Origin of the sequence: Dorea acetigenes, from assembly GCF_025567385.1 — a bacterium.
Classification (GTDB): domain Bacteria; phylum Bacillota; class Clostridia; order Lachnospirales; family Lachnospiraceae; genus Claveliimonas; species Claveliimonas acetigenes.
The window spans coordinates 1-57,671 of sequence record NZ_JAOQJU010000009.1 but is presented as its reverse complement, the minus strand read 5'-3'; the positions used below and the strand labels follow the sequence as shown (position 1 = coordinate 57,671).

61 protein-coding genes and 1 tRNA gene (1 of these 62 running past the window's edge) are annotated in these 57,671 nt (G+C 43.8%); 6 read left to right on the top strand and 56 right to left on the bottom strand.

The features are described from left to right. The 25 genes from OCV99_RS18225 to OCV99_RS09065 form a co-directional block, all read right to left on the bottom strand. Nucleotides 1-37, bottom strand: partial view of a hypothetical protein gene (locus OCV99_RS18225; protein WP_317248062.1) — the 5' portion only. The gene continues 14 nt to the left of window position 1, outside the view; the window shows 37 of its 51 coding nt (coding positions 1-37); the start codon lies at nt 35-37; its stop codon lies beyond the left edge, outside the window. Nucleotides 38-51: 14 nt separating this feature from the next. Next, nucleotides 52-237 (bottom strand): RrF2 family transcriptional regulator, encoded by a 186-nt coding sequence (locus OCV99_RS09180; protein ID WP_331490707.1) that lies wholly within the window; start codon nt 235-237, stop codon nt 52-54. A gap of 355 nt (nt 238-592) precedes the next feature. Then, nucleotides 593-1,378, bottom strand: coding sequence for an ABC transporter ATP-binding protein (locus tag OCV99_RS09175; RefSeq protein WP_158369972.1), 786 nt, complete (start codon nt 1,376-1,378; stop codon nt 593-595). Next, complete coding sequence (locus tag OCV99_RS09170) at nt 1,372-2,331, bottom strand: ABC transporter permease (protein WP_158369970.1); 960 nt, start codon at nt 2,329-2,331, stop codon at nt 1,372-1,374. Before OCV99_RS09170 ends, OCV99_RS09175 begins: the two co-directional genes overlap by 7 nt. Before the next feature lie 36 nt (nt 2,332-2,367). Next, nucleotides 2,368-3,438 (bottom strand): ABC transporter substrate-binding protein, encoded by a 1,071-nt coding sequence (locus OCV99_RS09165; protein WP_227192321.1) that lies wholly within the window; start codon nt 3,436-3,438, stop codon nt 2,368-2,370. Nucleotides 3,439-3,562: 124 nt separating this feature from the next. Beyond that, complete coding sequence (locus OCV99_RS09160; protein ID WP_158369966.1) at nt 3,563-4,012, bottom strand: NifB/NifX family molybdenum-iron cluster-binding protein; 450 nt, start codon at nt 4,010-4,012, stop codon at nt 3,563-3,565. Between the two features lie 16 nt (nt 4,013-4,028). Continuing rightward, entirely contained in the window at nt 4,029-5,327 is a 1,299-nt protein-coding gene (locus OCV99_RS09155) for a nitrogenase component 1 (protein WP_158369964.1), read from the bottom strand. A gap of 2 nt (nt 5,328-5,329) precedes the next feature. Continuing rightward, entirely contained in the window at nt 5,330-6,805 is a 1,476-nt protein-coding gene (locus OCV99_RS09150) for a nitrogenase component 1 (RefSeq protein ID WP_158369962.1), read from the bottom strand. Nucleotides 6,806-6,822: 17 nt separating this feature from the next. After that, nucleotides 6,823-7,821, bottom strand: coding sequence for a PLP-dependent cysteine synthase family protein (locus tag OCV99_RS09145; protein WP_158369960.1), 999 nt, complete (start codon nt 7,819-7,821; stop codon nt 6,823-6,825). A 17-nt stretch (nt 7,822-7,838) separates the two neighbouring features. Further along, complete coding sequence (nifH, locus tag OCV99_RS09140) at nt 7,839-8,687, bottom strand: nitrogenase iron protein (protein WP_158369958.1); 849 nt, start codon at nt 8,685-8,687, stop codon at nt 7,839-7,841. A 15-nt stretch (nt 8,688-8,702) separates the two neighbouring features. After that, complete coding sequence (locus OCV99_RS09135; RefSeq protein WP_158369956.1) at nt 8,703-9,083, bottom strand: NifB/NifX family molybdenum-iron cluster-binding protein; 381 nt, start codon at nt 9,081-9,083, stop codon at nt 8,703-8,705. Then, entirely contained in the window at nt 9,076-9,948 is an 873-nt protein-coding gene (locus tag OCV99_RS09130) for a radical SAM protein (RefSeq protein ID WP_158369952.1), read from the bottom strand. The genes OCV99_RS09135 and OCV99_RS09130 overlap by 8 nt, the downstream gene beginning before the upstream one ends. A gap of 101 nt (nt 9,949-10,049) precedes the next feature. Further along, nucleotides 10,050-10,119, bottom strand: a tRNA-Cys gene (locus tag OCV99_RS09125). A gap of 81 nt (nt 10,120-10,200) precedes the next feature. After that, entirely contained in the window at nt 10,201-10,359 is a 159-nt protein-coding gene (locus OCV99_RS09120; RefSeq protein ID WP_158369949.1) for a YezD family protein, read from the bottom strand. 36 nt (nt 10,360-10,395) lie between these two features. Continuing rightward, nucleotides 10,396-11,334, bottom strand: a complete 939-nt coding sequence (cysK, locus tag OCV99_RS09115) for a cysteine synthase A (protein ID WP_158370061.1) — start codon at nt 11,332-11,334, stop codon at nt 10,396-10,398. Between the two features lie 359 nt (nt 11,335-11,693). Further along, nucleotides 11,694-11,990, bottom strand: a complete 297-nt coding sequence (locus OCV99_RS09110; protein ID WP_227192323.1) for a PLP-dependent transferase — start codon at nt 11,988-11,990, stop codon at nt 11,694-11,696. Nucleotides 11,991-12,018: 28 nt separating this feature from the next. After that, the gene (locus OCV99_RS09105; RefSeq protein ID WP_158369947.1) at nt 12,019-12,930 is read right to left on the bottom strand and encodes a LysR family transcriptional regulator; all 912 of its coding nucleotides are present in this window, start codon (nt 12,928-12,930) and stop codon (nt 12,019-12,021) included. Between the two features lie 429 nt (nt 12,931-13,359). Further along, complete coding sequence (locus tag OCV99_RS09100; protein ID WP_158369945.1) at nt 13,360-14,523, bottom strand: phosphoglycerate dehydrogenase; 1,164 nt, start codon at nt 14,521-14,523, stop codon at nt 13,360-13,362. Between the two features lie 2 nt (nt 14,524-14,525). Beyond that, the gene (gene serC / locus OCV99_RS09095; RefSeq protein WP_158369943.1) at nt 14,526-15,608 is read right to left on the bottom strand and encodes a 3-phosphoserine/phosphohydroxythreonine transaminase; all 1,083 of its coding nucleotides are present in this window, start codon (nt 15,606-15,608) and stop codon (nt 14,526-14,528) included. Nucleotides 15,609-15,655: 47 nt separating this feature from the next. Further along, nucleotides 15,656-17,332: a biosynthetic-type acetolactate synthase large subunit gene (ilvB, locus tag OCV99_RS09090; protein ID WP_158369941.1), complete on the bottom strand. Its 1,677-nt coding sequence runs from the start codon at nt 17,330-17,332 to the stop codon at nt 15,656-15,658. Between the two features lie 20 nt (nt 17,333-17,352). Then, nucleotides 17,353-19,023 (bottom strand): dihydroxy-acid dehydratase, encoded by a 1,671-nt coding sequence (gene ilvD, locus OCV99_RS09085; RefSeq protein WP_158369938.1) that lies wholly within the window; start codon nt 19,021-19,023, stop codon nt 17,353-17,355. Between the two features lie 194 nt (nt 19,024-19,217). Beyond that, nucleotides 19,218-20,303: a 3-isopropylmalate dehydrogenase gene (gene leuB, locus OCV99_RS09080; protein ID WP_158370056.1), complete on the bottom strand. Its 1,086-nt coding sequence runs from the start codon at nt 20,301-20,303 to the stop codon at nt 19,218-19,220. 147 nt (nt 20,304-20,450) lie between these two features. Next, nucleotides 20,451-20,759, bottom strand: a complete 309-nt coding sequence (yajC, locus tag OCV99_RS09075) for a preprotein translocase subunit YajC (RefSeq protein ID WP_158369936.1) — start codon at nt 20,757-20,759, stop codon at nt 20,451-20,453. A gap of 80 nt (nt 20,760-20,839) precedes the next feature. Then, the gene (tgt, locus tag OCV99_RS09070; RefSeq protein WP_158369934.1) at nt 20,840-21,967 is read right to left on the bottom strand and encodes a tRNA guanosine(34) transglycosylase Tgt; all 1,128 of its coding nucleotides are present in this window, start codon (nt 21,965-21,967) and stop codon (nt 20,840-20,842) included. Nucleotides 21,968-21,981: 14 nt separating this feature from the next. Beyond that, nucleotides 21,982-23,646 (bottom strand): L,D-transpeptidase family protein, encoded by a 1,665-nt coding sequence (locus OCV99_RS09065; RefSeq protein ID WP_158369932.1) that lies wholly within the window; start codon nt 23,644-23,646, stop codon nt 21,982-21,984. A gap of 189 nt (nt 23,647-23,835) precedes the next feature. Here OCV99_RS09065 and aroC point away from each other — a divergent pair, with 189 nt between their 5' ends. Then, entirely contained in the window at nt 23,836-24,939 is a 1,104-nt protein-coding gene (gene aroC, locus OCV99_RS09060) for a chorismate synthase (RefSeq protein WP_158369930.1), read from the top strand. Here aroC and OCV99_RS09055 read toward each other — a convergent pair. The 7 genes from OCV99_RS09055 to OCV99_RS09025 all read right to left on the bottom strand — a co-directional run bounded on the left by OCV99_RS09055 (nt 24,920) and on the right by OCV99_RS09025 (nt 32,873). Next, a complete protein-coding gene (locus tag OCV99_RS09055; RefSeq protein ID WP_158369928.1) occupies nt 24,920-25,804 on the bottom strand; it encodes a sensor histidine kinase in 885 nt (294 codons plus the stop codon). The genes aroC and OCV99_RS09055 overlap by 20 nt on opposite strands. Nucleotides 25,805-25,813: 9 nt before the next feature. Next, a complete protein-coding gene (locus OCV99_RS09050) occupies nt 25,814-26,674 on the bottom strand; it encodes an ABC transporter permease subunit (protein ID WP_158369926.1) in 861 nt (286 codons plus the stop codon). Further along, on the bottom strand, nt 26,667-27,581 hold the full coding sequence (locus tag OCV99_RS09045; protein ID WP_158369924.1) for an ABC transporter ATP-binding protein: 915 nt from the start codon (nt 27,579-27,581) through the stop codon (nt 26,667-26,669). The genes OCV99_RS09050 and OCV99_RS09045 overlap by 8 nt, the downstream gene beginning before the upstream one ends. Before the next feature lie 76 nt (nt 27,582-27,657). Next, nucleotides 27,658-28,311 carry a response regulator transcription factor gene (locus tag OCV99_RS09040; RefSeq protein WP_227192326.1) on the bottom strand — a complete coding sequence of 218 codons (654 nt, stop codon included), beginning with the start codon at nt 28,309-28,311 and terminating at the stop codon, nt 27,658-27,660. Nucleotides 28,312-28,386: 75 nt separating this feature from the next. Further along, a complete protein-coding gene (locus tag OCV99_RS09035; RefSeq protein WP_158369920.1) occupies nt 28,387-30,492 on the bottom strand; it encodes a YhgE/Pip domain-containing protein in 2,106 nt (701 codons plus the stop codon). After that, nucleotides 30,479-32,560 (bottom strand): efflux RND transporter permease subunit, encoded by a 2,082-nt coding sequence (locus OCV99_RS09030; RefSeq protein ID WP_158369918.1) that lies wholly within the window; start codon nt 32,558-32,560, stop codon nt 30,479-30,481. The genes OCV99_RS09035 and OCV99_RS09030 overlap by 14 nt, the downstream gene beginning before the upstream one ends. 4 nt (nt 32,561-32,564) lie before the next feature. Continuing rightward, nucleotides 32,565-32,873, bottom strand: coding sequence for a hypothetical protein (locus OCV99_RS09025; protein WP_158369916.1), 309 nt, complete (start codon nt 32,871-32,873; stop codon nt 32,565-32,567). A 195-nt stretch (nt 32,874-33,068) separates the two neighbouring features. Here OCV99_RS09025 and OCV99_RS09020 point away from each other — a divergent pair, with 195 nt between their 5' ends. Further along, nucleotides 33,069-33,638: a TetR/AcrR family transcriptional regulator C-terminal domain-containing protein gene (locus OCV99_RS09020; RefSeq protein WP_158369914.1), complete on the top strand. Its 570-nt coding sequence runs from the start codon at nt 33,069-33,071 to the stop codon at nt 33,636-33,638. A 19-nt stretch (nt 33,639-33,657) separates the two neighbouring features. Here OCV99_RS09020 and OCV99_RS09015 read toward each other — a convergent pair whose 3' ends face one another. Beyond that, nucleotides 33,658-33,966, bottom strand: a complete 309-nt coding sequence (locus OCV99_RS09015; RefSeq protein WP_227192327.1) for an acylphosphatase — start codon at nt 33,964-33,966, stop codon at nt 33,658-33,660. 130 nt (nt 33,967-34,096) lie between these two features. On the opposite strand from OCV99_RS09015, the gene OCV99_RS09010 reads away from it, so the two are divergent. Continuing rightward, on the top strand, nt 34,097-34,300 hold the full coding sequence (locus tag OCV99_RS09010) for a hypothetical protein (protein WP_158369912.1): 204 nt from the start codon (nt 34,097-34,099) through the stop codon (nt 34,298-34,300). Between the two features lie 62 nt (nt 34,301-34,362). On the opposite strand, the gene OCV99_RS09005 is transcribed toward OCV99_RS09010, so the two are convergent. The 6 genes from OCV99_RS09005 to prdC all read right to left on the bottom strand — a co-directional run bounded on the left by OCV99_RS09005 (nt 34,363) and on the right by prdC (nt 40,018). Further along, complete coding sequence (locus OCV99_RS09005) at nt 34,363-35,076, bottom strand: glycine/sarcosine/betaine reductase component B subunit (protein ID WP_416810590.1); 714 nt, start codon at nt 35,074-35,076, stop codon at nt 34,363-34,365. 33 nt (nt 35,077-35,109) lie between these two features. Further along, on the bottom strand, nt 35,110-35,613 hold the full coding sequence (locus tag OCV99_RS09000; protein ID WP_262575267.1) for a glycine/sarcosine/betaine reductase component B subunit: 504 nt from the start codon (nt 35,611-35,613) through the stop codon (nt 35,110-35,112). A gap of 130 nt (nt 35,614-35,743) precedes the next feature. Further along, on the bottom strand, nt 35,744-36,469 hold the full coding sequence (gene prdB, locus OCV99_RS08995; RefSeq protein WP_158369910.1) for a D-proline reductase (dithiol) protein PrdB: 726 nt from the start codon (nt 36,467-36,469) through the stop codon (nt 35,744-35,746). Between the two features lie 12 nt (nt 36,470-36,481). Next, nucleotides 36,482-36,928: a CBO2463/CBO2479 domain-containing protein gene (locus tag OCV99_RS08990; RefSeq protein WP_158369908.1), complete on the bottom strand. Its 447-nt coding sequence runs from the start codon at nt 36,926-36,928 to the stop codon at nt 36,482-36,484. Continuing rightward, nucleotides 36,928-38,709, bottom strand: a complete 1,782-nt coding sequence (gene prdA / locus OCV99_RS08985) for a D-proline reductase (dithiol) proprotein PrdA (protein WP_158369906.1) — start codon at nt 38,707-38,709, stop codon at nt 36,928-36,930. Before prdA ends, OCV99_RS08990 begins: the two co-directional genes overlap by 1 nt. Before the next feature lie 13 nt (nt 38,710-38,722). Next, a complete protein-coding gene (gene prdC, locus OCV99_RS08980) occupies nt 38,723-40,018 on the bottom strand; it encodes a proline reductase-associated electron transfer protein PrdC (protein WP_158369904.1) in 1,296 nt (431 codons plus the stop codon). 228 nt (nt 40,019-40,246) lie between these two features. Here prdC and OCV99_RS08975 point away from each other — a divergent pair, with 228 nt between their 5' ends. Further along, a complete protein-coding gene (locus OCV99_RS08975) occupies nt 40,247-41,140 on the top strand; it encodes a LysR family transcriptional regulator (protein WP_158369902.1) in 894 nt (297 codons plus the stop codon). A 112-nt stretch (nt 41,141-41,252) separates the two neighbouring features. Here OCV99_RS08975 and OCV99_RS08970 read toward each other — a convergent pair whose 3' ends face one another. The 4 genes from OCV99_RS08970 to OCV99_RS08955 all read right to left on the bottom strand — a co-directional run bounded on the left by OCV99_RS08970 (nt 41,253) and on the right by OCV99_RS08955 (nt 46,568). Beyond that, complete coding sequence (locus OCV99_RS08970) at nt 41,253-43,022, bottom strand: glycogen synthase (protein ID WP_158369900.1); 1,770 nt, start codon at nt 43,020-43,022, stop codon at nt 41,253-41,255. 127 nt (nt 43,023-43,149) lie between these two features. Beyond that, a complete protein-coding gene (locus tag OCV99_RS08965) occupies nt 43,150-43,389 on the bottom strand; it encodes a hypothetical protein (RefSeq protein ID WP_158369898.1) in 240 nt (79 codons plus the stop codon). 135 nt (nt 43,390-43,524) lie between these two features. Further along, nucleotides 43,525-45,837: an ABC transporter permease gene (locus tag OCV99_RS08960; RefSeq protein ID WP_158369896.1), complete on the bottom strand. Its 2,313-nt coding sequence runs from the start codon at nt 45,835-45,837 to the stop codon at nt 43,525-43,527. A 14-nt stretch (nt 45,838-45,851) separates the two neighbouring features. After that, nucleotides 45,852-46,568, bottom strand: a complete 717-nt coding sequence (locus OCV99_RS08955) for an ABC transporter ATP-binding protein (RefSeq protein ID WP_158369894.1) — start codon at nt 46,566-46,568, stop codon at nt 45,852-45,854. A 203-nt stretch (nt 46,569-46,771) separates the two neighbouring features. Between OCV99_RS08955 and OCV99_RS08950 the strand changes: the two genes are divergently transcribed. Next, nucleotides 46,772-47,230 carry a DUF4430 domain-containing protein gene (locus OCV99_RS08950; RefSeq protein WP_158369892.1) on the top strand — a complete coding sequence of 153 codons (459 nt, stop codon included), beginning with the start codon at nt 46,772-46,774 and terminating at the stop codon, nt 47,228-47,230. Further along, the gene (locus OCV99_RS08945) at nt 47,230-47,751 is read left to right on the top strand and encodes a hypothetical protein (protein WP_158369890.1); all 522 of its coding nucleotides are present in this window, start codon (nt 47,230-47,232) and stop codon (nt 47,749-47,751) included. The genes OCV99_RS08950 and OCV99_RS08945 overlap by 1 nt, the downstream gene beginning before the upstream one ends. A gap of 54 nt (nt 47,752-47,805) precedes the next feature. Here OCV99_RS08945 and OCV99_RS08940 read toward each other — a convergent pair whose 3' ends face one another. The 13 genes from OCV99_RS08940 to OCV99_RS08880 form a co-directional block, all read right to left on the bottom strand. Beyond that, a complete protein-coding gene (locus OCV99_RS08940; protein WP_158369888.1) occupies nt 47,806-48,630 on the bottom strand; it encodes a MerR family transcriptional regulator in 825 nt (274 codons plus the stop codon). 73 nt (nt 48,631-48,703) lie between these two features. Further along, the gene (locus OCV99_RS08935; RefSeq protein ID WP_158369886.1) at nt 48,704-49,126 is read right to left on the bottom strand and encodes a flavodoxin; all 423 of its coding nucleotides are present in this window, start codon (nt 49,124-49,126) and stop codon (nt 48,704-48,706) included. Nucleotides 49,127-49,158: 32 nt separating this feature from the next. Then, nucleotides 49,159-49,710, bottom strand: a complete 552-nt coding sequence (locus tag OCV99_RS08930; protein ID WP_158369883.1) for a DUF3793 family protein — start codon at nt 49,708-49,710, stop codon at nt 49,159-49,161. Then, the gene (locus tag OCV99_RS08925) at nt 49,695-50,000 is read right to left on the bottom strand and encodes a DUF2325 domain-containing protein (RefSeq protein ID WP_158369881.1); all 306 of its coding nucleotides are present in this window, start codon (nt 49,998-50,000) and stop codon (nt 49,695-49,697) included. Before OCV99_RS08925 ends, OCV99_RS08930 begins: the two co-directional genes overlap by 16 nt. Before the next feature lie 173 nt (nt 50,001-50,173). After that, entirely contained in the window at nt 50,174-50,572 is a 399-nt protein-coding gene (locus OCV99_RS08920; protein WP_158369879.1) for a hypothetical protein, read from the bottom strand. A gap of 135 nt (nt 50,573-50,707) precedes the next feature. After that, a complete protein-coding gene (locus OCV99_RS08915) occupies nt 50,708-52,330 on the bottom strand; it encodes a recombinase family protein (protein ID WP_158369877.1) in 1,623 nt (540 codons plus the stop codon). 110 nt (nt 52,331-52,440) lie between these two features. Further along, the gene (locus tag OCV99_RS08910) at nt 52,441-52,626 is read right to left on the bottom strand and encodes a hypothetical protein (protein ID WP_004849804.1); all 186 of its coding nucleotides are present in this window, start codon (nt 52,624-52,626) and stop codon (nt 52,441-52,443) included. A 270-nt stretch (nt 52,627-52,896) separates the two neighbouring features. Next, entirely contained in the window at nt 52,897-54,237 is a 1,341-nt protein-coding gene (locus OCV99_RS08905; RefSeq protein WP_158370049.1) for a virulence-associated E family protein, read from the bottom strand. Next, nucleotides 54,122-54,862, bottom strand: coding sequence for a CHC2 zinc finger domain-containing protein (locus OCV99_RS08900; protein WP_025491719.1), 741 nt, complete (start codon nt 54,860-54,862; stop codon nt 54,122-54,124). Before OCV99_RS08900 ends, OCV99_RS08905 begins: the two co-directional genes overlap by 116 nt. 47 nt (nt 54,863-54,909) lie before the next feature. Beyond that, on the bottom strand, nt 54,910-56,382 hold the full coding sequence (gene mobQ, locus OCV99_RS08895; protein WP_079746603.1) for a MobQ family relaxase: 1,473 nt from the start codon (nt 56,380-56,382) through the stop codon (nt 54,910-54,912). 2 nt (nt 56,383-56,384) lie between these two features. Continuing rightward, a complete protein-coding gene (locus OCV99_RS08890) occupies nt 56,385-56,702 on the bottom strand; it encodes a DUF3847 domain-containing protein (protein ID WP_173729253.1) in 318 nt (105 codons plus the stop codon). A 286-nt stretch (nt 56,703-56,988) separates the two neighbouring features. Further along, nucleotides 56,989-57,192 carry a hypothetical protein gene (locus OCV99_RS08885; RefSeq protein ID WP_118141915.1) on the bottom strand — a complete coding sequence of 68 codons (204 nt, stop codon included), beginning with the start codon at nt 57,190-57,192 and terminating at the stop codon, nt 56,989-56,991. 139 nt (nt 57,193-57,331) lie between these two features. Continuing rightward, the gene (locus OCV99_RS08880; RefSeq protein WP_158369875.1) at nt 57,332-57,562 is read right to left on the bottom strand and encodes a helix-turn-helix domain-containing protein; all 231 of its coding nucleotides are present in this window, start codon (nt 57,560-57,562) and stop codon (nt 57,332-57,334) included. Nucleotides 57,563-57,671: the final 109 nt, after the last annotated feature.

Here is a 57,671-nt window from a genome sequence, read left to right as displayed (position 1 = left end):
CTCCTCCTGCTGCCAGACTGCCATCATATAATACCAGTGCCTGTCCCGGTATTACCGCCCTCTGATGCTTTTTACTAAGGCTGCTTTATGCAGTACTGCAACAATCTGCTCCAAATATTTCTCAAATATATTCTGCCTTTTCGCTATATCCTTGAGCCTTACCGGTTCTCCATGATTATAAGTTGCCAAATCAAGCATTAGCTTTATCGCATTTTTTCCTCTTGTTGATATCCTCATAAAAACCTCCTTGCCTGCAACCCCCTCCCGCATAGATATTATACTATTCATATAGGAATTATAAAATTATTTGTTTTCTATAGCTCGTAATAGATTTTGTCTATTTCACATGATAAATTCTATTAAAAGATTGTTCATCCTCGTATGCCACTCCCTCGACAAACACTTCAAAAATGGAAGCGGTACAATACAAACTTTGATATATTCGTTTACATGCAGACATAGGCAGGCACTTATTATCTATAATCCTATCTTCTTTAAGACTATAAGTGACTGCCAACTCAACCTCATATATTTATATAAAAGACTGTCGATAAGCACTATTTATTTTACACTGTCAATTTTGCAAAATGATTTATAGATAATACTCTACTTCTTCAATCTTTCCACCAAAATTCAAAATTTCAAGTATCTTTGACCTGTATTCCTGAAATGTATCCTGAGCTCTTGCACGAGATCTTGGCAGGTCTATATCTATAACAATCTCTACTTTTGATGGTCTCGCAGACATAACAACTACCTGATCTGACATATAAATTGCCTCATCCACATCATGCGTAACCATAATCACCGTCATATTATATTTTTTCCAAATATCTAATATCTCATCTTGTAAGTTCATTCTCGTAAACGCATCTAAAGCGCCTAAAGGTTCATCCAACAACAATACGGATGGATGTCCTACTAATGCCCTTGCTAAAGATGCTCTTTGTTGCATACCGCCTGATAGCTGATGCGGATATGATTTTTCAAATCCCCCCAGCCCGACAAGATTGATAAACTCCTCGACATCCTTTTGGGAATCCTTATAGATATGCCTTGCCTTTAACCCAAATGCGATATTTTTCTCAACTGTCAGCCACGGAAAAAGATTGGAACCCTGAAATGCAAATCCCCTGTCACTTCCTGGCTTCTCTATCTTTTTGCCATCCAGGTAAATCGCACCACTGCTTGGATTGTCTAATCCCCCTATCAGCCTCAGCAATGTTGACTTTCCACATCCTGATGGTCCAATCAGGCTTATAAAAGTTCCTGGCTCAATATCCAATGAAAATCCGTTTAACGCATGTATATTTTCTTTGGAAGCATCCGGATTCACAAACTCCTTGCTTACCTCCTGTATTGAAATCTGCCCTACCATTTAATGACTCCTTTCTGCCATACCAAAATACGATCTCTTACTCTAAATAAGAGTGTCAATATCAAAGAACATATAACTGCTATAATGATAAGACCTGCATATACGCCATCATACATCATAACCTGTTTCTGCCAATTAATATACCATCCAATGCCGCTGGAATTCCCGTTCATCTCCACAGCCATAAGCGTAGCAAAAGAAGAAACCGTTCCATAAAATATCCCTAAAAATATGCTTGGCATTGCACTTGGAATTGCAACATGTACAATCTTATATAAAGTGGATGCACCTAACGTACTTGACACCTCAAAATGAACCTGACTGGTACTTTGTATTCCGCTGCTTGTCATCAGTGTTACTGGAAACCATACAGCAAACGCAATCAAAAATACATTCGCCACATGTGTGGTTGGAAATACACTTAATGCCAATGGAATCCATGCAGTTGTGGGAATAGGTCCTATTACTTTTGTGACCGGGTTCAGCCAATAGCCTACTTTCTTATTATACCCCAATGCCAATCCAGTCAAAAATCCGATAGATGCACCCCAAATAAAACCGATAATCAGCAATTTTAACGAGGACAATACATTTTCCAGTAGAAAGATCCTTTGCTCAAATAAAAGTCCAATAATTCTATCTAAAGACGGAAAATACAAAGTTGGCAGAATGGTTGTCTTAGAAGTGGCAATATTGATTATCATGAGCAACAGCAAAACTCCGGCAATCAGAGGAGCTTTGTATATTAATATTTTTCTCCACCTCTTAATAAAAACTGCTGCCAAAACCACTATTACATACAGTCCTAAAATAAGCATGACAAAATATATGTAGTATGGATATGGAGTAGCCTTTTGTTCTCCGTTGTCTTTCAGACCATAATATGTCATAACCGAAAGAATGATTGCCAATATCGGTAGAATAAGTTTTATAATAACATGTATCTTTTTCATATTTCCTCCTGTCCTGACCGCTAATCACAGCAAGAACTATTCTCTACTTTTTTTTACTTCTGAAAACGTGCCGTCATCATTATATGTATAACTCTCCGGTACATCCTCAAATTTCGCAATATGGTCAGCGGTAAAGTCATCGATATTTCTTCCCTCCTGTAAGTTACCAATCTCCAGTAAGTCTGTACATGCATTTTTAAATGTTTCTTCCATGGCGCTTACCGATGGCTGATAATTATAGGATGACAACAGTTTCGTATTTTCCGCCAAATCACCAGAACATTGTTCGTTTTCAATTTGAAGTCTGGCAGCTTCCTCCGGATTTTGCTGCACATAAGCGGAGGCTTTCAATAATGCTCTGGTATACGCTGCTGCTGCTTCAGGATGTTCTTTTGTTATAGAAGAAGTTATGTAAGATGCACAGCAGTATTCGTTTTTAAACTTTTCATCCTCTGTCAAATCTAATATCTTAGTAAATCCATATTCTTTTTCTGCGGAAGATGCCACCGGATCATGAACGGCGATTGCATCTACCGCACCATTAGCTAATGCCAGCGGCAGATCCGTCATATTGTAGACAACCAATTCTATTTCCATATTCGTTGTACTTACACCGATGCCTAAGTCTGCCAATTTCCTTTTCAATGCCACTACCGATGAATCACTCATTCCCGGCACACCTATTTTCTTTCCCTTTAATCCGGATAAATCTTTAATATCTGAATCCTTGCTCACATAATATTTTGTACATCCGGTATGAAGTCCTGCCGTAAAAGATATATCTAATCCGCTGTCCACCTGCGGTATCAGGCTTCCCGCCAATCCCACACAGGCATCTATCTGCCCGGAAGCCGTCAAATCTGCTGCCTGCTGCATATCAATCTCTACCAGTTCATACTTAATCCCGGCGGCATTAAATTCCTCCTCGAAATATCCTAAATCCTGTGCAACATGAAGTGGTGCCAGACATAGTGAACCATTTGCCGTTCCAATTTTAAAGACATAAGATTCCTTTTTCTCTTCTTTTCCGCAACCGTTGAGAAGCAATGCTGACAACATCATCGTTGTTAAAACTAATGCAAATATTTTTTTCGTTTTCTTGTTCATCGTCTTTACCTCTTTTCTTATTATCAATTTTGGAATTTCCTCTGTAACATTTTTATAAATCCATACACAAAAGGACAACCAAAGATTCTTTAAATCAAATCTCCGGTTGTCCGGTCAACTTTTTTTATTTCTGCACCCGTAAAGATTCATGGTTATCCATATGGGTAAAATAATGCGATATCTTTTCCAATGCCTCTTTCACAGAGACACTGACATCAAAAGCTGAAATAGCTTTCCGCTCTAATTGCTTTTGTATGTGAAATCCAATTTTTTTACAGACAACGCAGCGGCAGTCCGATATCAGTTCCACCTTTTCAGATGTTTCTCCAGCGCCACCGCATCCGCCTCCTGTACCATTGCCACAACCTCCTCCTGTTTTGCAGCTACCCGATGAATTACAGCTATCCGCTGCAGATATCCCGTCATTATCTGTTCCTTCCTCACGAAAAGTTCTTTCTTCCAGCTTTCTATATATACCATCTGCCACTTCATATATGATAAAACTTTTCGCTGCGCCAAAAGTCTCATCTATTTGTAAGCCATCGGAGGATGCGACCGCTATTTTATACGACATATTTCCTGCCCTCCTGTTAATTAAACCTTTGGACGGCTACTGTATAAATATCTTCAATCAGACGGATACCACCTGTATAGCCTGCATAGAAATCATCCAATACCACTTTATCCTGTACCGCCCATGCAATATTTAAGTAATTTCCTTTCAGGCTTTCCGTAAGTTCCTTTTCATAGTAGCTGCCGAGAATAAGCGGATAACCGTGGTAGTCATGCTCTTTAATCTGCTCATGAATTTTATAGCTGTCCGTTTCAAATACAACCTCTGCCTGCAGGTTAAAATTCAGTTTTTTGAACTCTTCTGTAATTGCCTCACGGTACTGTTTTGGCGTATCATCCACGATAAACTGTTTTGCAGGCACAAGCCCCAGATCATTTGCTAAAAACTTCGTAATGCCGAGGGCATACTGTGCATCCGCAACCACAGAAAACTGCTTATTGATAACACGGTTTTCGAGAAAAAGATCCGCATATCTTTCAATCAGATAGTAATAATAATTCTCATGCCCACCTATGACACTTTCCACCTTTTCCTCATCCACCCCTGCAAACTTTCCAACTTCACGCAGAAACTTACTGGTTTCATATGCACCAATAGGAAGTGTTGGAATATGGAGCCATGGAAGCCCAAGTTTTTTCTCCATTTTCTGCATATTTTTGGCAGAAACCCATGGGGAAACCAACAGGTTAAACTCTGCCTTTGGAATCTTATTGATTTGATCGATTCCTCTGTTATAGCCAAAAATCGTGTTTGGCTTAAGCCCAATTTCCGCAAGCAGTTTCTCAAGTTCCCTGATATTTCCAAGCCAGAATAAATTCTGATAAGGAACGTCCGCCCAGATGTTGACCAACCCCTTTTCTCTTTCTTCTGACTTTTCCAAATACTGGTCTATAATGGCATCAATCACCTGCTCATGCCCGATATAGTTATTTCCCTTAAATCCTGCGGTAGATGCGTAGATAACAGGCTTATCCGCATCTTCAAACCTGCTTACCACCTCGCCTGTATCATCACCTACAATTTCCGGAATACAGCCGGTCAGCACCACATATAAATCTGCATCAATCACTTTTAATGCATTTTCAATCGTTGTTTCCAGTTTTTTTGTGCCGCCGAATACCACATCTTTTTCATTGATACTGGTACATGGGAAAATATTTGGCGAGAAATAACCGGAACTCCCTGTTCCATCTGATAATTTCTGTGCACATCCGGGACCAGAATGCAGTATCGGTATCGCCCTTGTAATTGCCTGTACTGTCTGCATTGCTCCTAAAGCACATTTATATCTCTGTTTATCTAATAATTTTGCCATTTTTAAGCCTCCTTCCGAGGCTTTGCCTCTTCTAAAAACGCGCCCACATTCTGCTCATACCACCAATCTGTATAAGGCAGCTTTACCCGTTTTGCCAGATTCTGTTCAAAACTTCTGTTACGGGTGGCGTCAAGAATCGTGCGGGCAAATTCAAGTGTATGTTTATAACCAAAGAGCATGTATTCATCCGCCACGTAAACCGCCGGAGTACCATTTTTGATTGCCCAGACGGTAGAACCCGGATGTCTGGAAAGGTATAAATCAGGCTGGTACTTATGTAAAATGTTCATAACTTCAAAGTTCTGCTGGTCGGCAACGCTTGCCTCAAAGTCTATGTTATTGTCCAACAGATATTTCATAGATGGCGGAACATCCCCATTCTCGTACTTCTTATCATAATGCCATGCCAATGCCCACACAACCTCTATGCCAAGTTCATTCAGAACCCTTGAAACCTCAAAAGTATATCCCGGTCCCATACCGATTACCGCCCGGAGTCCTTTCAGTTCTTTCTTGATTTCCTCAATCTGTGGCAGGTAGATTGCTCTCTGCTCCTCAATATATTTCTCTATTTTTTCACTTCGGTCTGTCACCTTGCCAATCTCACGCAGCCATGTTTCAAAACCCACAATACCACACTGATTGATGCTTCTCACATAAGGCACTCCATATTTTTCCTCCAGTGCATTTCCCAGGTAATTCCCCAGCGTACCACAGATACAGGTAGTCGCAAGAGATTCCGAAATGTGCGACAGTTCCTCCACTGTAGAGTTACAATATAAGAAAACCGGCTCCAAATCAAATTTCCGAAACATCTCCATAATTTCCGGTCTTGCACTCTCATAAAAATTCTTGAAATTGATGGTGTTCCTTTTTTCCTTCGGCGGCTGTACAATCGAGCTTAATACCGCATGGTCAGCAATATCAAACCCGGTCGCCCAAATGCGGGACTTAAATCCTTCACAGTGAACTGCTACAATCGGAACATCTATTTCGTCCTTGACTTCATCCACCACGCTGTCTATATCCTCACCAATAATTCCAGTCGCACAGGAACTGGTTACAAAAATTGCCTTTGGTGAATACCTTTTATTGACTTCCAGTATTATCTTACGTAAAGATTCCGTAGAACCAAAGATAGTATCCTTTTCATTCATATCTGTGCCAACATAAACCGTATCATTGGTAACACCGCGTTTCTTTGCCATAACTTTATCCAAATAATATGCTCCTGCGCTTGCCACGGAACACCCTGCCGGTCCGTGATGAATAATTGCCACATCCCGGATTGCAGATAACTGTCCCAATGCACAGCTTGAAAGGCAGGTGCTGGACTGCGAAAAGCATCGTAAACATCCTTTTAATGTCCCACACTCACTCTGTGATGCCAGATCACTCAATGAACCAATATAGCCTGTAATGGAACCAATCCGATTTTCTCTTGTCGCCACATTGGAACTTTCTAAATTTATTGACATAGTTTACCTCCATTCTTCTAGACTAAAAATTCTTCATTAAACAAATTGGTGGACAGATAGCGAAGCCCTGTATCCGGCAGCACCGCCACAATTGTTTTGCCTTCATTTTCCGGTCTCTTTGCAAGCTGTGTCGCTGCATGAATAGCGGCTCCGGAAGATGTACCTATCAAAATTCCATCTGTTTTTGCCACTTCTCTGGCAGCCCTGTATGCTTCAATCGTCTCCACTTCAAATTTTTCATCATAGATTTGTAAATCCATAGTTTGCGGAACTCTCTCCACCGGAATCCCCTCAAACGGATGCACACCTGTGATTTCTTCCGGTTCAGGATTTTCTTCACTCGGCAGAGAATTTTCTCCCGGCTGAATAGCTATGATCTGTATACCAGGATTCTTTGACTTTAAATACCTGCCGGTACCGGACACTGTTCCTCCCGTTCCGACATTTGCCACAAAAATATCCACTTTTCCTTCCGTGTCTTCCCAGATTTCCGGTCCTGTAGTTGCTTCATGAATGGCAGGATTAGCAGGATTTGAAACCTGATCCACAAAGAAGATATCCTTTTCCTTAGACAGGACTTCCTCCCGCAAGGCTTTAATTGCAGCTACAAAATCCCCACCTGTTTCTTCCAATACTTTGGCAATTGCCGGTTCCTCGGAAAGTTTGATTGTCTCCCCTCCAAAAGCATGAATAACCTGATACCTCTCCTGACTGACCTGATCCTGAATATAGACACGGAACCTATAGCCTTTTGTCGCTGCAATCGCCGCTAACCCAATTCCTGTATTTCCACTCGTAGTTTCCACAATCGTATACCCCGGCTTTAATAAGCCTTTCTTTTCTGCATTCTCTATCATCGCTAAGGCAATTCTGTCCTTTACACTCTGATTTGGATTGTAATACTCCAGTTTTACCAATATCTTTGCCTGCAATCCATGCTTTTTCTCATAATTCTTGATTTCAAGAAGTGGCGTTCTTCCAACAAGTTCCGTAATCGATTCATAAATCTTTGCCATATTTACTGACCTCCATCTTAAATGTGATAATCATCCGCTGAGTCCATCAAACCAAACTCAAGAAGGATTTCTTCCAACCTCTCCTGTGTCATCGGTGTGGGGATATCAAACTTTGTATTGTTAATCACCGCCCCTGCAAGATTGCGGTATTCCTGCGCCTGATTAGAATCCGGCTTATATTCAATCACTGTTTTTTTGTTGATTTCTGCTCTCTGTACAATATTGTCTCGGGGAACAAAATAAAGAAGCTGTGTACCAAGTTCTTTAGCAAATGCACGCAGAAGATCCAACTCCCTGTCCACATTCCTGCTGTTGCAGATAATGCCGCCAAGTCTTACGCCTCCTGTCCTTGCATACCGCTTAATTCCCTTTGCAATATTATTGGCTGCATACAATGCCATCATCTCACCGCTGGCAACAATATAGATTTCCTTTGCTTTTCCCTCTCTGATCGGCATTGCAAAGCCTCCGCAGACCACATCACCTAACACGTCATAAAATACATAATCCAAATCCTCCGTGTAAGCGCCCAAATTTTCAAGCATATTGATGGACGTAATAATACCTCGCCCTGCACAGCCTACGCCCGGTTCCGGCCCGCCGGATTCCACACATCTTGTTCCGCCATATCCCTCTCTCATAATCCTGTCAAGCTCGATATCCTCGCCCTCATCCCTAATCGTATCCAAAACTGTCTTCTGCGCCAGACCGCCAAGGAGAAGTCTTGTAGAATCTGCCTTTGGATCACAGCCTACCACCATTACCTTTTTTCCATGTTCCACCAGACCAGCTGTCAGGTTCTGTGTTGTGGTCGATTTTCCAATACCACCCTTCCCATAGATTGCAATTTGTCTTAATTCCGCCATTGTTCTTCTTTCCTTTCAAAATAAATGTTGTATTTGTTCATATGTGATTAACTTACCAATAGATTCCTCAATCATACCCGGCAATTCCATTGGTACAATGCCTGACTGTTCCATAGCATTTGCAGCCCACATTCCTATCCTGCTGACCAATATATATTTGCAGTCCTTAAATTTATTGATATTTTCACGAAGCTCCTTATCACTGTGATTTCCCCCATTACATACCGGCGTAACGGTTCTTGTTTCCAGTAATCTGTGCTTACCTGTCTCTGTTATTTCATATATATAGAAGATATCTGCCCTGCCAAAGTGCTGGTTTATGACAATTCCATCACTGGATGCAGTAGCCACTTTGTATACCTCCGCCTTTGGTTGTTCCTTTACTGATTTATCCATGCGAAAATGTTTCCTTTACATTTAATCTTCTCTGGTAAATCCGATCACCATACTCCGATTTTCCCGGAACACCCACCGCATCGGCTCTGCAGTGCTGGCAATGCCTGAATACATCTATATACTTAGATGCTTTTGTTCTTGCCTCATCAATCTGTAAGCAATTAGGAGCTTTCCTATCAGCCAGTTCATACTGTGGAATCAGGGGAATGATATTATAAATGCTTGCACCTGCCTCTTTTACAGTTTTTGCAATTTCTTCTATATGCCCACCATTAATCTCTGGAACAAGTACTGTATTTATCTTTATTGTGATACCGGAAGCCGCAACTTTTTTAATACCTTTTAGCTGATTTTCTATGAGAATTTCTGCCCCTTCTATGCCTTCATATTTTCTACCATGATAAATAATGTATTTATTCAGCTTTTCGAGGATCTCAGGTTTTACTGCATTCACTGTAACCGTCAGGGAATCAATTCCTATATCAATCACTTCATCCGCTTTTTCATACAGTAGCAGCCCATTTGTGCTCATACATTTGATGAGCTTCGGAAATTTTTCTTTCACTTTTCGGAAAGTCTGCAAGGCATAATCCGTAGCAAGTGTATCTCCCGGTCCTGCAATGCCAGCAACTGTGATTTCCGGACAGATGGACAAAGCTTTTTCCAGAACTTCCAGGCTTTCATCAGGCGTTATCACTTTTGAGGTCACTCCCGGCCGTTCTTCCACATCATTAATCACCCTGTCACAAAAACGACAGGCAATGTTACATCCCGGACTAACCGGAAGATGAATCCGTCCCACATTATTTTTATGACCGCCAAAACACGGATGGGAGTTTTGTAAGTCCTGATATGTATTGCTCATACTACACCTTCTTTCACTATAATATGTAACGATTCAGAACAGAAAATATTATGCAAAATATAGTATGTCATGGTTTACTCTGAATCCGAATCGTTACTGAATGACACTGGGCGGATTCGAACCGCCAACTTCAGTTTTGCAAACCTATGCCATTCCAACGGCTACAGCATCCTGATTTGGGAACTATAACGATTCATAAAGAAAAAACCAGAGGTCTGTTAATCTTTTTTAACAAAACCTCTGGTTTTCCAGTCAGTTTTTTATTCTGTATTTTTCAGTCTTATCTATTTGGACAATTTTACCATCCTGAATAACAAGTGTGATACTTCCATATTTCATATCACTTAACAGTTCTTCAAGAGTACCTAAATGCGAACTATCCAAAACCTGCTTACTTTCTGTTTCTTTCATTCACATCCGCCTCCACTCCGGACAAAATCTGTCTGTTTAATTATTATTGAACAATGGAGTAGACAAATATCTGTCGCCAGAGTCAGGAAGTAATGCTACAATCGTCTTTCCTTTATTTTCCGGTCTGTTCGCAAGAATCGCTGCTGCCTTAAGCGCAGCACCGGAAGATATTCCCACAAGGATTCCTTCACTTACTGCAAATGCCTTTCCTTCTGCAAATGCATCCTCATTCTCAATCGCAATAATTTCGTCATATATTTCCGTATTAAGAACTTCCGGGACAAACCCTGCACCAATTCCCTGAATCTTATGCGCCCCCGGAGTTCCCTTTGACAAAACAGGGCTTCCCGCCGGCTCAACTGCTACGATTTTTACATCCGGATTCTTTTCTTTTAAATATTCTCCAACACCCGTGATGGTTCCGCCTGTTCCTACACCAGCAACAAAAATGTCAACCTTTCCCTCTGTCTGTTCCCAAATCTCCGGTCCTGTTGTAGCCTTATGCACTGCAGGGTTCGCCGGATTCACAAACTGTCCTAAAATGACTGCTCCATCAATTTCTTTAGAAAGATCTTCTGCTTTTGCAATAGCCCCCTTCATTCCCTTGGCTCCTTCTGTGAGCACTAGCTCTGCGCCGTATGCCTTTAAAAGATTTCTCCTCTCAACGCTCATGGTATCCGGCAGGGTAAGGATTGCCCGGTATCCCTTTGCCGCTGCGACAGCAGCAAGACCGATTCCGGTATTTCCGCTGGTAGGTTCAATAATAGTTGCTCCTTCTTTCAACAGACCTTTCTTTTCCGCATCCTCAATCATTGCTAATGCAATACGGTCTTTTACTGAACCTGCCAGATTAAGATACTCCAGTTTTGCAAGAATGGTGGAATCTGTTATGCCCGCTTTCTTTGCATACCTATTCAGTTTCAGAATCGGGGTTCCTCCGATTAACTCCAGTGCACTTTCTTTGATTTGACTCATAATGATAACCTCCATATAGTTTAATATTTTTTGTTTGGCAGCTCTGCTGTCATCTTTTTTAATCAATTTCATAAAAAAACAGCTGTCATATGCTTATGACAACTGTCGGCTTTGCATTTAGTAAGCCAAATAAATCATGCATATGAAAAGCAAACCATATTCATATATACAGTTTGACAGCAACACATATCTTTTCTAACTTTATTCATCACTATATCTCTTGCTTTCATATGATCTGCTCCTTTCTAATTCCTATTTTTCTAATAGGTTTTGTAGGTTTTGTTCTATGTTTCACATTATACTTTTACAGTTCTCTCTTGTCAACAGATTTTTCTGCTGAAAGCAATAGATTATTCCTTTCACATATGATAGGAATTACCTATATTAAATCTTTCCGTATGTAATTCACCTTCTATTTCCCGAAAAACTTTATCTAACTCATCCAACAGGTCTTTTACATCCTCAATGCCGACCGAAAGCCTGAGTGTACTATCTGTAATCCCGTTTTTTTCTGATACATTATGAAAAAGTCTTATGCTTCCCCCATAAAGGTCTGCATCCACAATCAAATGATCCCCCGGATGAAACAGCTCCATCATCACCGTAATTGCTGCTGCATCCCTCTTCTTCTTCCAAATGCAGGCATTTTGTTTCAATTCCTCTTGCCATAGTTTTTCCTCCTGATTAACCTAAAGATTTATCCTTGTATTTTGCTATTTCCTCCAGATATTTCTGTCCGATCGCACTTAACGGCGCATCTTTCCTTGAAATATATCCAATCGTCATCCGTTCATCTGATTTCAGTTTTACGGCACAATAATCCTTTCCATTAAGATCTTCACATAAAATACCGGAACATAAAGTATATCCGTTCAACCCAACCATAAGATTTAACAAAGTAGCCCTGTCATTGGCACGGATAAATCTTTTGTACTGATAGGTACTTAAAACCTCTTCTGCAAAGTAGAAAGAATTGTGTTCCCCTTGTGCAAATCCAAGACATGGGTACTCATCCAGTTCCTCTAATGCTATTTCTTTCCTTTCGGCCAGTGGATGTCCTTTCCACATATATACATATACACCACATTCCAGCAATGGCTGAAACTGCAGTTCATACTCCGCAAACAACTTATTTAATACGTTCCTATTAAAATCATTCAGATATAAGATGCCAATCTCGCTTTTGCGGTTTTTGACATTATCAATGACTTCATGGGTTTTTGTCTCATGTACCTCAAATTCATACTCATCCATTCCATACTGCTTCACAAGTTCCACAAATGCATTTACTGCAAATGTGTAGTGCTGCATGGATACGCTGAATGTCTTTTTTACCTCTGTCTGTGAAATATATTTTGCGTCCAACAGCTCATACTGTTCCATTACAGATTTTGCATATCCGATAAATTCTGCCCCTTTAGTTGTCAGAGTAATCCCATTTTTAGACCGTATAAATATATCGAACCCTATCTCGTTCTCCAATGAGTGAATTGCCGAAGAAAGGCTTGGTTGGGATATAAAAAGTACCTTTGCTGCATCATTCAATGAATTCTGCCCTGCTACTGCAATCACATATTTTAACTGAACTAATGTCATCTTTGTTCTCCCATTATTCCTATCAGTATAGTATGTTAATATGCTTTATATACTATACCATCAAAGACAACTTTTGCATAATTCTTTTTTCCTTTAGATGGTTATAGCTTTTAACAATAATCTCTTATTGTTTATAGCAACATTTCAAGTTCTCTACAAAGTGTTTTCATGCTACCTATCGAATCACCGTTCCTTTCCTACATCACACTCAAAAAGTTTCAAGATTTCCCTCACCTCCTTAAAAATGGGCATAAAAATACCATTCACTCTTTGATTTGTTATCGCAAGTGAATGGCATTATTTTTGAGCTTTTACATATTCAATAATAAAATTAAGTTCCTCTGTTGAAAGAATATCAAACGGATTCTCTGCTCCATCACCAATAAGGTATCTAGGTACCGCGACATTGAGGCAAATATTAATCTTTTCCTAATTAAGCACGCGCACACGCAATACATCCTTAATTGCCCGCAAATCCTCAGCCACAGTCTCCGGAACATCAGAATCAATATCTATCATTGTGTAAGCATATCCGCCCTTACTTTTATTTACTAAATCTGCAATATTCATATTATCTCTAGCCAAAACTTTTGTAAACTGGCCAATCATATTAGGGACGTTGTGATGAAGCAATACGATTCTCTTGTTATCTCCTACCTTACCCATATTACAATTCGGATAATTCACGGAATTTGTAATATTGCCGTTCTCCAAATAATCGACCATCTCTTTTACCGCCATCTTTGCACAGTTATCTTCTGATTCTTCTGTGGAAGCGCCCAGATGTGGAATTACGATTGCGCCTTTCACCCCTGCCACGATCGGTGTCGGGAAATCCGTCACGTAATGCTTTACTTTTCCGGAAATAAGGGCGTCAACCATTGCTTCTTCATCCACTAACACATTTCTTGCAAAATTCAGTACCACAACATCTTTTTTCATAAGGCTGATTGCATTGGAATCTATCATTCCTTTTGTACTTTCCATTGCCGGAACATGTATCGTAATGTAATCACACTCTTTGTAAAGTTCATCCACGGATTTTGCATGATGGATATTCCTGGACAGCTTCCAGGCAGATTCAACAGATACATACGGATCGTAACCATATACATCCATTCCGAGATGCATAGCTGCATTGGCAACCAGCACGCCGATTGCTCCAAGACCGATTACTCCCAGCTTCTTGCCTTCCAACTCACATCCTGCAAATGCTTTCTTTGCTTTCTCTGCGTCTTTGGCAATATTGCCATCCTCTTCGTTCTCCTGAACCCAGTTAATACCGCCGAGAATATCCCGGGATGCCAGCAGCATTCCTGCGATTACCAGTTCCTTTACGCCATTCGCATTTGCTCCCGGGGTATTGAAGACCACAATTCCCTCTTCTGCACATTTCTCAAGAGGAATATTATTGACGCCGGCCCCGGCTCTTGCGATGGCTTTCAGGTTCTCCCCAAATTCCATGTCATGCATTCCCGCACTTCTTACCAGAATTGCATCCGCCGTCTTTGCATCGCTTACAGGAACATATGCTTCCGTTAATCTCTCCAAACCTACTTCCGAAATTGGATTTAAACAATGATATTTATACATGATTACAGATTCTCCTCTTCAAATTTCTTCATAAATTCTACTAAAGCTTCCACGCCTTCATATGGCATTGCATTGTAAATACTTGCGCGCATACCGCCCACCGTACGGTGACCTTTCAAGTTCTCAAAACCGGCCTCCTTCGCCTCTTTAACGAACTTGGCATCCAGTTCCTTATCGCCGGTTACGAACGGCACATTCATGAGAGAACGGTCTTTTGGCTCTACTGTTCCCTTAAACAATTTGCTCTGATCGAGAAAATCATAGAGAAGCTTTGCCTTCTTTTCATTCTTCTCCTTCATTGCGGCAAGACCTCCCTGCTTTTTCAGCCACTTAAACACTTTACCGCAGATATAAATTCCATATGCCGGCGGCGTATTGTAAAGAGAATTGGCATCAGCATGGGTTTTATACTGAAGCATCGTCGGTGTACCCGGCAGTACATCCTCTGTAATCAGATCCTCCCGGATAATTACAATTACCACGCCAGCTGGTCCTACATTCTTCTGTACACCGCCGTAAATCACGCCATATTTGCTCACATCTACCGGTTCGGACAGAAAACAAGAGGATACATCTGCCACCAGCGTTTTGCCTTTGGTATTCGGAAGTTCCTTATACTTCGTTCCATAAATGGTGTTATTTTCACAAATATAAACATAATCTGCATCTTCAGAAATCGGAAGATCAGAACAATCCGGGATATAAGAAAAGGTCTTATCTTCGGAACTTGCAATTTTATTAGCTTTCCCATATTTCTGAGCTTCCTGATATGCCTTCTTCGCCCACTGCCCGGTTACGATATAGTCCGCCACGCCATTCTTCATCAGGTTCATGGGAATCATTGCAAACTGCTGCGATGCTCCTCCCTGTAAGAACAGAACCTTATAATTATCCGGAATATTCATTAATTCTCTGATGTCAGCCTCTGCCGTCCGGATGATTTCCTCAAATGCTTTCGAGCGGTGACTCATTTCCATCACGGACATTCCGGTTCCGTTGTAATCTAACATCTCTGCTGCTGCCTCTTTAAGAACTTCCTCCGGCAATACCGCCGGTCCTGCTGAAAAATTGTACACTCTGCTCATAGTAATTCCTCCATGTCTTATTTGTTTTTTATTATACTGTATTCCTTTTATTTCTTTTCCAAATCCTCTGCATCAAACGCTTTCTCAATGGCCTCTCCCGGAGCAACCATCGGCCACACTTTATCATCCGAATCAATCTGACAGTCAATAACCACCGGTTTCCCAAGCGTAAGCGCTCTTGCAAATGCATCTGCAAACTCTTCTTTCGTTGCAGCCCGGATTCCCTCGGCACCCATCGCCTCGGCAAGCTTCACAAAATCCACTGCATCATTCAGTACGGTAGCCGAATATCTCTGTCCATAAAACAAATCCTGCCATTGACGCACCATTCCCAGCACATGATTATTAATTACCACCTGTATCACCGGAATATTGTGTCTTACTGCCGTTGCTATTTCATTCATATTCATGCGGAAGCATCCGTCGCCTGCAATATTTACCACCGTCTTATCCGGCATTCCTGTCTTAGCTCCCAGAGAAGCACCCAGGCCATATCCCATGGTTCCAAGTCCTCCTGAAGTAAGAAGCGTTCTTGGCTTTGTATATTTATAATACTGTGCCGCCCACATCTGATGCTGCCCTACTTCCGTGACAACAATTGCCTCTCCCCTGGTTTGACGATATATTTCTTCTACCACATAAGGCCCGGTAAGGCTCTCCGTGTGATAAGTTAAAGGATATTTCTTTTTATATTCCTGAATCTTTGCTATCCACTCAGAATGATCCTGCTGTTCCAGACGCTCATTCAGCTTCTTCAGCACCACCTTCAGGTCGCCGATAATCCCTTCGTCAATCAATACATTTTTATTCATCTCCGCTTCATCAATATCAAGCTGAAGGATTTTGGCATGGCTCGCAAATTTCTTTGCATTACCGGTAACACGGTCACTGAACCTTGCTCCCGCCACAACCAGAAGGTCGCATTCACTGACTCCATAATTTGAAGTCTTCGTCCCATGCATACCAAGCATTCCGGTATATAATGGATCTGTTCCCGGAAATGCCCCTTTTCCCATCAGTGAATCAGTAACCGGGGCGTCTGCCTTCTTGACAAATTCATATAATTCTTCACTGGCTCCGGCAAGTACCGCTCCGCCGCCAACAAAGATATAGGGTTTCTCGGCCTTCTGAATCATCTGAACCGCATGGTCTAAATCTTCCTCGCAGATATCTTCTGACGGCAGGACAGCCGCTGGCTTGACGGGCTGATACTCTGCTTTATTTGCCGTTACATCTTTCGGGATATCAATCAGCACCGGGCCCGGCCTGCCTTTTTTGGCAATAACAAATGCCTTTCGAATGGTATCCGCCAGCTGCTCCACATCTTTGACAATATAGTTGTGTTTGGTAATCGGCATAGTAATACCTGCAATATCAATCTCCTGAAAACTGTCTTTTCCAAGAAGAGATACGCCCACATTACACGTAATCGCCACTACAGGAATGGAATCCATATAGGCGGTAGCAATTCCTGTAACCAGATTCGTTGCTCCCGGTCCGCTGGTTGCAAAGCACACACCAACCTTACCCGTAGCACGGGCATATCCATCCGCCGCATGTGCCGCTCCCTGCTCATGGGATGTTAAAATATGCTTAATTTCATCACTATGCTTATAAAGCTCGTCATATACATTCAATATCGCTCCGCCCGGATATCCGAACACGGTATCCACACCCTGCTCTTTCAGGCATTCGATTACTATTTCTGCTCCTGTCAATTGCATAATTCAATCTCTCTCCTACTTTATTTCTTCGGTATCTCCAGAACGGCTCCCCGGTTTCCTGACGTAACCATAGAAGCATATCTTGCAAGATAACCTGTTGTCACCTTCGGCTCTCTCGGCTGCCATTTTGCCTTTCTTTCTTCCAATACAGAATCCGGTACATCCAATTCAAGCTTCAGTCCCGGAATATCAATCTTAATGATATCCCCTTCTTCTACCAGGGCAATCGGTCCGCCCACAGCAGCTTCCGGTGATACATGGCCGATAGATGCCCCTCTGGACGCTCCGCTGAAGCGTCCGTCCGTAATCAGCGCTACGCTGGAACCAAGTCCCATTCCCGCAATTGCAGATGTGGGATTTAACATCTCCCTCATACCCGGTCCGCCTTTTGGGCCTTCATAACGGATAACGACTACATCGCCAGCCACAATCTTACCACCTTTAATCGCGGCGATAGCATCCTCTTCACATTCAAATACTCTTGCCGGTCCTTCGTGAACCAACATCTCCGGTACAACTGCCGAACGCTTCACAACACTTCCGTCAGGCGCCAGATTTCCTTTTAATACGGCAAGACCGCCCGTCTCACTGTATGGGTTCTCAATCGGGCGGATGACTTCAGGATTCTTATTTACACATCCTTCAATATTCTCTCCCACCGTCTTTCCTGTTACCGTCATACATTCTGTATGTAACAGATTCTTTTTATTCAATTCATTCATCACGGCAGACACGCCGCCTGCCTCGTTCAAATCTTCCATATAAGTCGGTCCTGCCGGAGCCAGATGGCAAAGATTCGGTGTTTTCTCACTGATTCCATTTGCAAAATCAATTTCAAAATCCATACCAATCTCATGCGCGATTGCCGGAAGATGGAGCATACTGTTCGTAGAACATCCCAGAGCCATATCTACCGTCAGCGCATTCAGCACAGCCTCCTCCGTCATAATATCTCTCGGACGGATATTCTTTTTGAGCAGTTCCATCACCTGCATACCTGCATGCTTTGCCAAACGGATTCTCTCAGAATATACTGCCGGAATCGTGCCATTTCCCGGAAGTCCCATCCCCAGGACCTCTGTCAGGCAGTTCATGCTGTTTGCCGTGTACATACCGGAACAGGAACCGCAGGTTGGGCATACCTTATTTTCAAATTCGCATACGTCTTCCTCCGTCATAGTTCCTGCCGCATAAGAGCCTACTGCCTCGAACATACTGGAAAGGCTTCGTTTCTGCCCTTTTACATGACCCGCAAGCATCGGTCCTCCGCTGACAAATATCGTGGGAACATTGATTCTTGCCGCAGCCATCAAAAGTCCCGGAACATTCTTATCACAATTGGGAACCATTACCAACGCATCAAATTGGTGTGCCAACGCCATCGCTTCTGTTGAATCCGCAATCAAATCTCTTGTTACCAGAGAATACTTCATGCCGATGTGCCCCATTGCAATTCCGTCACAGACGGCAATCGCCGGAAATACGATAGGAGTCCCGCCTGCCATGGAAACTCCCATCTTAACAGCATTTACGATTTTATCCAAATTCATGTGGCCCGGAACAATCTCATTGTAAGAACTTACGATTCCTACTAACGGTCTGTCCAACTCTTCTTTCGTATAACCTAATGCATTAAAAAGCGACCGGTGCGGGGCCTGCTGTATTCCTTTTGTAACTGTATCACTTCTCATTTTCTTTCCTCCATCCGTAAATTAAATTGCAGTTCAGCCCGCGCCATTCGCAAAACGCATCTACGATGCTTCTCCGCTGCTATGCAGCTATTTTTGCTCATAAAATGGCGCTCCGCTCATAAGCCGGATCATGTGTTCATTCATGCAAGCACGATTCACCCATAATCCGACTTATGGCTGAACTGATACGTAAATTATGATATAAAACCTGCAATCAGGCTGCCCATCTCAGATGTCCCAACCTGCTTCTTTCCTTCTGACATGATATCAACCGTGCGGTATCCTTCTTTCAGAGCCTTCGCAACAGCTTCTTCTATAGCGTCCGCTTCTTTGTCAAGGTCAAAGCTGAAACGCAGCATCATTGCAGCAGAAAGAATGGTTGCAATGGGATTGGCTATTCCTTTCCCTGCAATATCCGGCGCTGATCCGCCGCTTGGCTCATAAAGCCCGAACTTCGTCTCATTCAAGCTTGCACTTGCAAGCATCCCGATAGATCCGGTTACCATACTTGCTTCATCCGATAAAATATCTCCAAACATATTTTCCGTCAGGATAACGTCAAACTGCTTTGGATCCTTCACTAACTGCATTGCACAGTTATCTACCAGCATATGCTCCAGAGTGACATCCGGATACTCCTTTGCCACCTCTTCTACTACCTTCCGCCATAATCTGGAGGAATCCAGCACATTCGCTTTATCCACACTGGTTACTTTCTTTCTGCGCTTTCTGGCAATATCAAATCCCCGTCTCGCAATCCTGCGAATCTCGTTCTCATTATATGTAAGGGAATCATATGCCGTCATCACACCATCTTCCTCTACAGTCTTTCGCTCTCCAAAATACAATCCGCCGGTCAGTTCCCTCATAATCATCATATCAAATCCGCCCTCGGTAATCTCTTCCTTCAGCGGACATGCTCCTTTTAGTTCATCGTACAACACTGCAGGACGTAAATTTGCGAAAAGATTCAACGCTTTGCGAATTTTCAGAAGCCCCGCCTCCGGGCGTTTAGACGGCTCAAGCTGATACCAGGGAGACGTCTTCGCATCGCCTCCGATAGATCCCATCAAAACAGCCTCACATGCCTTTGCCTTCTCTATCGTCTCATCCGTAAGCGGTATGCCATGCACGTCAATAGACGCACCGCCCATTAACAATTGTTCGTATGTACAGATATGCCCATATTTTTCTGCTACCCGATCCAGCACTTTCATAGCTTCCGTCACAATCTCCGGTCCGATCCCGTCACCCTTAATAACCCCAATCTTCAGGTCCATACTTCTCTTCCTTTCTCCTAAATCTTCATTATTCCCTATAATATCGCATTTTCTGATTCGTTTCAACCCTTTAACAAACAAAAGTGTAAAAAAACAGAGTGTTCTCTGTTTTTCTCAGATAACACTCTGCTTCATACCCTCCATGGATTACTCAGCCGCTCCTGCCTTCTCTACCTGCGCAATCGCCGTCTTCTGCATCGGAATACGGCAGTTCTTGTTGCTTCCAAATTCGACAATCACATCATCTTCCGTAATGTCAATAATCACGCCATAAAAGCCGCTCGTCGTAAGTACAGTATCTCCTACTTCCATCTCGGCAATCATCGCCGCAACTCTCTTCTGCTCTTTCTTCTGCGGTCTCATAAGCAAGAACCAGAAGCCTCCGATAATCACCGCGTATATAAGAATCATAGTAAACAAACTGCCTGTTGTGTTGGCTGCTGCTAATGCGAACATATTCTTTCCTCCTACTCTTTTTTCACACTATTGTTATCATACACAATAATAATCTTTTCAGCAAGTGTTTTTTAGGATTTTTATTTCCCCTGAAGACCTTCTAATGTCTTTTCTTTGTATGCTTTATAATTTCCCGCCTCGATTGCTTCTCTTATCTCTTCCATCAAATGATTATAGAAATAAAGATTATGCAGGACACAAAGCCGCATCCCCAGCATTTCTTTTGCCTTAAGCAGATGCCTGATATACGCCCTGGAGTAGGTCCTGCACGCCGGGCATCGGCAGCCTTCTTCTATCGGGCGGCCATCCAGCTCATATTTTGCATTAAACAAGTTCAGCTTTCCCTGTTTTGTATAAACATGTCCATGGCGTCCGTTCCTGCTGGGATATACACAGTCAAAGAAATCCACCCCCCGGTCTACCGCTTCCAGGATATTCGCAGGTGTCCCTACTCCCATCAGATAAACAGGCTTGTCCTCCGGAAGTTCCGGCACAACCGCATCCAAAATCCGGTACATTTCTTCATGAGATTCTCCCACCGCCAGACCGCCAACGGCATAACCATCCAAGTCCATAGCAGCAATCTCTCTTGCATGACGGACACGGATATCCTCATAGACACCGCCCTGATTAATTCCAAAGAGAAGCTGGTTTTTATTAATCGTTTCCGGAAGCTCATTCAGCCTTGCCATCTCAGCTTTGCATCTTGCCAGCCACCTTGTAGTACGATCTACAGACCGCTCAATATAATCCCTGTCAGCCACGCTGGAAGGGCATTCATCAAAAGCCATCGCTATGGTGGATGCAAGGTTCGACTGTATCTGCATACTTTCTTCCGGTCCCATGAAGATCTTTCTTCCATCTATATGAGAATGGAAATAAACCCCTTCTTCTTTAATCCTGCGCAGACCCGCAAGAGAGAACACCTGGAATCCGCCCGAATCTGTAAGAATGGGCTTATCCCATACCATAAATCGGTGAAGTCCTCCCATTTTTTTCACCACTTCATCACCCGGCCTGACATGAAGGTGATAAGTATTGGAAAGTTCTACCTGTGTGCCAATCTGCTGCAGATCCTCAGTAGAAACGGCTCCCTTAATGGCAGCCGCTGTTCCTACATTCATAAATACGGGCGTTTCTATCGTCCCATGCACCGTGTGAAGCCTGCCTCTTCTGGCAAGGCCGTCTCTTTTTATCAATTCATACATAAGCAAATTCCTTTTTAATAATGGCAGATTACCGGAGTTCCGGCATCTACATAAGTATACAATTGTGCGGCCACGTCATATGGAAGATTGACACAGCCATGGGAACCGTATGTCAGATATCTGGAACCGCCGAATGCAGACTGCCATGTTGCATCATGAAATCCAATCCCACCATTAAACGGCATCCAAAAGTCTACAGGTGACTCCCATTCATAGGTTCCATCCGGCAATTTTGGTCCCCTGAGCACAGAATCCTTCGTCTTATATGCCAAAACATAAGTTCCCTGCGGCGTCCCATTTCCTTTATTCGGATTACCCGTTACGACATCCGACTGCAGGACGCACTGTCCATTCTGGAAGAAGAACATGTGCTGATTCGTCAGATCCACTTCTGCGTAAGTATTGCCAAAATCATTGGTATCATGGGACACTGCCCTGCTGCTGTAATTCGGCTCACGGGTAACCGTCTCCACATTCCTGATATTGGCAAGCAGCGCCTCATATTCTGCATCCTTATCAATAATCCATCCATAATTGCCGCCGGCCACTTCTACCGTATTGCCATAACCAGTCGTAAAGACTCTTGTCTTCCCGTAGGTATTATACTTATTAGCAAGCTCCTGGACATAATTACGTACTCCGTCTTCATTGAAAGTCACGTTCATATTCTCATCGACTGTCAGCCATTGTGAGATGACAAATGCATCCACTACTTCTGTATAAGGATTCAGATCGTAGGTAACAGTCGCCCCGAGATAGCTATTCATTGTATCTCTCGCTGCAATAACTTCCTGGGAGTCCTTCGTATACTTGGGAAGAATATAGCATCCCTTTTCCTTCATATCCAATTCCGGCTGAAAGCCTGCAATCGCAGTATTCACAGCCTTTTTGAAGCTCTCGGTATCAATCTGTGTACCAATCACTTCCTCTTTTATCCCAAATGCACTTCCCTGGAATTCCGGCACTGCTGAAACAGAAGCTATCTGAGATTCTGTATTCATACAATTCAGGCTATTCATAACCTCCTCCAGTTTCTGCTCATCATATTCCACGCCAATCGGCGCTTCAATCTCATACTTCTCCCACAACGCCGTAATCCACAAAAACGGATTCTGATCTTTTAACAGCTTCTCCACCGTACCTTCGCTGGAATATTCCAACTCAATATCTTCCCCGGCAATCTCTTCGGTACTTCCGTCAGATTCCTTCAAAAGTAAAGTATAATCATCTACCTGTTTCTCCATATACGCTTCTACCTGTCCGGCAGTCTTCGCAGAAAAAACTGTACCATTAATCTCTGTATTGATGTAAAAGTGGTTCATAAAAAAAACTGACACGCCGAGATATGCCAATACCAGGATTCCCAGCATAGAGCCAAATACAATTGTCAGCTTTCTCTTCCAGCCGCGCTTCTTCTTTTTTGTCTCCTCCGGGCTTTTCTTCTTGTCTTTCTTCTTCTTTTTCTTCTTTTTTTCCTTCACAGGAGTTGTCTCAGTCTCTGCCTCTGCCGGTTCTTTCTCCCCGCTATCATCACCATCAGCTTCTTCGTTCTCCGCTTCCGATTCCTGCGGGCTGCTTTCCATTGCATGGATTTCACTGTAAATCTCACGCATGGTCTCTTCCACAATTTTGTCTGAGTTATCTTCCGTCTCTCCTGTTTTCTTGTCTATATCACTCATCCAAATATACTCCTCTACAAAATTCTCAACATGCAGTAATTATAATACGGCTATCATAAAAAGTACAGAAGAAAATACCATTTTCGTTTTTTTTCAACTTTTTTCAGCAACCTGCCGCAGAATCAAATTGCAGAACCATTTTCTTTCATATATAATGAAGTATGCATGATTGGAAAGGAGACTAAAATTATGGCAGGTTCAACTTATGGAACACTTTTTAAAATTACAACCTGGGGAGAATCCCACGGAGCCGCAATTGGTGTTGTCATCGACGGCTGCCCTGCAGGGCTTTCTCTTTGTGAAACAGATATACAAAGCTTTCTCGACCGCAGGAAGCCGGGACAGAGCCGTTATACTACAAAACGGAATGAAGGAGATAAAGTCGAGATTCTATCTGGTATCTTTGAGGGGAAGACCACAGGGACTCCCATTTCTCTTATCGTTCGAAATGAAGACCAGATTTCCAGGGATTACGGCAATATTAAGGATTGCTATCGTCCCGGGCACGCTGACTATACCTTCTCTGAAAAATATGGCTTCCGGGATTACAGAGGCGGCGGACGCTCTTCCGGACGTGAGACCATCGGCAGAGTAGCCGCCGGTGCTGTTGCTTCCCGGATTTTACAGCAGTTGGGTATTGAAGTCAGAGCATATACCAAGGCCATCGGCAATATCGTAATCCCAGAAAACGAATATGATTTCTCCTGTATCTCCCAGAACAGCCTTCAGATGCCAAATCAAGCTTACGCTCTCCGGGCTGCAGAATATCTAGAAGAATGCATGAAAAATCAAGACTCTTCAGGCGGCATTATTGAATGTTCGATTACAGGTCTCCCTGTAGGAATCGGCGAACCCGTTTTTGAAAAACTGGATGCAAATCTTGCCAAAGCCATCATGTCCATCGGAGCAGTTAAAGGCGTAGAAATCGGCGACGGCTTCCACGCTGCGTCTGCAAACGGAAGCAGCAATAACGACCCATTCCGCACCGCTTCCGGGGGGCATGACATACAGAAAGCCACCAACCATTCCGGCGGGACTTTGGGCGGAATGAGCGATGGCAGTACCCTTATCCTCCGGGCTGCGGTAAAACCAACTCCCTCCATCTCCAGAGTACAGCAGACTGTCAACACCTCCGGTGATGAGATAGAGCTTTCTATCCATGGCCGCCACGACCCGGTGATTGTGCCGAGAGCCGTTGTAGTTGTCGAATCCATGGCTGCACTAACCTTAATTGATATGCTACTTATTAATATGTCAGCAAAGCTTGAAAATATCATTGAATTTTATAAATAGCAGGGAAAAGAATACGGATACACAATTTACCATCTTTATATTCAGCAGATATACTGCCACCCATCTGCCCCACCAGGCGCCGGGCAATCGCAAGCCCCAGTCCTGTGGATTTCCTGGCAGTTTCCACCGTATAGAATCGGTCAAACAATCTGCCAACCTGCACTTCATTTAACGAGGATGCCTGGTTAATGAAAGTAATCTCTCCGTCCTGCGTTAATGTGATCTGCAAATCTCCATCACTGTATTTCATGGCATTATGGAGGAGGTTTGAAAATACACGGGGCAGAGTAACTGGATCCAGCATCCGGACTACCGGCTGTTTTGGAAGCCGGATGTCCGGCTGGATTCCTCTTTCACGAAAAGAAGTATAGAATGCTGCAATACTCTCTTCCAGTACATGATTCAGCACGACAGGCTCTCTTGCTCTGTCATTTTCATCAGCTAAAACAATCGAATATCGAAACAGTTCTTCTGTCAACTGCTTTAGAAGCTCTGTCCGGTTCCGAATGATCTCCGTATAACGCTCCGCTGCCTCCGACTTTTCTTCCTGCTCCAGCAGATCCAGATAACCACAGATAGCAGTCAACGGAGTCCGCAGGTCATGAGAAATATTTGTCACTGCGTCCTTAAGCTCCCTGTCACCCTGACAGAAACGGTGCCGTTCTTCTCTTAGCTGTCTAAGCTGTCCATTGATTGTATTTGCCAGATCCTTCACTGCCTTATCATGGCTGGAAATATCAATCAGCGTATTTGTGTCGGTTGTGAGCCTTTCTACAAATCCATCTTCTATTTCCCTTACACTTTTTCGCAATAAATAGATTTTCAAAACCAAAATGCCAATGACGGCGCACAACCACATTTCCATAGTAATCTCCTATTTGATATTCTTTTTCTTAAAAATCGCAATCCCCACACCTGTTGTAATTACAACAATTACAAAATCATATACTACCATCAGCTTCAAATTGTCCGGCTCATTCATTGCAATCTGGTATAATTGAGAAACCGGAAGAAAATTATACAAAAATTCATAAACCTCTCTCTTCCTTCCTGACAAATATCGGTCATTTTTCTCCCTTTCTACTTCTATAGTCTCGCCCGTTTCTTCATCAACATAAGAATAGGCTTCGTAATATTCCGGGGCTTCCAGGCGCTGATAGATGATAAGCGCTGCAAAAAGCAAAATAATGGCAGAAAGCAGGCAGACAACGGAACCCGATGCTTTACTTTGAATTGACATAGAGAACAGTAAAAGCAAAGCAGTCATTGCCAGCATGGCGGTAATACCTGCCGCCCCGAAAACAAGAATCTCTTTCACATGAAATGTCGTTCCGCCAAGCAGAATCTGCCCCAATCCCAGGACTACCAGGATATACACTACATATATCACAACGTCTGCAGCGGCACAGACGATAAGCTTTGACAGATAAATATCCCTTCGCGCGTGTCCTGCCGACAGCTTGTTGCGAATGGTTCCATCCGAATATTCCGTTCCCACAAAAAGTCCGACCACCACAGCAGCCGCAAAAATAAGATAAAGCCCTCCTACAAAAATCAAAGCGTCTGTATTGCTATATTCCACACTCAGCTGCGCATATTCATCCGCATTTTTTCTTACATCCGCCCATCGCATCAGAACCATAAATACGCCTGAGCCGGCCGAAAACAATATCCCTAATTTAAAAACAAAGCTTTTACACAATCTCACAAATTCGGCAGATAATAATTTACTCATTCTTTCCACCTCCTACCAGACTGACATAATAGCTTTCCAGGCTTTCCTCTTTCTCCTGCACAGAGAATACCTCACAGTCACGCTCTGCAAGTGCAAGCACCAGCTCCGTCACATTTACCTTTGCGTACACATATGCCTCTGTGTCCGTAAGAATCTTGTAATCCAACTTCATTTCGTCAAGCACACAGGCCAGCGTCCCGGTATTGCTTACTTCTATGCGGATACATTTCCTGCATGCCGCCTCTAACTCCTCTGCGCTTAATTCCCTGACAATACGCCCGCTGTCAATAAATCCGTAATGGGTCGCAAGCCTGGACAATTCATCCAGAATATGGCTGGAAATAAGAACCGTAATCTGCCGCTCATGATTCAGCCGTAAAATCAGCTCCCGTATCTCAATAATTCCCTGTGGATCAAGACCATTTACAGGCTCATCCAGCACAAGAAAATCCGGATCACCAACAAGTGCTATGGCAATTCCCAGTCTCTGGCGCATACCCAGGGAAAAGTGCTTCGCTTTCTTTTTTCCTGTATTTTCAAGCCCCACCAGCTTCAAGACATCTTCCAACCCGTCAAAAGACGGAAGCCCCAGAATACGGTACTGCTGCCTCAGATTATCTTCTGCCGTCATATCCAGATAAATAGACGGCGTCTCCACAACAGCCCCCATTCTTCTGCGCGACTTTCTCATCTCCCTGTCTGCATTTTCTCTTCCATACAATGTGTAACTTCCCGATGTAGGCTCCTGCAGCCCGCAGATCAGACGAATCAACGTCGTCTTTCCTGCTCCGTTCTTGCCTACAAATCCGTAAATTGCGCCCCGCGGGACATTCATAGACAACCCGTCTAACGCCTTGAAATCCCTGTAGCTTTTACTCAAATCATTCGTTCTCAAAATATAATCCATAAATATCAACCTCCTTATTGCTGATATTCTATCGGATAATCGTAAAGGAACCAGTAAAGAAAAACGTAAAGATTTCTTAAAGTTTGAATCCAATTCCCCATACAGCCTCTATGTAATCCCTGCCGCTTACTTCCCGAAGCTTTCTGCGCAGATTGCTGATATGCATTTTCAGGGAATTTTCCGTGCAATCCGGAGTATTTTCACTGATTCGCTCCAGGATCTGTGATTTCGTAATAACCTGCGAGGGATTTTGCATCAGTAGTTTTAAAATTGCAAACTCCGTTCTCGTCAGCTTAATCTCGGTTGTCTCAAACGCAACCATGTGGGTATCCATATCCAGAGTCAGACCATCAAATGTTAAAGTTGAACTAAAAAAAGGCGCCGCAGTACGAAGCTGCACCGCAATACGCGCCAGAAGCTCTTTCGTGTTAAACGGCTTCGTCACGTAATCAACGGCACCTCCAAGCAGCACCTCTACTTTATGGTCAATATCTACCTTTGCGCTCACTACAATAACAGGAATTCCTTTTATATGCGGAAGAACCTCTTCTCCATTCAGCCCCGGCAGCATCAGGTCAAGCAGTACAAGATCCGGCTTTGCCCGGGAAAGGGCAAGCAATGCTTCCGTCCCTGAATAAGCGCGGGAAACACTGTAGCCCTCCCTGGTAAGTATCTCTTCCAGCATATTGCCAATATATAAATCATCATCAATAATCAATATTTTTTTCAAACCCATTTTTCACCTGTCCGACATCTTGTTTTCTTCTATTTATTATAGTGATTTCGTCGAACAGTGTAAAGCCTCTTAAAACAGGTTCTTAATTTTGTCCCAAACACTTTCCTCTTTCTCTGCAGGCTCCTCTTCCGTCTCCTCCGGGACGCTGATTGCTTCTGTCTGCATCACAAACTGCACCAGCCCTATATTTTTATTTTTTTCAGAAACAAAGGAAACCGCTTCAAAATCACCACCCGCAATTTCTTCAACCGCTTTATCAATTTCTTCCTCTATCTTTTCGTCTATGCCGGAAACCTGCTCGGAGAATTCTCCGGTTCCATCCAGAAGTTCTCCTGTACCATCCTTTAGTTCCGACAATCCATCCACAACCTCACTCGCACCTGCCTGCAGTTTCTGCGTGCCGACGATTAATCCCGATGCTCCTGAAGAAAGGCTGACGTTTCCTGCTGCCAGATTTCCTGCCCCTTCTGCCAGTGCGTCTGCTCCTGCCGCCGCCTGGCCTAACGCAGCATTCAAGGTATCATAACTGGATTGAATGCCGGACACTCCTTCCATGTAGCTGTTAAGTCCTGTATCCAGACTTTCGTATTCTTTCGTAAGCTGATTGATTGCATCTTTTAATGGCTGCATCTCATCCGTCACCATACTTTCCAGGATAACCGGCAGACTCTGCACCTGTTCGTCAAACTGCTTATACTGGGAACTTAATGTTGCCAGCCCGGCATTTACTTCCGATGCTCCTGCCGCCGCCTGATCCACTCCACCCTGGAAATTACCAAGTGCATCGTTGTCCTGCTCTAACAGCGCCGCAATACCGGATACGGTACTGATTGTTCCATTGATATCTATACCTCCCATTGCCGCAATCTGTTCCACAGTTTCACCGGGAAGGCTTCCCAGGACAACATTCACCTGATCCACAAGCCCGTTCAGATATGCCGCCGCATTACTGTTTGCCGTTTTTAAATCATTTACATTACCATAACTGCCTTGTATCACTCCCAGTCCGCCGGCGACCTGCCCTGCCCCTGCTTCTGCCTGCTCAATACCTGCCAGAATCTGTGCGGAGCTATCCAACAATACCTGCATCTGTTCTGTCCCCGTCTCAATGCTGTTCAGACTGGACTGAATCTGCTGCAACGCTGCTTTTACTTCTGCCGATCCTTCTGTCAATTCCGGTGAATTCGCTGTCAGGGCATTTAATCCACTTTTCAGCTCACCTGCTCCCTGCTGCATCTGCTCCAGGCTGCCGGAAAGTTCTTCTGTTCCTGTTTTTAATGCTGTGCTTCCCTCTGTCAGACTTCCGAATCCCCGTTCCAATACTAAGGTTCCGCTAAAAAGTTCGTCCGTCCCCTTCTTCAATTCTGCTGCTCCGCCCAAAAGTTTTCCGGTCCCGTCATCCAGCGCCTTCGCTCCGTCATCAAACGCCTCTGCAGCATCCTTTATTTCATCTGTTTTTTCGGCAAGGCCTTCTTTATCAATAGCATCACTGTCAATAGCAAAGGACATGGGCACAGCCTGAAAAGAAATCGCCGTCATCTCAAAGTCTGTCACATCTGCCTTTATCGTAAACTCTTTTTCCTGCCCGGCCATAATATTGTAAAGGAGCTGCCTGTCTGTACCTACATTTGCCTGTGTCGCCCCATCCGCAATAATGTCACTGCAATAATCTGTATTTAAAGTCACCGTTGCCTGCATGAGATAATTGTCGAAAAATGTATCGTCAGAATCCGGATTTTCCTTTATATCCACATGAATCTCCAATTTTCCATCTGCTCCCGCCAATTCTTCTGCAGTCACTTTTTTCCCATCCAATGTATAAGAAATGCTGATAATCCACGGTAACACTGCATTTTCCAGACTTCCCTGATAAATAAATTTACCCTGATCTGCCTCGACAGTAACCTTGTCTCCTTTTTTTATGATTTCCTCCTCTGAACTTAAATTCTCTACAGAAGAATACTCTCCATAATCCACAATATCGGTGTCCGCATCCAGCATATATTCATTCACAACATATACGTCTGCCACACTTCCATCCCCGTTCAGATTCACATAAACATTTTCATCTTTAACCGCCGCTTCATCCGCATAAACCGAAAGAACCATCCCTGCTGCCAAAGCGCCGCACATTGTTACTGCCATTATCTTTTTATATTTTTTATTTTTGCTCATTTTTGACTCCTCCTTCACTCTTTTTCTTGTCTCCTACGGTTTTTTTGATAAACAGCCGGTCAAATAAGTACAGGAATCCCGGCAAAACAAATAGCACAATCAATAACGAGCAGATCGCCCCTACTCCCAGGAACTTGCCAAGCTGGGCTAACAGTTGATTCGATGACAGATATCCCAGCAAGAATCCAACTACTGTCAGTACACTTCCTGAAGTCATAACGGAAACGATTACGGAAGCCACAGTCTCCGTTACTGCCTTCTTTTTCGGATAGCTCTCCCGGAACTCCCGGTAACGATCGGAGAACAAAATCGCGTAATCCACAGTCGCCCCCAATTGAACGGAACTTATGATTAGATAGGCAATGTAAAATACTTTTGTTCCTAACATATAAGGTACCGAAAGATTCAGCCAAATTGCTGTTTCAATACTTAAAACCAAAATAATTGACAACGGAACCGACTTCAGAAGCAGCATCAATACCAGCAATACGGCAATAATCGCCACAGCGTTGACCTTCACCATATCTGCTGTTACGGTATCCATTAAATCATAAGTACTGACGCCTTCCCCCGCCAGATAATAAGTATCCGGATAATACTCCTTTGCAATCCCCCGAATCGTTTCTACTAACGCAAAGGTTTCTTCTCCTTCATAGTCTGCATCCACAGTAATTACCATACGACTGTAATGTTCTGATTCCAGCAGGGAAAGTGTATCTTCATCCAGAAAATCCCTGGGGATTTCTGCTCCTGCCATATCCACATAAGAAATAATACTGGTGACCTGTGGCACCGTGTGTAGTTCATTGGAAAGTTCTTTTTCCACAGAAGTATTTCCCTTCGGCACCAGCAATACATAGGTATCGCTTTCGCCAAATACCGCTTCTACTTTTTTAATATCTGAACCCATCTTCGTCTCTTCCCCAAACATATGGCTGGAACCATAATAATAACTATTAGAATTTGACGCCAGATAAGCCGGTACAACCAACACTGCAAAAACGCAGACAAACGAAATCATCAGCCTGCACACTCCCCGTCCAAACCTGTGAAAATCCGGCAAAAAAGGTCTATGCCGCGTTCTGTCCAATCCTTTATAAGTGGTAAGGATGAAAGCCGGCATAAAAATAAATACCGTAATCAGACTGAGGGCAACTCCTTTTGCCAAAACCAATCCCAGATCAGGTCCCAGCAAAAACTGCATCAAACACAATGCCAGAAAGCCAATTACAGTCGTCAGCCCACTGGACAGAATCGAACTTGTGGATTTGCATAAAGCCTGCACCATGGCCTCCTCTGCATTAAGATATTCTTTGTGGCATTCTTCAAATCTGTGAATCAAAAATACGGAATAATCCAGAGAAACCGCCAACTGCAAGATACTGCCCGCCGCGTTGGTAACAAAAGAAATCTCTCCAAAGATTAGATTTGTCCCGTTATTAATGAGAATCGCAATACCCAGCCCGACCATAATCAGCACCGGCTCTATCCAGGAATTTGTAGTAAGCAGTAACACAAAAAGCACAAAAAGCACGGCAATAAGAGCAATTTTTCTGATTTCTGATACTGTATTTGTAGTTGCCGTTGCAGTCGACACCGCACTTCCTGTCATGGAATTTTCATCCCCGATTAATTCCCGGATTGCGTCCACTGCCTCCACCCGCTTCTCTTCCTCTATCGTTACCGTAAATAGCGCCGTGCCATCCTTATAATATGTCTCCACCGTATCTGCATCCTGCGTTTCGATTGGTATGGAAATATCCAGCGTATCATTCAGCCAGGTAACATCCTGCACTCCGTCAATTTGCTTTAACTCTTCTTTATACTCCAGAGCCTGCGGTATCGACACGTCATTTACCATAACACGTGCATTGGGAATTCCTCCATCAAACTCTGTCTCCATCACATCCAGAGCTATTGTCGATGCAGAATCCTGAGGCAGGTAATCATTCATATCATAATTAACCTCAACAAAATCAGACAAAAACAGGCAGATGATTGCAGAAACCACAAAAAAAACCATAATTGCCCTGCGGTATTTTACAACGCCTGTATAAAATTTATGCATATTTTTACTCCTTTCCACCAGCACAGGCATCGCCAAAAATCTCATATGTATCCTGTTCTCTTTGTATCAGCAGATGTAATTGGTCTTCCCGGACAGTGCCCCGTGCAATAAACGGAATCTCGTTCATCAATGTGTGAAACCGTCCTTCAATATAGCAATTTCCTTCTGCGTCAATTACGCCGCCGAACGGCTCCGAATGGCCTAATATCTCCATTCTGCCCTCAATCTTATCTCCTACGGTATTTACCACCATACTTCCTTTTCGTTGTCCAATAGGAACGTACATGATAATTTTATACACATACTGTGACATTTGATACATCCCTCCTGGTTTTCTAATATTTTCATACACACTATATTCCTTGTCTGCAGTTCCATAAAACGGTCAAATACTATATTTTTGCGTAAAACCGGACAAAACAACAAATTTGTTGGGACAAATGTCCGGTTTTTATCTTGCACTTACCAGACATTCTTGTTTATAATGGTCTTCACCGGAGGTTTAAAAATGAGACAAACAGAAATATCACAGAACACCAAAAAAGCTCTCGCAGAATCACTGAAAAAATTTATGAAAAAAAAGCCTTTTTCAAAAATTACAGTCAGTGAACTTGTCACTGACTGTAATATAAACCGTAAAACCTTTTACTATCATTTTGAAGATATTTATGATTTATTAAAATGGATGTTCGAAGAAGAGGCTATCAATGTAATAAAACACTTCGATTTGCTGATAGATTATGAAGAAGCCATAACCTTCGTCATGGATTACGTAGAAGAAAACGATCACATTATCAGCTGCGCCTATGACTCCATTGGACATGAAGAAATGAAACGCTTCTTTTATACAGATTTTTATGGTATCACATCCTCTATTATCAGCCAGACTGAAAAGAGAAGCCATTGTACTCTCTCTGAAGATTTCCGCACCTTTATGACTAAATTCTATACGGAAGCCATTGCGGGAATTTTTATGGACTGGGTGAAGAACCACGACACGCAAGATCGTCAAAAAACTGCGGAATACCTGACAAAACTGTTAAAATCATCCATTACAAGTGTGATGCAGCAACAATAGTACCATCATCCCCACTATATTAACGTACGTGAAATCCCAGTTCTGACTGTACAGGAACTGTAAGCTCCGCCACATAGTCAATGCGGATAAAGCTCCTTTTCCTGAGCAGCTGAACCAGCCGGTCCAACTGCTCCTTCTCCCCCTGGGCTTCCATAATCACCGTTCCATTCCATTCATTTTTCACCCATCCGGTTACGCCAAGTCCCTGTGCAAGATACTGCGCGCTGTACCTGAAACCCACACCCTGCACCCGCCCGGTAAATGTATATTGTTTTCTGACAATCTCTGGTTTTCCTTCTTCCATTCTTCTTATCCCATCAAAACTCATTTTTCGTTCATCCTTCCCCATAGGATAGTATCACTTATATTATAATGATTTCTTTGAATAGTGTAAAGACTTATGAAATGCATATTTTACTAAAAACCCGCACATCCTAAGCCAGAAGGAGTTGATCTACATGAAAAACAAAACAACCGATTATACTAAGACAAAGGATGCCTATGAAGGGAACCGGGAATCTTTCGTTTACCAGGATTCCTCTCTTCCTTCACCCAAAAAACCTGTTACAGATATCTACGATGACGCCAACATTCCTGAGATTGATTTGCCCGGGAAACGGAATAAAATTTCCAACAAAACGGATAACGGACAATATTCATAATTTCTATGCAAAAAGATTGCGCAAATGCGCAATCTTTCCTTCTTTCTCATGCAGGAAGAATTCTATAACAGCGAATGTATGACCCCATCCCGACACTGATTCGGAGTAATCATATAGGGAATATTTTTAGAATCCATCATATTATGAGCGCCTAAGAAGCCTCCCGGTTCATATGGAAACATTGCAGTATCGTACATATTTCCCAGACCAGAAACAATCTTTACAAGAATGACTTTACGTCTTCCGGGTCTGGCAACATCATAGAACTCTTCCCTTGTATATTTCATATTCTCCAAACCAGCCAACTCTTTGCGAATTTCCTGCACAATTCTATCCGTTATGCGGTGAGCCGCCATAATTCCTTCTGCCGTCCTTCCTTCTCCTTCTTCAAAAAGGATGTCTACATGCAGAATGTAATCATCAGACGCAGGTGTTCCCGCCCGGTCTAATACAACCTGATTTTTGAAGATTCCTTCTGATGATCCAATATTAGACGGCTGGAAGCCGCTTCCATCTTCTACTCCGGTAAGCATAACGGTAACTCCGGTAAGCAGATGCGTTACGCCTTCTCCCAGTTCACCGCGTACTTTACATGCAATCGGTGAATAATCCAAATTAGAATTGACAAAGAAATCATTTTCACCGGGACGAAGAATGCTTACTTTTATATCCTTGATGCGTTTTTCCTGAGAAAGAAAAGCTTTTTCAATGCCTTTACGAATTCTTAAGATTCCTCGGTCAATTTCCGTTCTGTCCCCAAATTCTACTGATGTCACCGCAAAATCTTTTCTCACTAATCTTCGCAGTTTCTATTCTTCACCTGTCAGTTCTGTCTCAGATACAGGCTTTCCTGCTTTCCGCAATTTATTTTTTACAAGTGCAACAGCTTTCATAGCATCATAATCTGTCAGATTATTTTCACCTACAACACAGGATTCATACCCCGATTCACTTTTGTTGAAATCAATAACACAATCTACATACTGGTTTGTGCATACCAGGCGCCCCTGTCTTGCTATATAACTAAGCCCGACACTCGGAATTCCCCGAATTCCCAATTGTTCAATCACATTAACGAAGTCTACATGATGATTTCCCCATGCATCAATTGCTACAATTGCCGCATCGGCACGCAGCATTTGTGCCATATCTCCCACGCGCTTCGCTGTGTAAATCTTATCATCACATACTTCCGATACTCCGTCTACAATAATCCCTGTAAATTCAATGTCCTTTTCCTTAGCAAGCGCTTCTGTCAGCGGGCATCTATAATGATGCAGGGTAGTCATTTTAATACTTGGTCCTAATCCCATCTTCTTCCTCCTTTCTTAACGCAGAATAAATCCGGCTATAACTTAAGGAGACTGCCATCCCCGGCAGTCTCCCTAGGTCAATGTCCGGTAGAGTTGGTAATTCTAAATTCCATCCGCACAAGCCAGATTTTTATACATTATGACGATATTCATATGGCAGCACTTTTGTCTGGTTAAAGCTCGGGCAATCACGAACCCACTCCAGAGACTCTTTGATGATTGCTGTCTGCATTGGAATATTATTCGGCTCACCTGCATTGGAGCCAATCGGTACATGCGGCGCTGTAATTCTTGGCGCACCCTGCTGTCTTGCAATCGGAGGAAGCGCAGCGATAACTACACAGCTCATTCCCTCTGCCTCACAGCACCTTGTTACAATAGTAGCAGAACGGTGGCAGGTTCCGCATCCGCCTGTACAAAGCACAATATCAACACCCTGCGCTTTTAATTTGCGGGCAATCTCCGGTCCTGTCTCATTTGTAAATTTCTCAACATTTCCGCCGCCGCCCATAAAGGTATAAGTCTCATCTGAAAGAGAGCCGATGAACCCTTCTTCAACAAGTTCATGCAGACGGTCGATTGGGAACATCGCATTTACATCTTTATTAATATCTGAGTTATCAAATCCACCATGCGTAACCATTAACTGTTCGGACGGTGTGTTAAACTCAATGGTACGATAAGAGAAGTCACCAGATGTATTAAACGGTTTCTGGTCTTTTTTGTGAATACCACCTGCTGTAATAAATGCAACCTTGCACACATTCAATGGCTTCTTTAATTCTGTAAACACCGGTTTTGGTGTAACCGGTACAAAAATTTCGGACTGTAATCCTTCCTTAGTTGTTAATTTCATGGTCTTTCCTCCTTAAATCATTTCTGCCGGAATGTCACGCTTCCCAATCACCTTCATGCAGCTAAAATAGAACTCAACATCCTGTCCTTTTTCCAGCACAATCGGGGTAAATACCCAACGGCGCGGTACGGCAACACTTCCAAGATTATTCATGACTGCCACTTCTATGGCAGTATCATTTACCTCTGTAATTTTTCCCCCAAGCAAACATGGTTCCGGTTCATGATCCGGCGTCATATCTGACGCATCATAATCGTAGGGTTTTTCCACGACCTGAATATAACTGAAGTAAAACTCCATCTCATGTCCGGCTTCAATTGGAACCTCGCTGATAATCAGGCTTCTTGGAATCTTGATTACTCCCAGTCTTCCATGCAGATGAACCTTTATCCTTTCCCCTGATACCTCTTTCACCAGACCGCCCATCTTTACAGGGTTAATCACGTAATCCATTTTCATTAGTGTAAAGTTCCGCTTTCTACAAGTTTTGTCTCCGGGAGACCTAAAATCTTATTATTGTTATTAATGATATCATTATTCCATTTCTTTTCAGCCGGTTTGATTTCAACACCCGCCATTCTATTCTTAAGCATCTGAATAGCACGTGCAGCTACTTCCGGTGTTACGCAGGAGCATCCTGCAATATCATTTTCAAAACCGCCCTTATCCATGTTCTCTTCAACCATCGCCGTAGCATACTCATTTCCAACAACAAGCTGTCCCTGGTATGCACAGAATGAAACGCCAACAACCGGAATATCTCTCTTGCCGGCCTGACCGATATGCTGAATGAAATCAATATGGTTATTTCCAAATCCTTCTGTTGTGATGATACAGCCATCCAGATCCATAGCCTCAAGAAGAGAACCAAGTCTTTCTGATACCCAAAGCTTCTCATCATTAACCTGTGGAGAACCAATGCAGATTACTCCTACAAGATCAAGCTCTTCATCTGCCGCAAGTCCCTCTACCAGTGGTTCACGGATATAGTGGCGGGTCATCTCTTTAGTAGCAGGCCCAATACAGGTCAATGCATGAATCGAACCATCTCTTACCTGATTCGGGGTCAGAATAATCGGCACATTACCGCAGTCTACGTTCTTCTGTCCACCCTGGATACCACAAGGCTCTGTCGGGCAGATAACATTATCATGCATAGCACCCTGTCCCATAATTTCTTTTACTAATACAACACGCGGATTTCCTACACGGCGCACATCTTCACAAATCTCTTCACGAACAACTTCTCCCTCGTATCCTTTCAACTGTTCGCGGACTGCCTGAACAATATAATCCTGGCATTTGTGAGCTGCAAATGGACCCGGACGTGTCATACCGGACAATCTCTCAATTACAGCATGACAGCGGATAATAATATCGTTCTCATCAGCACAGCCGGGATGTCCAAAGAACATCTTCTCATCAAGATATCCCTCAGAAGATCCAAATTCATGAACCTGAACGCCATCTTCATCTACACCCGTCAGCATAAATACAACACCGTCAACAACCTTCGTAATGCCTTCCCCAAGTTCTCCTTCTACTTTTGTAGCGATTGGGCATACATCCATAATCGTTTCTGTATAGATATGCCTCTCATTAGGATGAATCACTTCAAGTTCAAGGCTCTTACACAGAGCATCTTCCTTTACCGCATCTTTTACAATATCCTTATTAATTGTAATAATGCCATCCTTAATAGATGTCTCATTTCCAAGCTTTACATCATTGATTTTGATGTGTTTCTTTACAAGATTGCGGATTACTGTCTTTTCTCCTGCATTAGGTGCCTGTTCCGGAGCCGGAGCTGCCGGAGCCGGAGCTGTTCCTGCAAATACCGGTACATCCAGTGTTAATCCCTCAAATTTTTCTGCTTTTCCGATTTCAATATGAATCATTCCATTACCTCCTACTGCACTTTTTGCAACCGGTGCTGCCGGAGCTTCTTTCTCTTCTTCCGGAGCCGCCGCTGTTTCCTCTTCTACTTCGTTTATTTTGTCAAGTACGTCTCTTGTAATAGGTGTGAGCGCCTCGACATCTGTAAGAAGAGTACTGCCGATAACCTGTTCAATGCGCAGGCCATCATCACTCAGTGTCAAAAGCCCTGCTTCAACCATATCGTCAAACAGGCTCGGATCCTCTAAGTCTGCCGCACTGATTACAAGGCCTTTTTCTCTTCTGCAGCAAAAGATTGCCGGATCTTTTAAATGCTGCTGCAATGTTTCTTGTGTAATTGACATTTTTGATTCCTCCTTATTCTTTTCTAAATCTTCTTATCATTTTATAATTAACGGAACGCATTGCTCCGTCCGTACAATGATATACCGGCAGTTTTAACTGCGGAGCACAGGACATTACCGTGTTGCTGCAGTCTGTACAGTTACTAATCAAAACTGCCTGGGCGCCTGCCTTCTTAAGCGCCATTACTTTCTGCACCTGTCCCGGACATCTGCCCGGATTTTCACATTTACGTGCTGTCTTTACTTGTTTCGCCTGTTTACAATATTCTACGCCTACAACCTCTGACCCCATACTTGCCGCCTGCTGTTCGAGGCGTTCCTTATCTGCTCCACAGGCACAGACCAGAAGGCCGATTTTCTCAGGCCCTGGCATAAAAGTTTCAGCCGCAATAATACCGCCTGTTGTTTTTACCACCGGAGCATCCAGCTCTGTTCTTTTTCCGGTAAATGGCCCGCCCATAATCAGCTCTCCATATTCGGCTCCCAAACCTCCGGCCTCTTCGATAACCTTCGACACTTTTGTTCCAATCGGTACATCTAAAAGCACATGGATGGAGGCATTTTCCTTCAACTTGCCTGCAACGGTCATATCCTTATCGATGAGCGGCTTCTTCTCTTCCACAGCTTCCCGCAGACGATATATGGTTTCTGCATTAATTACCACTGCATTTGCGGCCATAGGAAGCTGTTCAGGCTCCAGAAGAATCCCCAGTGTTTCTCTCAGAACCGCCCGTTCCTCACCCATTGGATAGATATTCTCCAGTGGAAATACAGAAATAGCTGCATTGCTATTTACTTTTTTAATTTTTTCAATAGCCTCTTTGTGAATTTCCTTGATTGCTACAATTCCCTTTTTTGCCCCGGTAAGCTCCATCACAATTTCAAGCCCCTTTAGCAGCTTTTCAGGTTCTTTTTCAATTCTGGCAATATTGTGCGAGAGAATGGGTTCACACTCGGCTGCGTTTACAATTACATATCCTTCATCCTTAAATTGAACATTCAATTTAACAGAGGTTGGAAAACCTGCACCGCCAAGTCCAACCAGACCGGATTCTGCAATCAGTTCCCGGGGAGTCGTTCCTTTTAATGGTTCGTACTTACCAAAGTCCGTTCCCGCTTCCTCTATGGTAATCTGCGTCTCTCCCACGGCAGTGACTTTCCCGCATATGCTGGAGTATATCGGGCTGCCCAGTGCATTTTCCGGTTTTTCAGCAATCAGTTGTCCACGCTTTACTTCTTCACCCGTCGTCACAACAGGCTCGCACGCTACTCCTACGTGCTGTTTTAACGGAAAAACATATTCCAGCACTTATTCCTCCTTTCTATAAGACATTCTTATAAATAGCTTTTATTTATGCATTGTGCACATAATAAATTATATATATGCCTTATCTTTTGTTTATTTTTACCATCTGCTTGTATTATATTAGAAAATGTGTTATTAATAAACTGACAGTGTTTAATCCTTAACATGCAAAACTTTCATAACAGGATATACACGCTGTTTTTTCGATTTTTTTGAAAGGAGGAATATATTTTGGATATTAGCAAACTCGCTTTACTGTGTGATATTGCAGATACGAAGAATCTGACAGCAAGCGCAGAACGAATGGGATATACACAGTCCGGCGTCAGCCATGCTATCAGCAAGCTGGAAACCGAATTAGGAATCTCCATGCTCAAGCGGACGAAACGCGGTGTAGAACTTACCAGCGATGGAGAGATGCTGATGCCTTATATCCGGCTTGTCATCTCTCACTATAACCGGATGGACGAGATTGTAGACTCTATCCTCGGGCTGCAGCGTGGTTCTATCTGTATCGGCACCTACTGCAGCGTAGCCTCGCAATGGCTTCCGCCTATCATTCAGCAATTTCAGCAAATGTATCCCAGCATTACCATCCGCATCCGCGAGGGCGGAATGCAAGATATCGAACAATGGCTTACGGAAGGACAAATTGATTTCGGCTTTTTGAGCTGGCGGAAACATCCAAACTACAAGTTTATTTCCTTGGCGCGAGACCCTCTGTATGCGATTACGTCGAAAGAACTGGTACTGCCGGAAGAGTATCTAGAAACTTTTCCATTATCAGCATTTTCGGATTATCCATTTATTGCATCCGAAAGCGGTGTCGATTATGACGTTACCCAGGCCATGGAACAAGCCGGTGCTTCCCCAATTGTCAGTTTTCAATGCCGTGACGACCATACCATCGTCCCTATGGTAGCAAATAATCTCGGCGTCAGTCTGCTGCCTGGCATGTTTCTGGAAGGGCATGATAATGTCAGAAAAATCCCTGTATCGCCATGTACAATACGAACGCTTGGGATTGGCATTTTATCAGAACGGACTCTTTCTATTGCCGCAAAAGCTTTCATCAGTCTATCACGCAAGATGATACGGGAACTGACTCTTTCCCAACAGACATGAGGCATTACGGCTGATTTGAGGTTCAAATCCAAAAGAAAAAAAGATATCTGCAAGCATAAACTACTTGTCAGATATCTTTTTCTTTCATACAAATTATTTTATTGTTCTGCCCTTACCAGGTCAGCTCCAGATACAGATCTTTATACTGTTTCGCGGCATTGTCCCAGGAAAAGTTCTTGTCCATATCTCTCCGGACCATCTCATCCCAGCATTCGCGCTCTGTAAAATACAGCGTCTTCGCCCTGTTAATGGCATCCAACAGCAATCCGGATTCATATCGGTCAAACGTAAATCCATTTCCTGTATTACTAAACATATTATAAGGCTCTACCGTATCCTTTAATCCGCCTGTCTCACGCACAATCGGCACTGTACCATAATGCATGGCTATTAACTGTGTCAATCCGCAAGGCTCAAACTGAGACGGTACAAGAAACGCATCTGCACCTGCATAAATCTTATGCGCTCTCGTCTCATCATACATGATATTAGAGCATACATTTCCCTTATAGGCATTTTCATAATAACGGAAAGAATCTTCATAAACAGAATCTCCCGTACCCAGTACAACAACCTGCGTATATTCATCCATAATCTGCGGAAGAATCTCATTAACCAGATCCAGTCCTTTCTGATTCGTCAGTCTGGAAATCAATCCGATTACAAACTTGCCTTCATCCTGAACCAGACCCAGTTCTTCCTGCAGTTTGCGCTTATTTTCTTTCTTTTTCTCTATCACATTTGTAATATCATAATTCTCATAGAGCCTCTCGTCTGTACTGGTATTCCAAATGTCATAATCAATGCCATTTACAATGCCTCTCAATTTGCCGGAATGATACCGCAAATGCGCATCCAGATTTTCCCCATAATACGGAGTCTGAATCTCTCCCGCATATGTATGGCTGACTGTCGTGATAATATTCGAATATGTCAGCCCGCCCTTCAACATGTTCGCATCATCGTAGCTTACTTTCAGCGCATCCTTATTAAATACATAATCCGGCAATCCGGACCAATAACGGATCGTAGGAATATTATAAACTCCCTGGAAGCGTAAATTATGGATGGTCAAAATCGTCTTCGCAGAAGAAATCTTTGTATCTTCAAACAAAGTTCTCAAATACACCGGAACTAACGCAGCCTGCCAGTCATGGCAATGGATAATATCCGGAATCCAATCCAGATAGTTCAATGCTGCCAATGCTGCTTTCGCAAAATAGCAATATTTCGGAATATCATCAATCAAATTCGTATAAGGATTTCCACCGCCGAAGAATTCTTCGTTATCAATAAAGTCATATACTACGCCATCCCATACATATTCCATGATTCCTACGTAAAAGGATCTTCCGTCAGCACATAAATTCATCTCAAAAGCGCCCTTATATACCATTTTTTCCTGATATTCCCACGGAATGCATTTGTAACGCGGAAGAATCACTTTTACATCACAGTTCTGCTTCACCAAAGCCTTCGGGAGCGCGTACATGACATCTCCCAGCCCGCCTGTCTTTACAAACGGATAACACTCGGATCCTATAAAAGCAATGCTTCGTCTCGGAGTCATATACTCTTCTGTCTTCGGTTCTTCCGTCTTCACTTCTTCCACCTTTGGTTCTTCTGCCTTCGGTTCTTCCACTTTCTTCTCTTCCACTGCCTCTGCCTTCGGCTCTTCCGCTTTCTTCTCTTCCACTGCTTCCGTCTTCGGTTCTTCTACTTTCGGCTCTTCTGCCTTCACTTCTTCTACTTTTGGTTCTTCTGCTTTCACAGCCGCCTTCTTTTCAGTCACTTTTGCAGTTGTCTTCGCAGTTGTCTTCGCAGTCGTCTTCGCCGGAGCTTTTTTCTTGGCTGCAGTTTTAGTTGTTTGTTTCCTTGCCATCTCATACCTCCAAAATTATTTATAATATTTCATCATTTTCCATGATTTAGAATCTCAGATACTAATTTCCAAGACCATTATATCATAAATATTGAAATAGGCAAATATAAGAATACTTTTCATCATTCTAGTCCAAATAATTTCCTACCGGGCTTGAATTGTACTGCTTGATAATCTTTATTACAATGGAACCGTCTGCCTGTTCTGTTTCCTCAAGAATCTTATACCGGGTATTCTTTCTCTCCAAATCCTTTTTATACTGCTCAACCTCATGCTGCACACATCTGACAGCATAATCATGCCCCAGATCCTCCTTCAACAGAAAATGAAGAGTCTGGCAAATACAAGCCGCTTTTACACGTTTCATTAAATTTTCCTCCGTTTCAAAAAATAAACGAGCAGCACACGCAACTGGAATTACGCAAAAGTGCTACTCGTTGTATTATTATTGTACCAAATTTTATTCTGGATTTTCAAAGGTTTTTTTGTAAAAAATCACTCTCTATTCGGCATTTTTCAGTGCTTTTTCCAACGGAACCCTCTTAATCCTCCTGAAATCAAAAAACAAAACCAACAGATATCCTGCCAAAACAAATGTAAACATCTTCACATATCCGACAGGCTCAATCACAAAATTAAACCAGCCGCTGTAGCCGAACATAATTGCTTTCCACGCAATCCCCATAACAGCAGATCCCAAAATCACACTGACTGCATCTGACACAATTAAAACAATCGTTGAAGAGAGCAGATAAAGACTTGCTATCTCACGGTTCGTATATCCCAGAATCTTTGTCATAGAGATGGCAATCTCATTCTTTTCTATGATAATCTTCGTCAGAAGGTAAATCAGCACCGCCGACAGCAGAATACACAAAACCTGAAAATACTGCATATAGGATCCCATGGAATGATCCAGCTGATCGCACATTTTTGTAATATCCCTCTCCGTAATCGTAGACGCAATATTTTCCTCACTAATGTCTGTAATCTCTGAGTCGGACATATATCCGGTAAATGCATCCTCGTCCAATGCAAACAAAGATCTATAATGTTCGATTGGCATAAAAACCGCAATGTTCTGACAGCTGTCATAGATTCCCGCCACCTTAAACCGATACTGCTCATCTTCATATTTTTCATCCAGAGTCACGATATCCCCTTTTTTCAGGTCATATTTATCACCAAATGACGCTGAGATATACACTTCATCCTCTTCAAGCTCCGGAAGTTCCTCTATATCGACATACCTGCTGCCGTCGGAAATTCCATAGACAGTCACTTCCTCCGTCAATTTCTCGCTTTTCTTCTGCAAAGCCTGCATAGAGAACTTCTCGGCAGTTTCATTTTCTGTAACAACCGGATTTCCTTCCCCGTCTTCATAGGATTTCAAAATATACTGATAGTCTGCAAACATCATGTCTGCAGCATTCTCTTTGTAATAATCCAGCGTAGAAGGCATCCCGACAGCCATCGCAAGCATAACCATAATAAAGAAAACTCCCAAGAACAGGATCAGGTAATTGGAGATATTCTGGAACATAATACGCAGACGGAACCTGTGGAAAAACTTCCATCGCGGAAGCCGGATTGCTTTCTTGCGTTTCGTTTTCTTCAAATCCTGCCGTAAAAACTGCAAAGGCGTATGGTACATCATCTTTGTAATAACAGCAAGATTCACAACCACCATCAATATTACCGGAATCAATGTTGTTTTGATAAATGCCTCCGGATTCCATATCGTCTGGTACGTGGGCAGGCTGTAGCTGTTATAATACATAGACACTACCACATTTTTAAATACCGAATACCCCAGCAGATTTCCAATTACAGCCGCAACGAACGTCACAATCACCGGCATGGACAGATAATGGCGAATCAGCTCTCCTCTACTGTAACCGGACGCCCGGAGTGTTCCAATCGCCTGCGCTTCCCGAACCATGGTATTGCTAATCGTCACCGCAAAAATAAACGCAATAATGACAATCAGGATATCCAACAGAACGCCGCCCATTGCCTCATCAGACCCCATATCGTCTGTTGCAAAAGTAATCGCCGGATTTGCGTACCGCGGCACATAGTCTTTCATCTCATTGCCGCTCATTACAACCTGCGTTACTAATTCCTCCAGGAAATCATCCGAAAATTCCTTTTCTTCTATCTCATCTTCCGGTTCTTCTTCATATTGCCATGCGTAAGTATAATGAATAGCCTTATTGAAACAGTCAAATCCTTCTTCCGTTACCATTGCTACATTAAATTTCAGAGCATCAAACATAAAATCCGTACTTTTTTCATGAAGTGTAGCATAATTGACATACGCAAGCAATCCGACGACCTTGAACGGCTTTCCGCTAACCGTAATCCTGTCGCCTACTTCTACCCCTACATTATCTGCATGCATACGATCGATTGCAATCTCATCCTCTGCATCCGGAAATCTCCCATCCATCAGACACGCTAAATTCACATCCTTTGTCTCTTTAAAAATCCGAATGGTCCCATCAACCGCACCGTCATTATTATAGTCTTCTTCCTCATTTCTGTAAAAATTTTCATATACCCTGGCCGGGATTTTCTCCAGCAGATCTGCATCCGCCTTGTGATCCAGCTCAAAATGTCCATCTTCTAACTTATATTTGGAAATTCCTTCGTCCGCCGCCTTCATCATACTCTCATTTGCAACATACATTCCAGACACGAATCCAATCGTAAGAATCAAAAATAACCCAACTACAAGATACTTTCTCCAGTCACCCCGAAGTTCTCTTACGATTCGCTTCACGAGCGGATTCTTAACTTTCTTCTTTTTCATCTCCGCCACGCTCCTTACCACTCCAGATCCTCAGCCGGAATTTTCTTCTTATTGATTTCATTATAACGTATTTTACCATCACGAAGCTTAATGATATGATCTGCCATATTTTTAATTGCTTCATTATGTGTAACCATAATAATTGTATTTTGATATTTTCTGTTAATATCCTCAATCAGCTTCAGTATTTCCTTGGATGTATTGTAATCCAACGCCCCTGTCGGCTCATCGCAGAGAAGTATATCCGGATTCTTCACAATGGCTCTTCCGATGGATACACGCTGCTGCTGACCTCCGGAGAGCTGATTGGGGAGCTTATGCCTGTGCTCATAAAGCCCCAGCGTGCGCAGAAGCTCATCTATATCGAGGGAAGCATCCGAAAGATAAGCGCCAACCTCAATATTTTCCTTTACATTTAGATTCCCAATCAGATTGTACATCTGGAAAACATATCCTAAGTGCTTCCGGCGGTACTGCGTCAGCCGTTTTTCATCCATATCTTCCAGCTTATCGCCATTAATCGATATATAACCCGAATCAGCACTGTCAATTCCGCCAATAATATTAAGAAGCGTAGATTTTCCGGAACCGGAAGGCCCAAGAAATACGCAGAATTCTCCTTTCGCTACGGAAAAACTCATTCCTCGCAATACCTCCTGGCGGGTATCCCCACTTCCAAATCCCTTTCTTAAATCTGCAATCTCTAAAAATTTTCTCTCTTCCTTTGACATCTTTTCACCCTTCCCGGGCTAAAAACCTCAGCCCTGCTTTAGTTAGTTCTATCTAACACATTATAACACATCTCCTGTACAATTCATCTTTTATAAATGAGAACTTTTCTCACGAACAATCAGATGCATAAAAGAATTACGCACGCCTGCATTGAAAAAAAAGCTTTCCTATGCTATCATCTATTACCGAAAGGAGACGTAACATGCAGTTAAAATTAAAAAACAGGAAAATTTCTTCTCTGCTTCTGCTCCTGATGCTGACAATGGCTCTGGCATTTTCTACAACAGGATGCAGCGGAAAGAATACTGATGAAAAAACAACGACAGAAACAAAACAATATACATCGTCCGAAACACATGTATTGGGCGAAGGGAAAACAACTTTTAACCTTACCGTATCCGATCCGGATGGTACGGAAACGCTATTCGAAATTCATACCGACGCAAAAACCGTAGGTGAAGCGCTGGAAGAACTCGAACTTATTGCGGGCGAAGAAGGTGATTATGGTCTTTACGTCAAGACAGTAAATGGGATTACCGCCGACTACGATACAGACAAAACCTATTGGGCTTTCTATGTAAATGACGAATATTCACAGACAGGCGTAGATGCAACAAAAATAACAGAAGGAGATCATTACTCCTTTAAGGTTGAAAAATAATGAAGCTTACTACAAAAGAAATCACTGTATTCGCGATGCTTGGAGCCTTAATGTATGCGTCCAAGGTGATTATGGAACTGGCTCCCAATATACATCTGCTGGGTGTATTTACCGTCGCTTTTACTGTTGTCTACAGAAAAAAAGCGCTGTATCCTATTTATATTTATGTACTATTAAATGGAATGTTCTGCGGATTTGCAACATGGTGGATTCCGTATTTATATCTGTGGACAATTCTTTGGGGCGCCGTTATGCTTCTCCCAAAGAATATGCCTGCAAAAATCAAGCCTCTTGTCTACATGCTGGTATGTTCTGCCCACGGATTTCTCTTTGGAACACTATACGCCCCCGCCCAGGCAATCCTGTACGGACTGGATTTGAAAGGCATGATCGCATGGATTATAGCCGGGCTCCCCTGGGATTTCATTCATGGCGTAAGCAACTTTTTCTGCGGAATACTGATTATGCCGATTGTTTCCATATTGATAATGCTGGAAAATTACTCCGGCCAAAATGAATAAAGATTGCACAGGATACTCTCCGCATGGAAAGCCTTCCTGTGCAATTTTTAAGATTTAACTTATTTGCTTTTTAATCGGAAACCATACTTGAGTCATCAGCTCTTCCGGGTTCTTCACATCCTGCGGATTATTTAAATAACTGTCAAACGGAGCCGAAGATATACAATAATTATTTTCCTCAATCCATTTCAAAACTGCCGCATATGCTTTTCCGATCTTATGATAAGCTCCTGTATAGAGGCAGACTGCACACAGCCCCGGATCTAACATCCTGATGCCGGAAATGTCCTCTTCTCTTCCTTTCTTATCTACAGGGATACACACTTCGACATTCGCATTCTCATGTTGAAATTCTTCATCCAGATAAAAGGTCATAACAGGACCTGCCGGCTGTAACCCACGCCTAAATATCTCTTCATAAACACTGCCTATCACCGTTCCAATCTGTGATATTTCGATCGTCGCCTTTTTGCTCATCACCCAAACAGGTGTAAACTGTTTTTCTTCTACTGCTAATTCACATTCTTTATTCATTTGAATTCCTCCTGACTGAATTTTCCGCATCTTATTTTCAATGCTGAGCTTTAACCGGATATCCTTCTGAATCCGGCAATTGATTTCTTCTATCTGCTCTGAAAGAAAACGCTCCAAAAGGGGGATTTCACCGTTCTCTATGACTGCCTTAATCTGCTCTAACCGGAGATCAAGCGACTTCAATTCTGTTATGTACAGAATCTGATCCACCTGTTCCTCCGAATAATAGCGATAATGATTGACTTCATCTACACTGGCCGGGTGTAAAAGTCCGATCTCATCATAGTATCTCAGTGTTTTTGTTGAAACGCTTCCAATTTTTGAGAATTCTCCGATTGAATACATCTAATCTCCTCCCTTCAAATTCTACTATACACCTTCCCGTCAGGGGGAATGTCAAGGAATATTTAAAAATAAATTAATTTAACGCCGCTCCCAGTTCCCTGCACTGTTTTAGTACTTCATCATCCGGCGCTTCATTACAGATTACACTGTCACATGCAAGTTCTGCTCCTGCATTTCTGCAAGTTTCTTCCCAGCTTCGCATCCACTCGCCGTCTCCCCATCCGTATGACCCGAACAATGCAATCTTTTTTCCGGAAATCTTTCCTTCGCAGGCATCAAACATTGGCTGGAATTCGTCTTCCTCCAGCACTTCTGCCCCCATAGCAGGGCAGCCAAATGCAACCGCGTCATATTGTTCCATCATAGCTGCATCAAATTCTGAAGAAGTGAAAAGAACCGCATCCGCTCCTTTTTCTTTTGCGCCTTCCAGAACCGCTGACGCCATCTGCTCTGTGTTTCCTGTACCGCTCCAATAAACAACTGCAATTTTACTCATATGCCGTAATTTCCTTTCTGTTTTTGTTCGTATTAAACAGCCACTGTAAGCCGTTCAATACTTCTTCCCTTTGCCCATTGAGAACAATATACGTCTGTACATTTTCTATACTGCTCAAACAACTGTCTTGCCTCCTGCTCGTCTCCGTATACTTTCCAGCATCCCACGCACTTGTAACCCTCGGCATGGTTTTCAATAAATCCCCGCACGTCTTCCGGCGGATAACCCAAAAACAATCCGATTTCGTGTGGGAAGCTTTCCATCTCGCACAGGCGCCGTCCCAGATGTGCAACACATTTTCCAAGATTATCTACGTTATATCCATTTTCTCTTAAAAGATCCGCCGCTTCTTTTACGGCAAAGTCGTTTCCCAACTTCCGGGGACGGTAAATGTATAACAGCACTTTATCCGTCCACATCCGCAGCGGAACCACCCGAACGCCTTTGGGTACAAGCCTGCGATTCAAAGAACGCAGTGCTTGAAACAGCTCCTCTTTGTCTGAATATGGACAATTAAACAGATTCCCGGTCTTCAGTCCCGCAAGGGTCGGCGAACCATGACGTACAATTATCTCATCGGACATGCTGCTGCCTCCTGTCCAATATTTTCCTCTAAAATATTCTTCAGAGCCGACATAGAACTCGTATGCGACCGGATAATTCTTACATCACGTCCTTTTGTCTCATTCAGAGCATTGCGTACCATCTTATGAGATACCGTACTGGTAAATAACACCATAAGATCCGGGCTGCCAATTCCCTTGAGACTGCTTTTCTGCTTGGGAAATACTTTCGCATCGCAGTGATATTCCTGACACAAATCCTTATACTGACGAACCATACATTCATTTCCACCTATAATAACTATACTCATAATCTCGTCTCCTTTCAAATTAGTTCTAACTAACCTGCTGTGATAAATAAAACGCCTTGCCAGGCGCTTTATTTATCTTTTAGTTAGCTTTTTCTAACTGATTATATAGTATCGGATTGTATTAGTTGTGTCAATGATTTTCCACTCTACTGAATTTTTTTATCTATAACAATTTATTTATTCATAATTCTAATCAGCAGAACCAGCATCCCGAATAATCCCCACACCAATATATTCGGATCTACACCAAGGAGTCGGAAAAGCTGCAGCGAAGCTCCAACTCCAAATATCAGGAAAAATCCATAGACCCTTCTGCTTTCTCTGTCTTCTCTGTTTCTGGAATAAAAATATAGGGCAACCGCTCCAATTGCCGCCATTGCTCCAATAAACAGTGAACCGCCAAGATTGGCATGCCCTGACATTTTCGCCAGAACAGCTATCACAAAGAGCACGGCACCTCCCACCCACAGAGATACTTTATCCCGCCTCTGGTTTTCACTTGCCATTTCTACCGCGTGTTCCATCAATTGTGCAGCATCGCTCTCTGATATACTTCTCTTTTCTTTTCCCATATCTGCTTTCTCGGAACGCATAAGTTCAAATACAGAAATATCCAGGGCATTGGCAAGTGGTTCCAGTGTATTAATATCCGGGAAACCGATTCCCGTTTCCCTTAATTAAAGATATTGTTGGGTAAAAAAGAAAGGTCAGTCGATTTTGCCGATGAAGCGGTAGTAGATTTCTACTTCCTGCTCACGGCTTCCGTCCTCGCCCTTGACAGCTTCGTGGACGGTTATTTTTTCAATTAGAGTGTTCAGAAGTTCGGCGGTCAGCTCCACAGGGTTGACATACTGTTTCATTAGGGCAATCCACTTTTCAGCATCCGCTGCGGTCTGTACGGCGGCTTCCATCGTTTCGTGAAGCTGTCTTATTTTTGTTTCAAGCTCCTTTTGCTCGTTCTGGTACTTCTCGGACAGCATATTGAAGTTATACTCGGTTATGCGTCCGGCAGACCAGTCCTCATACATTTTAGCAAACAGCCCGTCAACCTCGGCTTTACGCTTCTCTGCCTTTTTCAGCTCCGCAGCCTGCTTTTTCTTCGCAGAGTTTCTTTCCCTGTCGCTGGCATTGAGTAGCCGTTTCAGCAGCTTGTCCTCGTCTTTCTGTATCATCATAGACCAGTATTGCAGTCTTGCAAGCACATAGGCATACAGTACATCATAGCGGATATAGTGCATGGAACACTGGCGTAATCCCTGTCCGTACTTACTGCAATGGTAGTGTGCATAGGGATTTTTGTTCTGGCTGTTTACACCATAAGCCAATGACCATCCGCAGTCCGCACATTTTACCAGCCCGGAAAATATCTGCGTTGTGCCATTCTTCTGTCGTCTGCGTCTGCTTGCAATCAGCTCCTGAACTTTTTGGAACACTTCTTCGGAAATGATGGCTTCGTGGGTATTTTCCACACGATACCATTCTTCCTGCGGCTTCCGCACCTTTTTCTTGTTCTTGAATGAAATGTTGCTCTGCTTGTTGTGAACACTGTGACCGATGTAGGTTTCCTCTTTCAAAATGCTCTTGACCTGTGCAATCGTCCACGCATAGGCTTTTTCTGTGGGCGCACCGGCGTAGATATTGGCGAAAGTCCCGTATCTTTCATAGTTCAGCCAGCCGGGGGTAGGTATTTTTTCCTCCACCAGAATCCGTGTAATGCTGGCGGCACCCCTCCCGTGTACGGCAAGGTCAAAAATCTTCTCTACAATCCAGCGTGTTTCCGGGTCGATCAGAAGATGCCCTTTTTTGTCCGGGTCTTTTATATAGCCCAGCGGTGCATAGGCTCCATAGTGTGCGCCATTGGCAAATCTTGTGTGCATGGCAGCCTTGACCTTTTTGCTGGTCTGTCGGGCGTGCATTTCATTCAGGATGTTTAAGAACGGGGCAAGCTCGCTTTCTCCGTTGATGGTGTCCACATTGTCATTGATGGCAATGTAGCGTACTCCCTTGCTGGGGAAATAGATTTCCGTGTACTGACCGGTCAGGATATAGTTTCTTCCCAGACGGGATAAGTCCTTTGTGACAACGCAGTTGATTTTCCCGTCCTCGATGTCATCAATCATCCTTTGGAAACTTGGACGCTCGAAATTTGTCCCGCTCCATCCGTCGTCAATGTACTCGTCTACAACGGTCAGCCCATGCTCTGCGGCATACTGCCTAAGCATCAAGCGCTGGGTCTGGATACTGCCGCTTTCCCCCTGTAATTCATCGTCACGGCTCAATCTCAAATATAGTGCAGTGTTATAAATCGTTGTATTGTATGGTTGTTTCACGGTTAAAAATCCTCCTTCTACTAAAAGAAACAACCCACGCTTATACAATACTCGCTGGTACAAGTATATCATAAGCGTGGGCTGATTGACAGTCGTTATTCCGTATTTTTTCAGGAAGCGGCGGCAGCGTGCTGGATCACATCTTCCAGCAGGCTGTCAAGCGGCTTCCCATCCTGTGCGAAATGCTCCGATACCTTGATACGGACTTTCCCCATGACAAAATACTGGGTGCCGTCTTTTTCGGTAAGCAGGGTGCCGCTGTTTTTGTTATTGCTCTCGTTTTTGCTTTTTGCCATAGGCAGTTACCTCCATAAATAAAATATGCCCGACAAGGGAATGTCAGGCAGGTGTACAGCCGCAGACTGTCTCCATGTCAACCAAACCGTGTCAACCGGCAGAAAAGACTTTGAAAACAATCCATAGGCGCTCTATTATTACTTTTTACTTTTTCTTTAATTTCTTGGTTGACATGGTTGACAAAGGAGAGAAATGCCCCAAATATCAGGCTTTTCCCCGTCAACTGGCTGTCAACCGAAGCGTCAACCAAACTGTTAACCGGTGGATTTTCAGAATGGCAGTTCCATTTGCCGGGCTTCTTCTTCCGTGATTTCCTGAAAACCGTCCCCCTCCGGCGGAGCTTGGTTGACACGCTCCCAGCCTTTTTGAGAACCGTATTTCTTATACCGCTTCGGGCTTTTGTAGGCTGCCCAGCCCTGTATGATGCCGCCCGCAATGCCGGTATTCATAATCTCACAGATTGCCCGTGTCTCCCAGTCTGCCGGGGAATTTAAGTTCCCCAGCGCTTCCTCATAAAGCTGCTTGGAGCATACCCTGTCACCGGTGTAGTCCTCCAAATAGGCGTAGATCATGCCAGCTTGTGTGTCCTCCTGCATGAAGTCCTGCTGATGGGCGTTCAGGCATCGGTTCATTTCTATGCTGAATGACAGCTTATACTTCCCACTGCGGTAAACCGTCATGGCTTCCGCCCACATCTGTTCGATATACGCCCTCGCCGCCGCTTCATCGTCCAGTATGTGAACCTCCGCCCGTTCCGGGTACACCGTCACGGGGAGAAAGCGCCGGTTGCCGGTGCGGTCACGGGGCAAAAAGTCCTGCCGGTTGGTCGTCCCTCCAAATACACATTGCCGCAGCCGGTCTGCCGGGTGTGTCTCATACGGCACTTTGTAGGTTTCTTTCTGGCGGCTTAAGAATGACTTGATTTCCTCAATACTCTTGGCGTTGGCTGTGGCAATCATCTCCGACATCTCGATAATCCAATGCCCTTGCAGCTTGCGGTACACATTTTCATCGTCCAGCTTCTTCAAATCGTCTGAAAACCATTCGTCCCTGCCTGCCAGCAGCCGGAAAAAGGTAGATTTCCCGGCTCCCTGACCACCAACCAGACAGAGCATGACCTCAAACTTGCTCCCCGGTCTGAATACCCGCCGGATGGCTCCCATCAGGAACAGTTTCAAGGCTTCATAAGTGTATTCGTCCGTATCGGCTCCCAGAAAGTGATGCAGGGCGTAACGGATGCGCTCTGTGCCATCCCATTGCAGGCTGTTCAGGTAATCCCTGACCGGATGGTAGCGGTTTTCATTGGCAACAATCTTGATGGCGCTCTGCACCTTTTTCTCGCTGGTAAGCCCGTAGTTTTCTTCCAGATACAAAAGCAGGTAGTTCATGTCCATGTCGGTCAGCGTGGTACTGGTGCGCTCCCAGCCCAGCGGCTTCACAATGTCAATCTGCTCCGTCAAAAGGTTCAGGCGCAGCGCCCCACGAAACAGAGGGTCACGCTGGAACACCGTCAGGCAGTTTCGGATGCTGTTCTTCACACCGCCTTTCTGCGTCCCCTCTAATGTTTCCCGGATTTCTGCCGGTGTTTGCGCCGGTTCCATTGTGTCCATCGTCCTTTTGACCGCTTCCTGCGTTTCCGGCGGCAAGCTCTGAAATTCGCTGTTCAAGCCGCAGCACCTCCTTTCCCTGTGCGGCGATCAATGCCGCTTTTTCTTCTATTTCTCCGTATAACAAAATATCCAAAAGGTATTCTGTGTAGCTTATCCTCTGCAACGCTTCCACAAAAAGAGGATGCCAGATGGCATCCTGCGGCTGTGGGGCGTATGCTGTTTTCCAATGCTCCAGCAGGCGCAGATAATCGCACAGCACCCGGAAACAATACCGTTCCGTTTCCCGAAATCTCTGCTCCGCTGATTTTTGTCGGGGCTGTGACCTGTTGTGACGCTTCCTATCTGGCGGCGCATTGCCGGATTTCTCATAGGAAACGCCGAAGTCCTCCGCAAGCCTGACCGCAGCTTCCCGTTTCCCCAATCCATGCAGCAAAGCGGCAAAGTCGATCACATCCCCGGAAGCCCCGCAGCCGAAGCAGTAAAAGCGGCTGTCCACTTTCATGCTGGGCGTGCGGTCATTGTGGAATGGACAGCAGACCATGCCGTTTCTTCCCACCCGGATTCCATAGAATGAAGCAGCCTGCCGGGTGGTAACAGACTGTTTCACCGCTTCAAATACATTCAAATGCTCCCTCCATAAAAATGCCGGTAACGGTAAAGCTGCCGGTTATGTCATAGCTCCATCTCGTGTTTCTTTCTCTGTACTTCCTGTGGCTGCTCTCTCCGGCGCAGTGCGGTATCTACGGCGTTCTGCACCTGCCGCAGCCGTATCACTTCCTCCCGGAGTGGCTTGTGCTGCGGAGACAGTTCGGCATACTCTGTTTTTAACTGTGCGTATTCCTGTTTCCATGCTTTCAGGGCAATGGGTTTTCCGTCCAGTTTTTCTTTCAGAATACGGCGGGCGGCATAAAACAGCCGTAACTCCGCATCGTGTGATGTTTCAAATTTCTCCCTCTGTTTCTTAAACTTGATATTGTTCAATTCCGTATGGACAGGTTTTAGCCGCTGGTAATTCTCGCCCTCCCGTATCAATTCCTGCAATTCCTTTATCCGGGCAGATTTCTTTTTCATGGAGCCGCTTAATGCTTCAAATTCTTCACTGACAGAGGAAAGACGCTCCTGCAAATCCTCTAATGTGAGCAGCTTGTTTTCCGTCAGATAATTGACGGCTTCGGCAAACTGCTTTAAGTTTCCGGTTCTGGCTTTATTGCTCCATGCCCCTGCGTTGCGCTGGTTGTAATAAGCGATCAGCAGGTCGGCAAGGCTCGGTGTCTGGGGTTTGGAAAGTTCTTCTTTTACCTCTGCCATCCAGACAAACAGGGCTTTGATCTTCTTCCTCACATCCTGCATGAGCCGGTTGGTGGCTTTAATCCAGCGGTTCAATTCCCCTTTCTCGGTGCGGATGCCCTTTGCTTCCATCTGCCGGACATTAGCTCCCTCGTGGACAGTAGGTATCAGGTCAAGCCCCTGCCGCACATAGGAACGGTGGTCGATACGCACATCCAGCCCTTTTTCCTCAAATTTTGTATTAACGGCAGCCGCCCACTGCTCCCGCCAGTGTTCCAGCGTTTCCGGCTCATGCCAGTCTGTTGTATGGACAGCGTTAAACATATAATCGCCATTTTTATCCCGGATTCGGTTTCCATCTTCATCAAGAAGATATTCCCGCCGCTGTTTTTGCCCCCATGTGCCATCCGGGTTCAAAGGGCGCATGGTTGTCATCACATGGAAATGCGGGTTAGGGATGCCGCCGTCCTCTTTCTCCGGGCTGTGAAAAGCAAGGTCGGCAATCATGCCTTTTGCCACAAACTGCTCCTGCACGAACTTCCTCGCCAGTTCCATGTTTTCTTCCAGTGTCAATTCATTCTGCATGGCAATATCAAAGGAATAGGCAAGCTGTGCTTTTGGATGTTTCTCGCAGCTCTCCACAGCATTCCAGAGGGTCGCCCGGTCAAGATATATTTCCGGCGCATGGGGCGGCAGCATGATTTCCGAAGCAATCACGCCGCCCTTTTTGGTGTAATCGCTGACTTCTCCATAGTAGCTGCTGTAAAGACGCTCCCCGGCTCGGTAGGCTGCGCTGGCAATGGCGCTCTGACCGGCGCTGCGCTTTATCTGTGCGATTGAAAAATGATAAAGTGCTATCCTTAGTCACCGCCTTTCTCCTGCCCGGAAATACGGGCGTGGTTCTCTGTGGCAGACCGGATGAAATGCTCCGCCTGCGGCAGATTCAAAATGTTTTCCATGAGGGAATAAAATTCCGCTTCGGATAGCTCCTTTGTCTGTGGTGCAATGCTCTCAATAGCTGCCCCACGGGTAATCAGCCGGTGCGTCCTCTGTTTCCGGGAACCGCTTTCCAGATACGCCTGCCGGTTTTTCAAACGCTGCATTTTCCGTTTTTCCCGTTCCAGCAGGACAGTTGTTTTTTCATATTCCTGCTTCAACTGTTCCAAAGATTTTTCCATGTTCTCACATCCTTTGCTTATAAGATAAAGAAAGACCATCCGCAGACAGTCTGTGTGTCAGTGCTTCTATAAAACCCGATGAAAAGGGAAAACCGCAGAGCGGATTTCTCTTTTCGGCGGGTACACAGGGGATAGCCGCTTTAGCGGCGCAAGGGGGTGTAGCCACCTTGTCGGAGCGAAGCGAACGCAGCCCTCGGATTGCTGATTTTATCAGCGACAGAGGTAAGCTCCGCAGGACGCACGATACATGGTCTTTAGACTATGTATAGAAGTGCGCCCTTAGTTCCTAATGGATTTTGCCGTTTCCGGCAGTCTTGTCCTTTTTCTTGGAACGCTTGGAAAGATACTTCGGGCAGTCAACCACAACCGCCCGGAAGCTCTGTTTACATTCGTGCTGGCATTTCCGGCACAGTTCGTTGTAAGTGATACGGCTGCGGTCATTTAAGAAGAAAGACCATTCCAGCCGTCGCTTGTTGCTCATTCTTGCCATAACCGGCTCCTTTCTCCGTTTCTATCTGATGTACGCAGATAGGCTGTTTTGGTGTAGCGTTTCGGTATCATTTTTAAGGTTTTTCCTTCTGTATGCCCCTTTGGAAAGTGCGGCAGTATTGCAGTCAGGGGATAATACCTCACGCTTTTTTGTCGCTTCCCGGTACGGTTTCGGAGCCTTTTGCCATCCATTCAAAGAAAGCAATCTTGCTGACCTTGATAAGCCTGCCCCTGCGGAACGCCGGAAAGCCGGGTGTGTGTACCAGCTCATAGGCGCTCGCTCTTGAAATTCCCATAATCTGCTGAATGTCCGCCACATCCAGAACCAGCGGTAAATCCTCGTAGCTGTTCAATCTCTTTTTATCGTTCATTCTGTTCCTCCCATAAATCAAATGGTACTGTAAAGTTTTACAGTCCTATTTTTCTTTAAAACCTTATATTTTCAAGGCATTCATCACTTTTGCAAATAAAAAAGCAATG

Coding starts and splice junctions, on each gene's coding strand:
- OCV99_RS09180 (WP_331490707.1), bottom strand. CDS start 237: ATGAGGATATCAACAAGAGGAAAAAATGCGATAAAGCTAATGCTTGAT.
- OCV99_RS09175 (WP_158369972.1), bottom strand. CDS start 1,378: ATGGTAGGGCAGATTTCAATACAGGAGGTAAGCAAGGAGTTTGTGAAT.
- OCV99_RS09170 (WP_158369970.1), bottom strand. CDS start 2,331: ATGAAAAAGATACATGTTATTATAAAACTTATTCTACCGATATTGGCA.
- OCV99_RS09165 (WP_227192321.1), bottom strand. CDS start 3,438: ATGAACAAGAAAACGAAAAAAATATTTGCATTAGTTTTAACAACGATG.
- OCV99_RS09160 (WP_158369966.1), bottom strand. CDS start 4,012: ATGTCGTATAAAATAGCGGTCGCATCCTCCGATGGCTTACAAATAGAT.
- OCV99_RS09155 (WP_158369964.1), bottom strand. CDS start 5,327: ATGGCAAAATTATTAGATAAACAGAGATATAAATGTGCTTTAGGAGCA.
- OCV99_RS09150 (WP_158369962.1), bottom strand. CDS start 6,805: ATGTCAATAAATTTAGAAAGTTCCAATGTGGCGACAAGAGAAAATCGG.
- OCV99_RS09145 (WP_158369960.1), bottom strand. CDS start 7,821: ATGGCAAAGATTTATGAATCGATTACGGAACTTGTTGGAAGAACGCCA.
- nifH (WP_158369958.1), bottom strand. CDS start 8,687: ATGGCGGAATTAAGACAAATTGCAATCTATGGGAAGGGTGGTATTGGA.
- OCV99_RS09135 (WP_158369956.1), bottom strand. CDS start 9,083: ATGGATAAATCAGTAAAGGAACAACCAAAGGCGGAGGTATACAAAGTG.
- OCV99_RS09130 (WP_158369952.1), bottom strand. CDS start 9,948: ATGAGCAATACATATCAGGACTTACAAAACTCCCATCCGTGTTTTGGC.
- OCV99_RS09120 (WP_158369949.1), bottom strand. CDS start 10,359: ATGAAAGAAACAGAAAGTAAGCAGGTTTTGGATAGTTCGCATTTAGGT.
- cysK (WP_158370061.1), bottom strand. CDS start 11,334: ATGAGTCAAATCAAAGAAAGTGCACTGGAGTTAATCGGAGGAACCCCG.
- OCV99_RS09105 (WP_158369947.1), bottom strand. CDS start 12,930: ATGACATTAGTTCAGTTAAAATATGTGATTGCAGTAGCAGGGCAGAAT.
- OCV99_RS09100 (WP_158369945.1), bottom strand. CDS start 14,523: ATGTATAAATATCATTGTTTAAATCCAATTTCGGAAGTAGGTTTGGAG.
- serC (WP_158369943.1), bottom strand. CDS start 15,608: ATGAGCAGAGTGTACAATTTTTCAGCAGGACCGGCGGTATTGCCGGAG.
- ilvB (WP_158369941.1), bottom strand. CDS start 17,332: ATGCAATTGACAGGAGCAGAAATAGTAATCGAATGCCTGAAAGAGCAG.
- ilvD (WP_158369938.1), bottom strand. CDS start 19,023: ATGAGAAGTGATACAGTTACAAAAGGAATACAGCAGGCCCCGCACCGG.
- leuB (WP_158370056.1), bottom strand. CDS start 20,303: ATGGACCTGAAGATTGGGGTTATTAAGGGTGACGGGATCGGACCGGAG.
- yajC (WP_158369936.1), bottom strand. CDS start 20,759: ATGTTCGCATTAGCAGCAGCCAACACAACAGGCAGTTTGTTTACTATG.
- tgt (WP_158369934.1), bottom strand. CDS start 21,967: ATGTATGAATTGATAAAAAGAGACGGCCTTGCCAGAAGAGGCAGGCTT.
- OCV99_RS09065 (WP_158369932.1), bottom strand. CDS start 23,646: ATGAGTGATATAGACAAGAAAACAGGAGAGACGGAAGATAACTCAGAC.
- aroC (WP_158369930.1), top strand. CDS start 23,836: ATGGCAGGTTCAACTTATGGAACACTTTTTAAAATTACAACCTGGGGA.
- OCV99_RS09055 (WP_158369928.1), bottom strand. CDS start 25,804: ATGGAAATGTGGTTGTGCGCCGTCATTGGCATTTTGGTTTTGAAAATC.
- OCV99_RS09050 (WP_158369926.1), bottom strand. CDS start 26,674: ATGAGTAAATTATTATCTGCCGAATTTGTGAGATTGTGTAAAAGCTTT.
- OCV99_RS09045 (WP_158369924.1), bottom strand. CDS start 27,581: ATGGATTATATTTTGAGAACGAATGATTTGAGTAAAAGCTACAGGGAT.
- OCV99_RS09035 (WP_158369920.1), bottom strand. CDS start 30,492: ATGAGCAAAAATAAAAAATATAAAAAGATAATGGCAGTAACAATGTGC.
- OCV99_RS09030 (WP_158369918.1), bottom strand. CDS start 32,560: ATGCATAAATTTTATACAGGCGTTGTAAAATACCGCAGGGCAATTATG.
- OCV99_RS09025 (WP_158369916.1), bottom strand. CDS start 32,873: ATGTCACAGTATGTGTATAAAATTATCATGTACGTTCCTATTGGACAA.
- OCV99_RS09020 (WP_158369914.1), top strand. CDS start 33,069: ATGAGACAAACAGAAATATCACAGAACACCAAAAAAGCTCTCGCAGAA.
- OCV99_RS09015 (WP_227192327.1), bottom strand. CDS start 33,966: ATGAGTTTTGATGGGATAAGAAGAATGGAAGAAGGAAAACCAGAGATT.
- OCV99_RS09010 (WP_158369912.1), top strand. CDS start 34,097: ATGAAAAACAAAACAACCGATTATACTAAGACAAAGGATGCCTATGAA.
- OCV99_RS09000 (WP_262575267.1), bottom strand. CDS start 35,613: ATGGGATTAGGACCAAGTATTAAAATGACTACCCTGCATCATTATAGA.
- prdB (WP_158369910.1), bottom strand. CDS start 36,469: ATGAAATTAACAACTAAGGAAGGATTACAGTCCGAAATTTTTGTACCG.
- OCV99_RS08990 (WP_158369908.1), bottom strand. CDS start 36,928: ATGAAAATGGATTACGTGATTAACCCTGTAAAGATGGGCGGTCTGGTG.
- prdA (WP_158369906.1), bottom strand. CDS start 38,709: ATGTCAATTACACAAGAAACATTGCAGCAGCATTTAAAAGATCCGGCA.
- OCV99_RS08970 (WP_158369900.1), bottom strand. CDS start 43,022: ATGGCAAGGAAACAAACAACTAAAACTGCAGCCAAGAAAAAAGCTCCG.
- OCV99_RS08965 (WP_158369898.1), bottom strand. CDS start 43,389: ATGAAACGTGTAAAAGCGGCTTGTATTTGCCAGACTCTTCATTTTCTG.
- OCV99_RS08960 (WP_158369896.1), bottom strand. CDS start 45,837: ATGAAAAAGAAGAAAGTTAAGAATCCGCTCGTGAAGCGAATCGTAAGA.
- OCV99_RS08955 (WP_158369894.1), bottom strand. CDS start 46,568: ATGTCAAAGGAAGAGAGAAAATTTTTAGAGATTGCAGATTTAAGAAAG.
- OCV99_RS08950 (WP_158369892.1), top strand. CDS start 46,772: ATGCAGTTAAAATTAAAAAACAGGAAAATTTCTTCTCTGCTTCTGCTC.
- OCV99_RS08945 (WP_158369890.1), top strand. CDS start 47,230: ATGAAGCTTACTACAAAAGAAATCACTGTATTCGCGATGCTTGGAGCC.
- OCV99_RS08940 (WP_158369888.1), bottom strand. CDS start 48,630: ATGTATTCAATCGGAGAATTCTCAAAAATTGGAAGCGTTTCAACAAAA.
- OCV99_RS08935 (WP_158369886.1), bottom strand. CDS start 49,126: ATGAGTAAAATTGCAGTTGTTTATTGGAGCGGTACAGGAAACACAGAG.
- OCV99_RS08930 (WP_158369883.1), bottom strand. CDS start 49,710: ATGTCCGATGAGATAATTGTACGTCATGGTTCGCCGACCCTTGCGGGA.
- OCV99_RS08925 (WP_158369881.1), bottom strand. CDS start 50,000: ATGAGTATAGTTATTATAGGTGGAAATGAATGTATGGTTCGTCAGTAT.
- OCV99_RS08920 (WP_158369879.1), bottom strand. CDS start 50,572: ATGGGAAAAGAAAAGAGAAGTATATCAGAGAGCGATGCTGCACAATTG.
- OCV99_RS08910 (WP_004849804.1), bottom strand. CDS start 52,626: ATGGCAAAAAGCAAAAACGAGAGCAATAACAAAAACAGCGGCACCCTG.
- OCV99_RS08905 (WP_158370049.1), bottom strand. CDS start 54,237: ATGGACACAATGGAACCGGCGCAAACACCGGCAGAAATCCGGGAAACA.
- OCV99_RS08890 (WP_173729253.1), bottom strand. CDS start 56,702: ATGGAAAAATCTTTGGAACAGTTGAAGCAGGAATATGAAAAAACAACT.
- OCV99_RS08885 (WP_118141915.1), bottom strand. CDS start 57,192: ATGGCAAGAATGAGCAACAAGCGACGGCTGGAATGGTCTTTCTTCTTA.
- OCV99_RS08880 (WP_158369875.1), bottom strand. CDS start 57,562: ATGAACGATAAAAAGAGATTGAACAGCTACGAGGATTTACCGCTGGTT.